This window comes from Sphaerospermopsis torques-reginae ITEP-024 (assembly GCF_019598945.1).
GTDB lineage: Bacteria > Cyanobacteriota > Cyanobacteriia > Cyanobacteriales > Nostocaceae > Sphaerospermopsis.
In genome coordinates this window covers 5,014,878-5,072,548 of the sequence record NZ_CP080598.1, presented here as the reverse complement: position 1 = coordinate 5,072,548, position 57,671 = coordinate 5,014,878, and the positions used below count along the sequence as shown (strand labels likewise).

The 57,671-nt window shown below is 37.6% G+C and carries 58 protein-coding genes, 1 tRNA gene and 1 pseudogene (2 of these 60 cut by a window edge); 37 read left to right on the top strand and 23 right to left on the bottom strand.

Features of this window, described 5'->3' with window-relative positions; translation table 11 throughout:
- On the bottom strand, positions 1-1,743 hold the 5' portion of the coding sequence (locus K2F26_RS23570; protein WP_220609715.1) for a transglycosylase domain-containing protein. The gene continues 180 nt to the left of window position 1, outside the view; the window shows 1,743 of its 1,923 coding nt (coding positions 1-1,743); its start codon is at positions 1,741-1,743; its stop codon lies beyond the left edge, outside the window.
- A gap of 176 nt (positions 1,744-1,919) precedes the next feature.
- Here K2F26_RS23570 and tyrS point away from each other — a divergent pair, with 176 nt between their 5' ends.
- From tyrS to K2F26_RS23550, 5 genes are all read left to right on the top strand, one after another.
- Complete coding sequence (gene tyrS / locus K2F26_RS23565) at positions 1,920-3,191, top strand: tyrosine--tRNA ligase (RefSeq protein ID WP_246605627.1); 1,272 nt, start codon at positions 1,920-1,922, stop codon at positions 3,189-3,191.
- Positions 3,192-3,489: 298 nt separating this feature from the next.
- A complete protein-coding gene (locus K2F26_RS25265) occupies positions 3,490-3,618 on the top strand; it encodes a hypothetical protein (RefSeq protein ID WP_255512680.1) in 129 nt (42 codons plus the stop codon).
- Between the two features lie 99 nt (positions 3,619-3,717).
- The gene (locus K2F26_RS23560; RefSeq protein WP_194057406.1) at positions 3,718-4,338 is read left to right on the top strand and encodes a Uma2 family endonuclease; all 621 of its coding nucleotides are present in this window, start codon (positions 3,718-3,720) and stop codon (positions 4,336-4,338) included.
- A 465-nt stretch (positions 4,339-4,803) separates the two neighbouring features.
- Complete coding sequence (pyrF, locus tag K2F26_RS23555) at positions 4,804-5,520, top strand: orotidine-5'-phosphate decarboxylase (protein WP_220609714.1); 717 nt, start codon at positions 4,804-4,806, stop codon at positions 5,518-5,520.
- 239 nt (positions 5,521-5,759) lie between these two features.
- Positions 5,760-6,377, top strand: a complete 618-nt coding sequence (locus K2F26_RS23550; RefSeq protein WP_228020424.1) for a hypothetical protein — start codon at positions 5,760-5,762, stop codon at positions 6,375-6,377.
- Here K2F26_RS23550 and glgB read toward each other — a convergent pair.
- A complete protein-coding gene (glgB, locus tag K2F26_RS23545; protein WP_220609713.1) occupies positions 6,337-8,628 on the bottom strand; it encodes a 1,4-alpha-glucan branching enzyme in 2,292 nt (763 codons plus the stop codon). The two genes, K2F26_RS23550 and glgB, sit on opposite strands and share 41 nt — an antisense overlap.
- A gap of 723 nt (positions 8,629-9,351) precedes the next feature.
- Here glgB and K2F26_RS23540 point away from each other — a divergent pair.
- Positions 9,352-9,900, top strand: coding sequence for a peptidoglycan-binding domain-containing protein (locus K2F26_RS23540; protein WP_220609712.1), 549 nt, complete (start codon positions 9,352-9,354; stop codon positions 9,898-9,900).
- Positions 9,901-10,049: 149 nt separating this feature from the next.
- Here K2F26_RS23540 and K2F26_RS23535 read toward each other — a convergent pair.
- Together K2F26_RS23535 and K2F26_RS23530 are read right to left on the bottom strand one after the other, a co-directional pair.
- Positions 10,050-10,751, bottom strand: a pseudogene (locus K2F26_RS23535) (glycosyltransferase); the annotation flags it as partial.
- Positions 10,752-11,425: 674 nt separating this feature from the next.
- Positions 11,426-11,498, bottom strand: a tRNA-His gene (locus K2F26_RS23530).
- A 119-nt stretch (positions 11,499-11,617) separates the two neighbouring features.
- On the opposite strand from K2F26_RS23530, the gene K2F26_RS23525 reads away from it, so the two are divergent.
- The gene (locus tag K2F26_RS23525; RefSeq protein WP_220609711.1) at positions 11,618-11,998 is read left to right on the top strand and encodes a DUF4359 domain-containing protein; all 381 of its coding nucleotides are present in this window, start codon (positions 11,618-11,620) and stop codon (positions 11,996-11,998) included.
- A gap of 405 nt (positions 11,999-12,403) precedes the next feature.
- On the opposite strand, the gene K2F26_RS23520 is transcribed toward K2F26_RS23525, so the two are convergent.
- Positions 12,404-12,592: a hypothetical protein gene (locus K2F26_RS23520; protein ID WP_220609710.1), complete on the bottom strand. Its 189-nt coding sequence runs from the start codon at positions 12,590-12,592 to the stop codon at positions 12,404-12,406.
- Positions 12,593-12,928: 336 nt separating this feature from the next.
- On the opposite strand from K2F26_RS23520, the gene K2F26_RS23515 reads away from it, so the two are divergent.
- The gene (locus tag K2F26_RS23515) at positions 12,929-13,660 is read left to right on the top strand and encodes a sirohydrochlorin chelatase (RefSeq protein WP_220609709.1); all 732 of its coding nucleotides are present in this window, start codon (positions 12,929-12,931) and stop codon (positions 13,658-13,660) included.
- A complete protein-coding gene (gene cobA / locus K2F26_RS23510; RefSeq protein WP_220609708.1) occupies positions 13,653-14,399 on the top strand; it encodes a uroporphyrinogen-III C-methyltransferase in 747 nt (248 codons plus the stop codon). The genes K2F26_RS23515 and cobA (K2F26_RS23510) overlap by 8 nt, the downstream gene beginning before the upstream one ends.
- Positions 14,400-14,441: 42 nt before the next feature.
- Here cobA (K2F26_RS23510) and K2F26_RS23505 read toward each other — a convergent pair whose 3' ends face one another.
- Positions 14,442-15,521, bottom strand: coding sequence for a response regulator (locus K2F26_RS23505; protein ID WP_220612010.1), 1,080 nt, complete (start codon positions 15,519-15,521; stop codon positions 14,442-14,444).
- Between the two features lie 1,311 nt (positions 15,522-16,832).
- Here K2F26_RS23505 and K2F26_RS23500 point away from each other — a divergent pair.
- From K2F26_RS23500 to K2F26_RS23435, 14 genes are all read left to right on the top strand, one after another.
- Positions 16,833-17,753 (top strand): RluA family pseudouridine synthase, encoded by a 921-nt coding sequence (locus tag K2F26_RS23500; protein WP_220609707.1) that lies wholly within the window; start codon positions 16,833-16,835, stop codon positions 17,751-17,753.
- A 731-nt stretch (positions 17,754-18,484) separates the two neighbouring features.
- Complete coding sequence (cpcB, locus tag K2F26_RS23495; protein WP_096565049.1) at positions 18,485-19,006, top strand: C-phycocyanin subunit beta; 522 nt, start codon at positions 18,485-18,487, stop codon at positions 19,004-19,006.
- Between the two features lie 103 nt (positions 19,007-19,109).
- Positions 19,110-19,598, top strand: a complete 489-nt coding sequence (gene cpcA / locus K2F26_RS23490; RefSeq protein ID WP_220609706.1) for a C-phycocyanin subunit alpha — start codon at positions 19,110-19,112, stop codon at positions 19,596-19,598.
- A gap of 342 nt (positions 19,599-19,940) precedes the next feature.
- Positions 19,941-20,801: a phycobilisome linker polypeptide gene (locus K2F26_RS23485; protein ID WP_194053920.1), complete on the top strand. Its 861-nt coding sequence runs from the start codon at positions 19,941-19,943 to the stop codon at positions 20,799-20,801.
- A 50-nt stretch (positions 20,802-20,851) separates the two neighbouring features.
- Entirely contained in the window at positions 20,852-21,091 is a 240-nt protein-coding gene (gene cpcD / locus K2F26_RS23480; protein WP_194053918.1) for a rod-capping linker protein CpcD, read from the top strand.
- Between the two features lie 10 nt (positions 21,092-21,101).
- Complete coding sequence (gene cpcE, locus K2F26_RS23475) at positions 21,102-21,926, top strand: C-phycocyanin alpha-cysteine-84 phycocyanobilin lyase subunit CpcE (RefSeq protein WP_220609705.1); 825 nt, start codon at positions 21,102-21,104, stop codon at positions 21,924-21,926.
- A 131-nt stretch (positions 21,927-22,057) separates the two neighbouring features.
- Entirely contained in the window at positions 22,058-22,672 is a 615-nt protein-coding gene (gene cpcF / locus K2F26_RS23470; protein WP_220609704.1) for a C-phycocyanin alpha-cysteine-84 phycocyanobilin lyase subunit CpcF, read from the top strand.
- A 139-nt stretch (positions 22,673-22,811) separates the two neighbouring features.
- Positions 22,812-23,651, top strand: a complete 840-nt coding sequence (cpcG1, locus tag K2F26_RS23465) for a phycobilisome rod-core linker protein CpcG1 (RefSeq protein ID WP_220609703.1) — start codon at positions 22,812-22,814, stop codon at positions 23,649-23,651.
- Positions 23,652-23,805: 154 nt separating this feature from the next.
- Complete coding sequence (gene cpcG2 / locus K2F26_RS23460; protein WP_194053908.1) at positions 23,806-24,549, top strand: phycobilisome rod-core linker protein CpcG2; 744 nt, start codon at positions 23,806-23,808, stop codon at positions 24,547-24,549.
- Positions 24,550-24,958: 409 nt separating this feature from the next.
- A complete protein-coding gene (gene cpcG4, locus K2F26_RS23455; RefSeq protein WP_194053899.1) occupies positions 24,959-25,720 on the top strand; it encodes a phycobilisome rod-core linker protein CpcG4 in 762 nt (253 codons plus the stop codon).
- A gap of 190 nt (positions 25,721-25,910) precedes the next feature.
- A complete protein-coding gene (locus tag K2F26_RS23450) occupies positions 25,911-26,528 on the top strand; it encodes a DUF3859 domain-containing protein (RefSeq protein ID WP_194053897.1) in 618 nt (205 codons plus the stop codon).
- Between the two features lie 2 nt (positions 26,529-26,530).
- Positions 26,531-28,252, top strand: coding sequence for an asparagine synthetase B family protein (locus tag K2F26_RS23445; protein WP_220609702.1), 1,722 nt, complete (start codon positions 26,531-26,533; stop codon positions 28,250-28,252).
- Positions 28,219-29,451, top strand: a complete 1,233-nt coding sequence (locus K2F26_RS23440; RefSeq protein ID WP_220609701.1) for a diaminopimelate decarboxylase family protein — start codon at positions 28,219-28,221, stop codon at positions 29,449-29,451. The genes K2F26_RS23445 and K2F26_RS23440 overlap by 34 nt, the downstream gene beginning before the upstream one ends.
- Positions 29,452-29,507: 56 nt before the next feature.
- Entirely contained in the window at positions 29,508-30,821 is a 1,314-nt protein-coding gene (locus K2F26_RS23435) for a toprim domain-containing protein (protein WP_220609700.1), read from the top strand.
- A 16-nt stretch (positions 30,822-30,837) separates the two neighbouring features.
- Here K2F26_RS23435 and K2F26_RS23430 read toward each other — a convergent pair whose 3' ends face one another.
- Genes K2F26_RS23430 through K2F26_RS23415 form a run of 4 tightly spaced genes read right to left on the bottom strand, consistent with a single transcriptional unit; the run spans position 30,838 to position 33,906 of the window.
- A complete protein-coding gene (locus tag K2F26_RS23430) occupies positions 30,838-31,299 on the bottom strand; it encodes a DUF29 domain-containing protein (RefSeq protein WP_220609699.1) in 462 nt (153 codons plus the stop codon).
- Between the two features lie 52 nt (positions 31,300-31,351).
- Complete coding sequence (locus K2F26_RS23425) at positions 31,352-31,918, bottom strand: HNH endonuclease family protein (RefSeq protein ID WP_246605472.1); 567 nt, start codon at positions 31,916-31,918, stop codon at positions 31,352-31,354.
- Positions 31,896-32,162, bottom strand: a complete 267-nt coding sequence (locus tag K2F26_RS23420; protein WP_246605471.1) for an AAA family ATPase — start codon at positions 32,160-32,162, stop codon at positions 31,896-31,898. Before K2F26_RS23420 ends, K2F26_RS23425 begins: the two co-directional genes overlap by 23 nt.
- A gap of 4 nt (positions 32,163-32,166) precedes the next feature.
- Positions 32,167-33,906 (bottom strand): asparagine synthetase B family protein, encoded by a 1,740-nt coding sequence (locus K2F26_RS23415; protein ID WP_220609698.1) that lies wholly within the window; start codon positions 33,904-33,906, stop codon positions 32,167-32,169.
- Positions 33,907-34,183: 277 nt separating this feature from the next.
- On the opposite strand from K2F26_RS23415, the gene K2F26_RS23410 reads away from it, so the two are divergent.
- Positions 34,184-34,756, top strand: a complete 573-nt coding sequence (locus tag K2F26_RS23410; protein ID WP_437441039.1) for a 5'-methylthioadenosine/S-adenosylhomocysteine nucleosidase family protein — start codon at positions 34,184-34,186, stop codon at positions 34,754-34,756.
- A 216-nt stretch (positions 34,757-34,972) separates the two neighbouring features.
- On the opposite strand, the gene K2F26_RS23405 is transcribed toward K2F26_RS23410, so the two are convergent.
- Complete coding sequence (locus tag K2F26_RS23405) at positions 34,973-35,209, bottom strand: hypothetical protein (RefSeq protein ID WP_194053881.1); 237 nt, start codon at positions 35,207-35,209, stop codon at positions 34,973-34,975.
- A 393-nt stretch (positions 35,210-35,602) separates the two neighbouring features.
- Between K2F26_RS23405 and K2F26_RS23400 the strand changes: the two genes are divergently transcribed.
- Positions 35,603-36,601, top strand: coding sequence for a cyanophycin synthetase (locus tag K2F26_RS23400; RefSeq protein WP_220609697.1), 999 nt, complete (start codon positions 35,603-35,605; stop codon positions 36,599-36,601).
- An 82-nt stretch (positions 36,602-36,683) separates the two neighbouring features.
- On the opposite strand, the gene K2F26_RS23395 is transcribed toward K2F26_RS23400, so the two are convergent.
- The gene (locus K2F26_RS23395; RefSeq protein ID WP_194053877.1) at positions 36,684-37,034 is read right to left on the bottom strand and encodes a hypothetical protein; all 351 of its coding nucleotides are present in this window, start codon (positions 37,032-37,034) and stop codon (positions 36,684-36,686) included.
- Positions 37,035-37,316: 282 nt separating this feature from the next.
- Here K2F26_RS23395 and K2F26_RS23390 point away from each other — a divergent pair, with 282 nt between their 5' ends.
- The gene (locus K2F26_RS23390) at positions 37,317-38,225 is read left to right on the top strand and encodes a DMT family transporter (protein WP_220612007.1); all 909 of its coding nucleotides are present in this window, start codon (positions 37,317-37,319) and stop codon (positions 38,223-38,225) included.
- Positions 38,226-38,337: 112 nt separating this feature from the next.
- Here the strand turns inward: K2F26_RS23390 and K2F26_RS23385 are convergent, their stop codons facing one another.
- Positions 38,338-38,601, bottom strand: a complete 264-nt coding sequence (locus tag K2F26_RS23385) for an adenylate/guanylate cyclase domain-containing protein (RefSeq protein ID WP_228019859.1) — start codon at positions 38,599-38,601, stop codon at positions 38,338-38,340.
- 311 nt (positions 38,602-38,912) lie between these two features.
- Positions 38,913-39,416, bottom strand: a complete 504-nt coding sequence (locus K2F26_RS23380) for a pentapeptide repeat-containing protein (RefSeq protein ID WP_220609696.1) — start codon at positions 39,414-39,416, stop codon at positions 38,913-38,915.
- 30 nt (positions 39,417-39,446) lie between these two features.
- Here K2F26_RS23380 and K2F26_RS23375 point away from each other — a divergent pair, with 30 nt between their 5' ends.
- Entirely contained in the window at positions 39,447-39,953 is a 507-nt protein-coding gene (locus tag K2F26_RS23375) for a YraN family protein (protein WP_220609695.1), read from the top strand.
- Positions 39,954-40,044: 91 nt separating this feature from the next.
- On the opposite strand, the gene K2F26_RS23370 is transcribed toward K2F26_RS23375, so the two are convergent.
- Positions 40,045-40,434, bottom strand: a complete 390-nt coding sequence (locus K2F26_RS23370) for a hypothetical protein (RefSeq protein ID WP_096565090.1) — start codon at positions 40,432-40,434, stop codon at positions 40,045-40,047.
- Between the two features lie 312 nt (positions 40,435-40,746).
- Between K2F26_RS23370 and queA the strand changes: the two genes are divergently transcribed.
- The gene (gene queA / locus K2F26_RS23365) at positions 40,747-41,871 is read left to right on the top strand and encodes a tRNA preQ1(34) S-adenosylmethionine ribosyltransferase-isomerase QueA (RefSeq protein ID WP_220609694.1); all 1,125 of its coding nucleotides are present in this window, start codon (positions 40,747-40,749) and stop codon (positions 41,869-41,871) included.
- Between the two features lie 73 nt (positions 41,872-41,944).
- On the opposite strand, the gene K2F26_RS23360 is transcribed toward queA, so the two are convergent.
- Entirely contained in the window at positions 41,945-42,640 is a 696-nt protein-coding gene (locus tag K2F26_RS23360) for a potassium channel family protein (RefSeq protein WP_220609693.1), read from the bottom strand.
- 104 nt (positions 42,641-42,744) lie between these two features.
- Positions 42,745-44,079: a TrkH family potassium uptake protein gene (locus tag K2F26_RS23355; RefSeq protein WP_220609692.1), complete on the bottom strand. Its 1,335-nt coding sequence runs from the start codon at positions 44,077-44,079 to the stop codon at positions 42,745-42,747.
- 279 nt (positions 44,080-44,358) lie between these two features.
- Here K2F26_RS23355 and K2F26_RS23350 point away from each other — a divergent pair, with 279 nt between their 5' ends.
- The 6 genes from K2F26_RS23350 (at position 44,359) to coaE (ending at position 49,396) form a co-directional block, all read left to right on the top strand.
- Positions 44,359-45,201, top strand: a complete 843-nt coding sequence (locus K2F26_RS23350) for a methyltransferase domain-containing protein (RefSeq protein ID WP_220609691.1) — start codon at positions 44,359-44,361, stop codon at positions 45,199-45,201.
- A gap of 92 nt (positions 45,202-45,293) precedes the next feature.
- On the top strand, positions 45,294-46,235 hold the full coding sequence (locus K2F26_RS23345) for a homogentisate phytyltransferase (RefSeq protein WP_220609690.1): 942 nt from the start codon (positions 45,294-45,296) through the stop codon (positions 46,233-46,235).
- Positions 46,236-46,266: 31 nt separating this feature from the next.
- Positions 46,267-46,728 (top strand): tetratricopeptide repeat protein, encoded by a 462-nt coding sequence (locus K2F26_RS23340; RefSeq protein WP_220612005.1) that lies wholly within the window; start codon positions 46,267-46,269, stop codon positions 46,726-46,728.
- A gap of 128 nt (positions 46,729-46,856) precedes the next feature.
- Entirely contained in the window at positions 46,857-47,570 is a 714-nt protein-coding gene (gene cobA, locus K2F26_RS25025; RefSeq protein ID WP_246605469.1) for a uroporphyrinogen-III C-methyltransferase, read from the top strand.
- 51 nt (positions 47,571-47,621) lie between these two features.
- A complete protein-coding gene (locus K2F26_RS25020) occupies positions 47,622-48,449 on the top strand; it encodes a uroporphyrinogen-III synthase (RefSeq protein ID WP_246605468.1) in 828 nt (275 codons plus the stop codon).
- Positions 48,450-48,808: 359 nt separating this feature from the next.
- Complete coding sequence (gene coaE / locus K2F26_RS23330) at positions 48,809-49,396, top strand: dephospho-CoA kinase (protein WP_220609689.1); 588 nt, start codon at positions 48,809-48,811, stop codon at positions 49,394-49,396.
- A 153-nt stretch (positions 49,397-49,549) separates the two neighbouring features.
- Here coaE and K2F26_RS23325 read toward each other — a convergent pair whose 3' ends face one another.
- From K2F26_RS23325 to K2F26_RS23305, 5 genes are all read right to left on the bottom strand, one after another.
- Positions 49,550-50,944, bottom strand: coding sequence for a TldD/PmbA family protein (locus tag K2F26_RS23325; RefSeq protein ID WP_220609688.1), 1,395 nt, complete (start codon positions 50,942-50,944; stop codon positions 49,550-49,552).
- 166 nt (positions 50,945-51,110) lie between these two features.
- Entirely contained in the window at positions 51,111-51,524 is a 414-nt protein-coding gene (locus tag K2F26_RS23320) for a hypothetical protein (protein WP_194053855.1), read from the bottom strand.
- Positions 51,525-52,067: 543 nt separating this feature from the next.
- Entirely contained in the window at positions 52,068-52,319 is a 252-nt protein-coding gene (locus K2F26_RS23315; RefSeq protein ID WP_220609687.1) for a type II toxin-antitoxin system MqsA family antitoxin, read from the bottom strand.
- Between the two features lie 17 nt (positions 52,320-52,336).
- Positions 52,337-52,618, bottom strand: a complete 282-nt coding sequence (locus tag K2F26_RS23310; protein ID WP_220609686.1) for a DUF4258 domain-containing protein — start codon at positions 52,616-52,618, stop codon at positions 52,337-52,339.
- Between the two features lie 529 nt (positions 52,619-53,147).
- The gene (locus tag K2F26_RS23305; protein ID WP_220609685.1) at positions 53,148-53,987 is read right to left on the bottom strand and encodes an FAD-binding domain-containing protein; all 840 of its coding nucleotides are present in this window, start codon (positions 53,985-53,987) and stop codon (positions 53,148-53,150) included.
- A gap of 108 nt (positions 53,988-54,095) precedes the next feature.
- Between K2F26_RS23305 and bcp the strand changes: the two genes are divergently transcribed.
- The 3 genes from bcp (at position 54,096) to K2F26_RS23290 (ending at position 56,509) form a co-directional block, all read left to right on the top strand.
- Positions 54,096-54,572 carry a thioredoxin-dependent thiol peroxidase gene (gene bcp / locus K2F26_RS23300; protein WP_220609684.1) on the top strand — a complete coding sequence of 159 codons (477 nt, stop codon included), beginning with the start codon at positions 54,096-54,098 and terminating at the stop codon, positions 54,570-54,572.
- A 92-nt stretch (positions 54,573-54,664) separates the two neighbouring features.
- On the top strand, positions 54,665-55,321 hold the full coding sequence (locus K2F26_RS23295; protein ID WP_220609683.1) for a type I restriction endonuclease: 657 nt from the start codon (positions 54,665-54,667) through the stop codon (positions 55,319-55,321).
- A gap of 15 nt (positions 55,322-55,336) precedes the next feature.
- Positions 55,337-56,509, top strand: coding sequence for an IscS subfamily cysteine desulfurase (locus tag K2F26_RS23290; RefSeq protein WP_220609682.1), 1,173 nt, complete (start codon positions 55,337-55,339; stop codon positions 56,507-56,509).
- Positions 56,510-56,700: 191 nt separating this feature from the next.
- Here the strand turns inward: K2F26_RS23290 and K2F26_RS23285 are convergent, their stop codons facing one another.
- Positions 56,701-57,671, bottom strand: partial view of a cyanophycinase gene (locus K2F26_RS23285; RefSeq protein WP_220612004.1) — the 3' portion only. It continues 88 nt past the right edge of the window; the window shows 971 of its 1,059 coding nt (coding positions 89-1,059); its start codon lies beyond the right edge, outside the window; it ends in the stop codon at positions 56,701-56,703.

The window sequence follows — 57,671 nt, the reverse complement described above, 5'->3', positions numbered from 1 at the left end:
CACAGTACCGACATACCAAATATCTTTTTCTGAGGAAGTTGTGCCAGTTTTACCACCAGCGGGTCGTCCTATATCTGCTGCTTTACCTGTACCACTGGTGACTACAGCCTGTAAAATATCTAGAGTTGCTGCTGATGCCCAGGGGTCAAGGACTCGCTGGGGTTTAGGTGTGTTATCCAGTAAAACGTTACCACTACTATCAGTAACTCTGACTATGACTGTTGCTGGTGATTGCCAGCCATAATTAGCAAAGGTAGCGTAGGCACTCGCCATTTCCAAGGGAGTCATACCAATAGCACCTAAAGGCAGGGAGGTAACAGGTTCCATTGGACTCATGATACCCAAAGTCCGACAGGCTTCAATAACTTTATTCATCCCTATAGCTTTACCAAGTTTAATAACTGGTATGTTTCGAGACTGAGCCAAAGCGGTACGGATAGACATTGCGCCAGCAAAACCCCCATCATAGTTTCTGGGAAAATACCAACCATTGCCATCTCGGTAGCTAACTGGGGCATCTATGACTGTGCTATCTGGTGCATATTTACCAGTGGCAAAGGCAGCATAATAAACGAAAGGTTTAAAAGCCGAACCTGGTTGTCTGAGTGCTTGGGTAGCGCGGTTAAATTCACTGGCTCTGGAGTCTACACCACCTACTAAGGCTTTAACAAAATGTGTGCGTGGATCAACTGCGACTAAAGCAATTTGGTTATTACGCAACCCTTGACCAAGTAAGTTTTTATGCCATTGTTTAACGGTTGCTTCTGCCATCATTTGGAATTTGGCATCAACGGTGGTTTGCACCCGCATTCCACCTTTAAGTAGTGTATCCCTGCCAAACTTTTTCACCAGTTCCTGAGCAACAGTATTGCTGATATAAGGTAGGGCGCTACCTTGAAATGACTTAATTCTTCCTAGTTTAATTTCTTCATTGAGGGCATCATCATATTCTTTTTGGGTGATCCACTGCAAGTCTAACATCCGCCCCAACACTTCTTTTTGTTTTTGTTTTGCCTTTTTCATGCTGGCAAAGGGGCTAAATTCTTCGGGCGCTTGGATCAAACCTGCCATCATGGCTGACTCACCCAAGGTTAAAAATTCTGCGGATTTGTTAAAGTAAGTACGAGCCGCTGTTTGTACACCGTAGTTATTATGACCCCAATAAACTTGATTGAGGTACATTTCTAAAATTTCGTTTTTCTCCAGAATTTGTTCTAAACGAATGGCTAAAACCGCTTCCGCTAATTTGCGGGTAAAGGCTCGCCTATGAGACAAAAACAGGTTTTTTACTAACTGCATGGTGATGGTAGAACCACCTTCTTTCACCCCACCTGCTACCATGTTCACTACTATAGCACGTCCTACACCGGAAGGGTTAATGCCGTGGTGACTGTAGAAGTGACCATCTTCACTAGCTAATACAGCGCGTTTGAGGTTGGGTGAAATTCTATCTAAGGGTACTACTTCGCGGTTGGCTTCACCGTGAATGCTTGATATGAGTTTACCTTTAATGTCATATATGTATGTGGTTTCTGTGGGAGAAAAGCTGCGTAGCTGTCTCACGTCTGGCAAGTTGCGGAAACTAATGGCTAGTCCCACTAGTCCCCCCGCTACAATGGAGCTTGAAAGCAGTGTAATTGATAATAGGGTAGCTCCAGTTACCTGACCTACGCCTTTAAAAAATTCAAACCCAGATGAAGCCTGGTCTTGGGGGTGCTTGTTTACAAAAGTCCTAGAAGACACGGCGGTTTTACTTCCTCACTAATAAATATAAATGTAATTGATGAAATGAAAAAAGTCGGTTAATTTTTTGCAATTATAGTAGTTTGGCAGCACAGAAAACGGATAATTTGCCAGTGGACTTTACCAACCTAATTTCTAAAGTGCAAAGTAGTGTAGTTAATAGTGAATCTTATAGTATGGCGCAGAATTTTTCCTGGTTACATCGTGGTGTGGCAGAAATTTTTCCTCAACCTCATGATGCTGATAGTGAAACTGAAAGTTTGGAAAAGCGGTTGCTCAATGCTGACCGTCCTTTAAGGATCAAATTAGGTATTGATCCGACGGGTGCGGATATTCATTTGGGTCATAGTATACCAGTAAGAAAACTGCGGGCGTTTCAAGATGCTGGTCATACGGCGGTTTTGATTATTGGTGATTTTACCGCAAGAATTGGTGATCCTACGGGTAAGTCTGATGTCCGTCGTCAACTGACAGAAGCAGAGGTTAAGCAAAATGCCCAAACTTATCTTGATCAAGTGCGTCCTATTTTAGATTTTGACACACCTGGCAGGTTGGAGGTGCGTTACAACTCGGAATGGCTTTCCCGTTTAGATTTGGGGAAAATTCTGGAGTTGCTGTCTACGATGACGGTGGGACAGATGTTGGCTAAGGAAGGTTTTGCTGAACGTTATAAGAAAGAGAATCCGATTTTCCTCCATGAGTTCCTGTATCCTCTAATGCAAGGTTTTGATTCTGTGGCTGTGGAGTCTGATGTGGAGTTGGGGGGAACTGATCAAAAGTTTAACATTGCTGTGGGTCGAGATTTACAACGTCATTTTGGTTTGAAGCCTCAGTTTGGTTTACTGTTACCTATTTTGATCGGGACTGATGGTGTACAAAAGATGTCTAAGTCTTTAGGTAATTATGTGGGACTTTCTGAACACCCTTCCCAGAAATATCAGAAGCTTCAAGCTGTGCCAGATAATTTACTGTCACAGTATTTTGAGTTGTTGACTGATTTACCTTTGGAGAGTTTGCCAGAAAACCCCCGCGATCGCCAGCAATTTTTAGCTTGGGAAATTGTCCGTCAGTATCACGGTGAAGCGGCGGCTAATGAGGCTAAGGAGGCTGCAAAAAGCGGTGGTAAGGAAGGGGCATTACCGGAGTTTTCTTTGGCTGCTATAACTCAATTTCCGGCTAAATTAGCTTTTATTCTCGGTGCTTCTGGTATGTGTAAAAGTACGGGAGAAGGTAAACGGAAAATTCAAGAGGGTGGTGTCAGGTTGGATGGTGAAAAGATTACTGACGTAGATTTAACTTTTGACTCACCTAGTGATTTATCGGGTAAGGTTTTACAAGTGGGTAAGAAGAATTTTGTGCGTTTAGTTAGCTATGATTTTCAAGAACTCACACCACAAGCGGAATGTGGGATAGCAACTCCTCAAACTGAAGTAATAGCACCTTCCTAACCTGAAGTTGTAGCACCTTCCCAACCTGAAGTTGTAACACCTTCCCAACCTGAAGTTGTGAAGTTGTAACAGTATCAAAACCAGAGGTTAAATGGCAAATAATATTTGTTGCTTTACTTCTTTTTGTACTATATGTTGCGATTTTCAACTCGTAAAGAATTATCTGGTCAATTGAAATCTCTGAAAAAACAAATTTTAGTTTGAGATGCGTAAAGTTCTAGTCAAATCTAGACGATAACCAAATATTTCAGAAAATAAGGTGTGTCACTCCAAGTAAATACACACCTTACTGAATATTATGAGTATTAACTCATTCAATCGTAAAAATATAAAACACCATGAAAACAAACCCATCATTGATATGATTATTAATGCCGAGAGAATTATAGTTCCTTTAGATGTTTCAGATTTAGTACGGGACTCGTAGAGTGCGTCAGACGGTAGAAGTCATGTAAATAAATATACTTTTGATATCTGACGCACCCTGCTGTTATAATATTTTCATCATCAATAATTGTTCACAGTCATGATTCAAACCCTAAATAAAATTGTCACCTTTGAGGAATTTGTTAACTGGCTTCCTGACAATTCCGATATACGTTATGAATTACATCATGGAGAAATTGTCACAATGGGGCAACCGGTGGGAGATCATGAAGAAGTTAAAGGGTTTTTAACTATCAAAATTAGTGCTAAAATTGATGGGTTAAATCTTCCGTATGTGATACCTAATCAAGTTATAGTTAGACCAGAAGGTAAAGATTCTGGTTATTTTCCCGATTTGTTAGTTTTAAATCGTGCTAATTTAGCTAATGAACCATTATGGAAAAAACAATCAGTTATTAGTAATGGTGCTTCCATACCTTTAATCATCGAAGTTGTTTCCACTAATTGGCGTGATGATTATTATTTAAAGTACGCTGATTATGAAGAAATGGGTATTGCTGAATATTGGATTATAGATTATGCAGCTTTAGGAGGACGTAATTTTATTGGTAATCCCAAACAACCTACTATTTCTGTTTGTAATTTGGTAGATGGAGAATATCAAATCAGTAAATTTAGAGATGATGAACGGGTTATTTCTCAAGTTTTTACTGAATTAAATTTAACCGCAAATCAGATTTTTCAAGCGGGGATGATGTAGATTAATCTTCACAAAAATTTCTGACATATTCTCTGAAAATAGGAGATAAATCAAACAATATGTTATCTTCTACAATTTTGTTAATTAAATATCTTTTTTGTAGAGATTCTAACCCATTAATAAAATTAGTGGAAGATAATTCTAAGGTCAGAAGTGTTGAATGTTAAGAAATCTGTGATAAAAATATCCCAAAATATATTAAAATTTGAGCAAGCTATATCAAAATATTGATTTGATCATGATTATAAATTCATTTCCCAAGATTGTCAAAGACATCCTCAAATCCTTGCCAAAAAATGATTATCCGGTTTTGAACACCTGTCTTTACGTGTTAGATAAATTCCGCTATCTTCAAGCTTGTATGTGTCAACAAATCAGTTATGTTCATTGGATGGAAGATATCATGAGATGTTAACATTTTCACCCTTAATAGGACTACTATAACTGAATGTAATAACCAGAATTATGAATGATGAAAAAATTATTGTACCTTTAGATGTTCCAGATTTGGAAAGTGCGATCGCTTTGGTGGATAAACTTCCCCAGGTGTCTTTCTGGAAGGTTGGTTTAGAATTGTTTACTAGCACGGGTCCGGCTATTCTCGATGTGCTAAAATCTCGGCAAAAGCGGATTTTCCTGGATTTGAAGTTTCACGATATCCCTAATACTGTAGCTGCTGCTTGTCGTGCTGCTGCTGGTTATGGGGTGGATTTGTTGACAATTCACGCAACTTGTGGTAATGATTGTTTGACTGCTGCTGCTGAAGCGGTGCTGGTGGGAGCAGAAAAGGTGGGAACTAAACCACCTAATTTAATCGCTATTACTGTGTTAACTAGCATTTCGGCGCGAGATTTGGCGTTTGATTTGAAAATTCCTCTGGAATTGCCGGAGTTCGCTTTAGAAATGGCACTTTTGGCGAAAAATGCAGGTTTGAATGGGGCGGTTTGTTCTCCCCAGGAGGTGGCACAGTTGCGGGAATGTTGCGGAGAGGATTTTTTGCTGGTTTGTCCTGGGGTGCGTCCGAGTTGGGCTGAAAAAGGTGATCAAAAGCGATCGCTCTCTCCTGCTCAAGCTGTTGAAGCAGGTGCTGATTTTTTGGTGATCGGTAGACCTATTACTGCTGCTGCTGATCCGGTTCTGGCTTGGGATAAGATTTGTGAGGAGGTAGATGTGGGTAAGTGAATCACTTTTTTCAATCTCACGCAGAGGCGCAGAGAACGCAGAGAGAGGAAGTTTTGAAGAGATTTTTTGTGGGTCTTTTCTGATTTTTGTAGGGTGGGCATCTTGCCCGCCCAAGTTATGGGATAATATTTTTTACAAGATGTGATTTTTTGAATTTGATGAATTTTCCAGATGAAGGCAGAAAAAATGGCTGGTTTGTTTTTAAGGATTTAGTATTTCTTTTTCCTGTGTGGCTTTTTATGTCTTTTATCTTTGTATCTCCTGTTTTCTCTAAAAATCTTTCTCCTACACCTGTAAAGTCAGATGTGAGTAGTTCTTGTTCTCAGCAAAGTTTGGAAAGTTTAACTACTCGTTTGATGTTAGATTTACCTAGCTATGCTAACCGCGTTATTCAAAGATCCCGTCGTCTGAGTCGCAGTGTTGATATCTATCCTTATATTTTGGTGGCAGGTAAGCCGGAGTTTCAAAATCTACCTTTAAGCCCTGGTATTAATACTGCAAATAATACTGCTAATAATACTAATAATTATGCTTCCCAAGGGGTTGAGCAGGTTTTTTTTACAACGCTGGAACGACAGTATGTTAATAAAAAGGCGGTGGAGTTGCAACAGTTCCACTGGTTGTTTTTGACGAAAACTACTTTGGGTTGGCAGGTGGTGATGATGTTTACTCAAACTGGTGAATATCCAGTAAAACCACCTATAGCACCACCCAGGGATAGTAGTCAGGGGGCGATCGCTCAAGGTGTTAAACTTTGGTTACGGGATTGTGAAGCAGGAAGTGTAAACTACTTCCCGCAACATCCCAGTTTAAACCTTAACTCAGTGCTTCCGCAGTCTTTTCTTGATCCAGTTTGAGAATCAAAACTCCCAAAGGTGGTAAACACAAATCTAAGGAATAAGGACGATTATGTAAAGACCAATCATCAGTCCATTTTCCTCCTAAGTTGCCCATATTGCTACCGCCATATTTACGCGCATCGCTATTGAACAACTCAGTATAAAATCCTTTTTCTGGTACACCGATGCGATAGTGAGAATGGGGTTGGGGTGTAAAATTACAAACCACAACTACAAACTCATCAGTATCTTTAGCACGACGGACAAAAGAAACTACACTGTGACGATTATCGCTACAATCAATCCATTCAAACCCTTCCCGCGCAAAATCCTGAGTATATAAAGCAGGTTCAGAACGGTAAAGATGATTTATCTCCTTAAAAAATGCTTTTAACTGTTGATGGGGTTCATGTTGTAATAACTGCCATTCTAAGTCCGCCCACACATTCCACTCACTCCACTGGCCAAACTCCATACTCATAAACATGGTTTTCTTACCAGGGTGAGCAAACATATAAGCAAATAAAGTCCGCACATTAGCTAACTTCTGCCATCTATCACCGGGCATTTTACCGATGATGTTGCTCTTACCATGTACAACTTCATCGTGTGACAATGCCAACATGAAGTTTTCACTGTGGTTGTACCACATACTAAAGGTGACATTGTTTTGATGGAACTGCCGAAACCAAGGGTCCATGCTGAAATAATCCAACATATCGTGCATCCAACCCATGTTCCATTTCAGGTTGAACCCTAAACCACCTGTATAGGTAGGCCAAGACACCATAGGCCAAGAAGTAGATTCTTCCGCAATGGAAAGCACACCGGGAAAATAACTAAATATGTTGTGATTTACTTGACGCAGGAAATCAGCAGCTTCTAAATTCTCTCTACCACCGTACTGGTTAGGCAACCATTCCCCATCTTTACGGCAATAATCGTTGTAAAGCATGGAAGCTACCGCATCCACACGAATCCCGTCAATATGGTATTTATCAAACCAGAATAAAGCGTTAGCAACTAAGAAATTTCTAACTTCGTTGCGGGAGTAGTTAAATACTAAAGTTCCCCATTCTTTATGTTCACCTTTGCGGGGATCTGCGTGTTCATAAAGATGTGTACCATCAAAGAAGGCTAAACCATGTCCATCTTTGGGGAAGTGTCCAGGAACCCAATCGACAATTACACCAATACCATTTAAATGGCACTGATCGACAAAATACATGAAGTCTTCAGGACTGCCAAAACGGGAAGTGGGAGCAAAGTAACCTGTGACTTGATAACCCCAAGAACCATCAAAGGGATGTTCAGCAATGGGTAGCAATTCTATATGGGTATATCCCAGGTCTTTGACATAGGGGATGAGTTTGGCTGCTAGTTCCCGATAGGTAAGGAAACGCGCCCCAGGATTGAGTTCTGAAGCAATAACTACTGGTTCTGTTTCGCCGTTGGGCAATTTTGCTGGTTCGCCACTAGCAGCGTGTAACCAAGACCCTAAATGCACTTCATAAACGGAAATTGGTTGGGTGAGGGGATCTGTATGTCTCCGGGTTTCCATCCAATTTTCATCATTCCAGGTGTAAGCATTTAAGTCACTGACAATAGATGCTGTTTTGGGACGTGGTTCTTGTTGGAAACCGTAGGGATCTGATTTTTCGTAAATGTGTCCGTCAAAATTTTTGATTTCATATTTGTAATGTTCTCCCACACCCAGTTCAGGAATAAATAATTCCCAAACCCCTGTGTGTCCTTTCCGCATTTGGTGTTTACGTCCATCCCAGTGGTTGAAGTCTCCCAAAACAGAAACGTTGCGAGCATTGGGGGCCCAAACGGCAAAATAAACACCTTTGACACCATCAACTTCTGTAAGATGCGCTCCCAATTTTTCGTAAATGCGGTGATGATTTCCTTCTGCAAATAAATGCAAATCAAAATCTGTTAAATGGGGAGAACGGAAGGCATAAGGATCATAAATGACTCGCTCATGTTCTCCTTCTTTAATTCGTAATTGGTAATTGTTAAGTTCTGTTGTTTCTATGGTGCATTCAAAAAAATGGGGATGATGCACCGTTGTCATGGGGTATTCTTTGCGTCCTTCTGGAACTACTACATAAGCTGCACTGGCATTTGGCAGATATGCCCGCACAGCCCAGACGTTTTTACCTTCCTGTTCTATAAGATGTGAACCTAGTACCTCAAACGGATCATGATGCTGATTCCCAACAATGCGATTAACCTGCTCAGGAGCGATGGTACTGATGGACATGAAGCTACCTACTGGAAATAAGGTGATTAACTAAATTTAGTTTTTAAGAACTTAATATATATTGTTTACATTTATTTGCATTTTTGTCGTCACGGTTATCCTAACACCAGAATGTATCTTATTGGGAAATGGGGACTGGAAGAGGTATTTTGGTAACGGTGATTATAACTGCTTCAAAAACTTTTTGCCTCAAAATGCTTTAGTGTAGCGGGACTAAGCCCGATTTTACACCGAATTGTTGCAATCAGTTTGCTGGTATATGGATAAAATTAAATTTTTGTCAAGGTTTTTTTGCTAAAATTAACTCACAATTCCTGGACTGGTAAAGTGATAAGGTAATGAAACGTTATAAATATGACTCAGCAATAGCTTAACTATGTAAATACAAGATGGTGATATATACTACAAAAAAATTGACAATTTGCAGCTTGATATTACTGTTATCAATTGATAATTGACAATTGACAATTGAAAAGACGGGAAACAACCAAAGTATGTAAAGAAAAGTCAATTAACCTAAAAACCTCTTCCCTTCGATAGAATCGTCGTTTACTATCATTAATCAAATTTCCCAATAAATAAGTTTTTACACTGTAGATATTTGTCTTTTTTATTACTTTTATTTACATAAAATAATTTGTTGGACGAGAGTTACAGTTTCACACTATTTGTTTGTCTACTCCTGGTTTATCCTTATAGGTACAAAATATCAGATGAACTAAAATGACTGAAATTGGCCTGCTAATGACGGGCGTATTAAGCACCACACAACCAAATTTGCCCCATTTGCCGGAGCAGCGACCATTTACAACGGAAAATGGCGTGCATAATTCAAAAAATAGTCAGTTATCTCAATTAACTTCTATTTCTCAAATCACACCACCTGAATTTATGACAGTAGACGGAAGGGACAAACCTCAAATTTCAGCACTGGCACATCAGCGGGATCATATATTAAAACAAATCCGACAAAAGCACCTGTCCTCAATATCTTTTGAGTTAGCTGATGCTCAGGATATCCCGACCAAAGAACAGCTATTAGCACGATATCCAGCATACAATAGACAACCTCTACCAACTTTACGTTTTGGTAGTTCTGGTATGTCTGTAAGAATTATGCAGCGTTTATTGGTATCTAATGGCTATGGTATTCGAGTTGATGGTATATTTGGTCCTCTTACTGAAGCAGCTATTAAAGCTTTTCAAAGTCAACGTAATTTATTAGTAGATGGTATTGTTGGTCAAAAAACTTGGTGGGAGTTGTCTATTTAGGAGATCAAGGAGGCAGGAGTCAGGAGGTAGGAGTTATTTATTTTGGATTTTGGATTTTGGATTTTGGATTTTGGATTTTGTGAACTCCAATCTAAAATCTAAAATCTAAAATCTAAAATTTTCTTCCCCAGTCCCCAGTCCCCTACTAATTAACGATACTTATGCTGTTCTAATAACTGCTGCGCTCTGGGTTTGTAAATTAGATAAAACAAAGCTTCTAGATAACGCAATAAATCTTCTCGGTTTTCCTTGGATGTGAAGTTCCAAAAAGCGTAAATTCTAGCTAAAGATAACAGCTTGGTAGTGTGAATTTTCCAAGTATAGGTGCTGTAAACTCGCTCAATTGCTTGTTGGGAAATTTCATCCCAATAATGAAGATGATGTTCACACTTGGTCACAAATTCCAGAAGTTTATCAGCGGTTTCTTCTAAATTTGTGGGGTTAATGTAAAACCCATTTACCTGATCCTGAATAATTTCCAATGGACCACCAAATTGGGTAGCAAAAGTTGGTAGTCCTGAAATCATCGCTTCTAAAATTGTCAAACCAAAGGCTTCAAATAAAGCAGGTTGGACAAATATTCCTTTTTTGTCAGCAATGATTCGGTAAATTTCACCAGAATCTGTTTTGCTTAAGCGCACTCCTAACCAGCGAATTTTTCCGTGCAGATTATATTCATCAATGATGTTATAAAGTCTGATGATTTCTTCCCGTTCTTCGTTATCTCCTGATTCTTCTACTCGCAATTTACCTGCTACGAGAATTAAATTACAATGCTCTTGTAAATCTTTGTTTCTACCAAAACATTCTGCTAAACCAGTGAGGTTTTTGATCCTGTCCAGTCGTGCCAGATGTAAAGTAGCAATTAAACAAAAGTAAATTAAATTTATATTTCTTTAGGAATAGAGAGTTTTATTAATATAAAAATCTATATAACAAGTGATATTTGTTTGAAAATAACTAATTTTTAATAATAATTAAAGGCAAAGTTAACATTTATATTCTATTTGAAAATTTATATTTATTTTGTTTATATAAAATATAATTGTCAAAAGATTTTTAAGTCTTGAATTTTAATATTAAGTTCTTGTAAATTGTGACGCAATTGTTATTAATAAAGTTAAAATAAATAATCAGGACTTACGCAAAACAGAACGAAAGCAGGGATAATTCATGAATTACCCCTACTTCTGAATTGGGAGCATCCCAATTTTGAAAAAATAACCGTAGCAACACCAAAAACTCTCTTCTTCCTTCTTTCCTTCGTGTCCTTCGCTCCTTCGTGGTTCGTTCATTTCACGTCCTGAACTCAAGAAAAAAATAAACTTACAGATTTGGGATGCTCCCTAAGAATTAGGTTTTTAGTCCTATCTTGTGTAACTCCTAATAGTATAAATACTATCAAGTTTGAAAAAATGAACCTACCAATTGTATTAGTAAGCAGTGAGTAACAACATAGCAAATATTAATTTGTTTTCTTTCCTTGCGTTGCTTGAACCCACGGAAAGTAATAATTTATCACCAGGGCGAACGACGGGACTCGAACCCGCGAGTGGTGGAACCACAATCCACTGCCTTAACCACTTGGCTACGTTCGCCATTTACTCTCTGAGTGTAGCACGACTTTAAAAAATGATCAAGATTTTTTTTTGGCAGAAATTGACTAATTTTTTTTGTAGTCTTTAAACTGTAGTCATTAGATCACAACCTAGGATATATGAAAGTATTGACTTTAATTGCATCTGTAGGCGCAGCAGGAATAGCAGTCTTGGGAGTGACGATGGCTACCACAAATCCCCAACAGCCTAAATATGAAGAGTACGCAGTACAACGGTTAACAATTTACTTAAAAACGGATTTTTGTCAAAAAACACCGAATTTTTTGCAAAATCTGATGCAATTTAATTGCAATCAGTTGGTTGATTCCGCTAAACCACAAATACGAGATATTATTGCTGCAACTACGAAAAGACAAAACTATATTGTGTTTAGTGTTTATACTACTGATTTAAAAATTGATAATTTAATACCTGGTTACAAATTTGAAACAGTAGGCGCATTTGACAACTTTTATACTTATAAAGCAGAAAAGAAATAGGGGATTGGTGACTGGTGAGTGGTGACTGGTGATTGGTGACTGGTGATTGGGAAAGAGTTGATAGTTGATAGTTGATAGTTGATAGTTGATAGTTGATTGGGAAACATCAAATTGATTACCCAGTCCCCAGTCAAGGGTCCTCACAGGGGTAGGTTTTTAATATTAACTGTGAAGGCAGGACTAGGTAGACAAGGAGGTATTGTAGACAAGGAAGATTTGATACGCACAACAGTATTTTGACGTACTTTTTTGGTTACCAAGAGCATCTGATTTTGTACGGTTTTCCTCCCTTGTCCACTGTCCTTCCAATTCATCCAAGTCTTGCCCTCACGACAATGTAAAATACCTACCCTTGTGAGGGGACTAAACCCTGGGAACACATGAATACTTTGAGTGCTGCCCTTTTCAAATATCGACGTTGATATCTTCGATTTGTTTAGCGGCTTTTTCCCACAACTTAGCGTTTTCTTCATCTTGCCAGTGAGTTCTGAGATTTTCTGCTTTTTTGTGGCAGATTCGTTCTAACATCTCTAAAATTGCACCTAGTGTTAGTTGGTCAACTAATTCTTCTAAAGAGTGCATAAATTCTTTCATAATAAATACTCCTTCAGCTAACTTGTTGAAAAGGTAATGCCTACAGAATGAGAGTTTTTAAGTTATTCTTGATACAGCATATTGCAAATCAATGAGGTACAGAATGAAAATTGAAACCTAGACACCAAACCAGTTTTACTCCTGACTCTTGACTTCTGACTCCTTTACGGGCGAAGCATTCGGGCAAACAATTATTAATTTTTCTCCAAAGCTATTTTCCTGTAAGGGCGAAGCATTCGGGCGATAAATTATCAATTTTATGAAAAAGTTATTTTCCGAATGCTTCGCCCCTACTTCGCTCCTACGACTCCTAACTCTGACTCCTGAATTATGCTTATGTCATCTGCTTATCTTTTAGTATCTCACGGTAGTCGTGATCCGCGTCCAGATATTGCTATGCAGCAACTAGCAAAGCTGCTCAGTCTGAAATTACCAGACAGTGAACATTTAGTAGGGATAGCTACCCTAGAGCTAAATACTCAACCATTAAACCAGCAAATTCAAGATTTCGCGCAAAAGGCTTTAGCTTTTGGGTGCAAATGCCTAAAAATTATACCTTTATTTCTGCTACCGGGAGTTCATGTCATGTCAGATATTCCCGCAGAAGTGGAACTCGCACAAACAGCACTGGGTGAAAAGATCCAGATTGAGATTAAACCTTATGTGGGTAGTCATGAAAATTTAGGAAAATTGCTGACTACGGCAATGGCTACTATAAAAGCAGAAGTATCAATTCTCTTAGCTCATGGTAGTCGTCGTTCTGGTTCACAACAACCAATAGAAACTATGGCCAAAAGTTTGGGAGCAGTAACCGCTTATTGGTCTGTATCTCCCAGTTTAGAAACAAGGGTGACAGAGTTGGTCATGGCTGATAATCAGCAGATTGCAATTTTGCCATATTTTTTATTCGCTGGGGGAATAACTGATGCGATCGCCGAATCTGTAGAAAAGCTAAAATTACAATTTCCTGGGGTAAAGTTGCAATTAGCACCACCTCTAGGAGTCAGCGCAGAACTAGCTGATATAATCTGGGATTTAGCAACAGAAGGGGAAAAAGTTTTTGGGTAAGGTTTATTTAATCGGTGCTGGTCCTGGTGATCCTGGACTCATGACTCTCAAGGGTAAAAGTTTGTTGGAATGTGCGGATGTAGTTATTTATGATGCTTTAGTCAGTCCGCCGGTTTTGGCAATGATCAATCCCCAAGCTGAAAAAATCAACGCTGGTAAGCGCATGGGGAGACATTCGCTTTTACAGGAAGAAACCACCCAACTGCTGATTGAAAAAGCCCAAGATCATGAAATTGTGGTGCGGTTAAAAGGTGGCGATCCCTTTATTTTTGGGCGTGGTGGGGAAGAAATGGCAGAATTGCTAGAAGCAGGAATTTCTGTCGAAGTTGTGCCGGGGATCACAGCCGGCATTGCAGCGGCGGCTTATGCTGGTATTCCCTTAACCCACCGTCTGTATAGTTCATCAGTGACATTTGTAACGGGTCACGAAGCGGCGGGTAAGTATCGACCGGCTATAAATTGGCAGGCGATCGCCCAAGGTTCAGAAACAATAGTGATTTATATGGGTATCCACAATCTACCTTATATTGTGGAACAGTTGAGTTTAGCTGGGTTGAGTCCAGAGACTCCAATAGGTTTGGTGAGGTGGGGAACCCGGCCAGAACAAGAAGAATTAATTGGTGAGTTAGGTACTATTGTGCAACAAGTTGAAGAGACGGGATTTAGTGCGCCAGCGATCGCAGTCATTGGAGCAGTAGTCAAGATGCACAGTCTTTTATCTAATTATCGTCCGTTGTAGTCTATATCGCTAGAAATTGAAATTTTCTGGAAATTCTCTCATCTAAATCATGTGTTGAAAAACCGTTTTCAGTAAATCGCTCTGATTTAAAGGCTTAGTCAAGCAACCCGAAGCTCTAACTAGCTTGGCTTTAGCTCTATCAATCAAACTAGCTTTTTCTGTCACCATAATCACAGGTGTATTTTTGAAATATGGCTGTTTCCGCAATAAAGAACAAACTTCATAGCCATCTAAATTCGGCATCGTCACATCCAGAAAAATCATATCTGGTTTGGTATGGAAAATTTCCATCAAAGCTTTTACTGAATCTGTAACACCAACTACAGAAAATAGTTGTTCATCTAAAAAACTTCTCATGGTATTTAAAACTAGAGGACTATCATCCACACAGAAAATTGTGTAATGTTTTTTCTCCTTGGGTTGGGAATAAAATCTTTGATATTTGCTGGGAGTTGGTGGTTTATTGCCAATTGGAGGCAATTGTACTTCAATTTTAGGGCGTGTTTTTGAATCTTCTTCTGGCCAAAACTGCTCTGGGGCAACTCTGGAAGTTGCTGGATATTGTTGACTATAGTCCCAAAATTGTTCAGGAGAAACTTTTATCCCTGCTTGGCATTTTTCCACTAATAAGCGCAGATTCAAGTGGCAAAACTTGGGTAAATCATCTAAAAAGCTTTCTGGAATAAACTCATAACTTCCCTCTTCGATTTGCAAAAAAGAATCTAGAAACTCTAGAGCTAATTGTTCAATTAGCATTGCTGCTTGCTTATGATTAATATATTGTTCATTCACCAGCCAGCATATAGCTAAATAATCTGGATTGGGAATAGCCTGATTTTCTACACCTCTTTCAAAAATGGTTTGTAGTTGCTCATTAATGCCTCTGGGAAGACTAGAATTTTTCTGGCTCAACCGCTGCAAGTTGCGATACAGTGGTTCAAACATCTTCTCTGAGTAACAAGCATAAATTAATTTCCCCTCTTGTACATATATTGACCAAGCCCCGGAAGTGCTAAATACCTCTAAACAACCAGTAACCGACTTACTGGTGATTTTCTTTAACAGGGATAGGGGTTGTAGCTTTTGGAAAAATCTGTATCTACTAATAGGAAGCGTTTTCATTAGCATGGATTTGAATACAAATAAAAATTTGACATCACAATTTGTGAATCATCCGTAGGGGATTCACACCGATCTTTTTGGACTTAATGCCAGATAAAGATAACGGTTTACATGGGAGCGAGTATAGCAAGTCTTTTCTCTAAACACACAATACCCAACACCCCACACCCCACTCACCCCTCACCTGGGCAAAAAGCAGAAATTATCTAAGCACTCCGCTATCAGCAGTCATATGGGCAAGATCCACATCCTGCACTTTTTCAATAAGGACTGGTTGGCAATGCTCAATCTACGACATCATTGGATGTTATAGACTTTAATTTCCCCAATAAGATAAATGTGTAAGACATGAGAATAGCAAAGATTTAGAAGCATTCAGTTCAGAAAAGTTACACCTTCTCCATTACTTCTAATTTGTTGTATTCCAGCCTTGAATGATGATGTGGTATATGTGTAGATGCTCAGTAATTACCTACTAATTTCACGTTACTATAGATTTACCAGGGAAATAAAAAACTATTTTAAACCTAATATAAAAAATTAAAGTTAATACAAAAATTAGTAATGAAAATAGCAGTTTATAAATACTATGTTTCACCTGATTTTGCTTATCAAACAAGATGTTTGTGCTTAAAATCAATAGTCGTTTTCAGCTAGTTAGGCTAATAACTACAAAGCAAATGTACTGTAAATTAGCTATACTATATCCCAGCATATTTCAACTCATACAGTGCTTAATTTATTCTTTTCCTCTTTCATAATTCACTATCAGGATGATTTAGAGGTTGTTTGAAAAGTCTAAATTCATACATCCCTTGGCGATTATAAATCGCGTCTACACAGACCAAACCCACCTTCGTGGGTTCAAAAGCCTTGATTTTTCATTAGTCCACTAGTGGACTTAGTTTGTATAGTAGCGAATTATATTCGCCGATAGCGTAGCGTGGCGTTAGCCATAAACTTTTAAAACATCCTCTTAGGGGACTGGGGACCTCACAAGGGTAGGTATTTTACATTGTCGTGAGGGCAAGACTTGGATGACTTGGAAGGACAGTGGACAAGGGAGGAAACCCGTGCAAATAATGTACAATTGGTCACAAAAACCGACGCTCAACAGACCATTTTTTGTATAAAATCTTCCTTGTCTACTTTCCCTCCTTGTCTTCCAGGTCCTGCCTTAACAGATAATATTAAAAACCTACCCCTGTGAGGGACTGGGGACTGGGGAAGATGAATAACCTAATTACCAATCACCAACTCCCTGATACCCGTAAAATTTTTATATACTTAGCTGTTTAAAATTAACCAACTGTGACCGCTATTAATCTTTTAGTCCAAGAAAAAACTGAACGCTTGGATCGCTATCTGTCATCTGCAATACCTGATTTGTCTCGTTCCCGTGTGCAACAGTTAATTGAACAGGGTCATGTGCAAATCAATGATCAAGTTTGTACATCTAAGAAAATAAATCTGAAAATAGGCGATCGCATTTGTTTAGAAATTCCCGCAGTTCAACGGTTGGAACTGGTAGCAGAAGATATCCCTTTAGATATTCTCTACGAAGATGAGCAATTACTCATTCTCAATAAACCCGCAGGTTTGGTAGTTCATCCAGCACCTGGTCACACAGATGGTACATTAGTAAATGCTTTGTTGGCACATTGTCCTAATTTACCAGGTATTGGTGGTGTGCAGCGTCCCGGTATTGTTCACAGATTAGATAAGGATACCACTGGAGCGATCGCTATTGCTAAAACTGATATCGCCTATCAACACATACAAGCACAACTACAAGCCAAAACAGCACGCAGAGAATATTTAGGGGTGGTTTATGGTGCGCCCAAAACCGAAAGCGGAACGGTAGATTTACCCATTGGTCGTCATCCCCAAGACCGCAAAAAAATGGCCATAGTCTCCATAGAAGAGGGGGGTAGGTCAGCCATAACCCATTGGCAAGTGAAAGAAAGGCTGGGGAACTACACCTTGATCCATTTCCAGTTAGAAACAGGCCGTACTCATCAAATTAGAGTTCATAGCGCCAAAATAGGTCATCCTATCCTTGGCGATCCTGTTTATGGTTCTGGTCGTTCTGTGGGGGTAAATTTACCCGGTCAAGCTTTACACGCTTGGCGACTCAAGTTACAACATCCCATTTCTGGAAATTGGGTGGAAGTTACCGCACCCTTACCCCAGACATTGACAAAGCTATTAGAAGTCCTTCGTCGTAGGTGATTGGTGATTGGTAATGGGTAATGGGTAATTGGTAATACAATTTTGGATTTTGGATTTTGGATTTTGGATTGTTTTTGTCAATTCCAATCTAAAATCTAAAATCTAAAATTTTCTTCCCCAGTCACCAGTCCCCAGTCACCACCTCCCTGAAATCCCCCCAGGGAGGTTAATTTAACAGGTTCTCAATAATATTTAGAAATGTAAATTTTACATTATTTAATATGAACTACTGACTCTAGATATGATCACAAAATAATTGTAATTTAGATTTGGTCTGTTGTTTCAGAATTATTAAATTAATATAAAATGTATAAAATTTACTGTTATTTACAAACTTAATGAATTTTTGTAACAAAAATTAGCCACTTTTGGGGTATAAATCTCTTATATGTAAAGGATTTGAGGCTTTTCTTATTACCTGATCTTATTTATTCATAAATTGTAACAAATAAAGTATCTCTAGCAGTGTATAAACTAATCAGGAGGAGTTCAAAAACAGAGCAAAGTTAAACAAGCTAACGAATCCAAACTTGTTGGCTAGGTTCTCATAAAAATACCTCTGATTCTCATATTTCTGCCTTGAGGAAGATAGACAAGAAAATGAGAAAGGAAGTAGAGAACAAGTTGGCTTTGATTAACTCATTGTTTTTGAGCATCCATTCCTGATTGATAAAACAGCAACTGTTTCAATCAACACAACTCTCAACTAAGTAATTAGGAGATTAGAGTCCATGACATTAGATGTATTTTCCAAGGTTGTTACTCAAGCTGATGCTAGAGGCGAATTTCTAAGCACCGAACAACTAGATGCTTTGACAGCAGTTGTAGCTGCTGGTAGCAAGCGTTTGGACGTTGTTAACCGGATTACCAGCAACGCTAAAGATATCGTTACCAACGCTGCTCGTGCTTTATTTGAAGAGCAACCCCAATTGATCGCTCCTGGTGGTAATGCTTATACCAACCGTCGCATGGCTGCTTGTCTGCGCGACATGGAAATCATCTTACGCTATGTTACCTACGCTGCATTGGCTGGTGATGCTAGTGTTCTCGATGACCGTTGCTTAAATGGCTTACGTGAAACTTACCAAGCTTTGGGTACTCCTGGTGCTTCCGTAGCTGTTGGTGTTCAAAAAATGAAAGAAGCTGCTATCAATATCGTTAACGATCCCAACGGTATCACCAAAGGTGATTGCAGTTCTTTAGTTTCTGAATTGGCAAGCTACTTCGATCGTGCTGCTGCTGCTGTTGTTTAATCAACGTTGTTTAATCAACAAGTACAAACAAGTACAAGTAGTCCACAGCTAAAAATCGAGCTATTCCAACAAGATACGAAACCAATCAAGGAGAAATTAGACCATGAAAACCCCAATTACCGAAGCTATCGCATCTGCTGATACCCAAGGACGTTTCCTGAGCAACACCGAATTACAAGCTGTTAACGGTCGTTTTGTACGTGCTGCTGCCAGCATGGAAGCTGCTCGTGGTTTGACAGCTAACGCTCAAAAGCTGATTGATGGTGCTACCAACGCTGTGTACCAAAAGTTCCCCTACACCACCTCTACACCAGGCGCTCAATTTGCTGCTGATGCTCGTGGTAAGTCTAAGTGCGCTCGTGACGTTGGTCACTACCTCCGCATCATCACTTACAGCTTGGTTGCTGGTGGCACAGGTCCTTTGGATGAGTTCTTAATTGCTGGTTTGGCTGAAATCAACAGCGCATTTGATTTGTCTCCTAGCTGGTATGTTGAAGCTTTGAAATATATCAAAGGCAACCACGGTTTGAGCGGTCAAGCTGCTAACGAAGCTAACACCTACATTGACTACGCTATCAACGCTCTCAGCTAGATAGCTTCTTGCCCGGAGAGGGGTACAAGTGCTGGATGAAGTTTATCCTTTTGGGATTAAATCAGTTTTCGTGGGGAATCTCTTTTCACTCGACTGGACTGAATCACCTAGCAGTTGGATCTCGCTCCGGGCATAGTTTTATGTATGTGAGGTGACAGGTGACAGGTGACAGGTGACAGCGATAATAGTTTTCTGATCACTAAAGTTTGTATCACCAGTTAATTAATGTCCTGATTACCTTATCTGTGGCTATAGCTAACAAATAACCAATTTGATGCAAACAGCAATTGGTTAGAAAGAGCAGTATTGCTAATCAAAATTGCGAATCAAAGGGGAAAAACAATGGCAATTACAGCAGCAGCGTCTAGGCTGGGAACTGAGCCTTTTAGTGATTCACGTCGAGTTGAACTGCGCCCCAATGCCAGCCGCGAAGAAGTGGAAATGGTGATCAAAGCCGTTTATCGCCAAGTTTTAGGAAACGACTATATTCTGGCATCGGATCGCTTGAAGAGTGCAGAGTCACTGTTGAGGGATGGTAATTTGACCGTGCGTGAGTTTGTGCGGAGCGTTGCTAAGTCAGAACTCTACAAATCCAAATTCTTCTATAACAGTTTCCAAACGCGGTTAATTGAACTCAACTATAAACATTTGTTGGGTCGCGCTCCTCTGGATGAGTCTGAGGTGACATACCACTTAGATTTATATATTAACGAGGGTTACGATGCAGAAATCGACTCTTATATAGATTCGATGGAGTATCAAAACAACTTTGGCGACAATGTTGTTCCTTATTATCGCGGGTTTGATTTTCAACCAGGACAAACATCTGCTGGTTTTACCCGGATGTTCCGTTTGTACCGTGGATATGCCAATAGTGATACTGCTCAGGTAGAAGGTAGCAAATCACGTTTGGCACGGGAATTAGCTAGTAACAAAGCTTCCTCCGTTGTCGGTCCATCGGGAAGTAATGATAATTGGGCATTCCGTCCATCTGCGGATAATGCACCTAAGCAAAACTTAGGTAATGCTGTAGGGAAATCGGATCGCGTTTACCGAATTGAAGTAGCGGGCATACGCAATCCAGGATACCCCAGCGTGCGCCGCAGCAGCACAGCATTTATAGTACCTTACGAGCGTCTTTCTGACAAGATTCAGCAAATTCACAAACAAGGCGGAAAAATAGTCAGTATTACATCTACGTAAGATATTGTGCTGTTTGTTGGTATAACCCATCAAGAGGAGATTTAGAAGTAATGTTCGGTCAAACTACACTTGGTGCTAGTAGCGTTTCTTCATCTGCAAGCCGTGTATTTCGTTATGAAGTTGTAGGCTTAAAGCAAAACCAAGAAACCGACAAAAATAATTTCAGCATTCGTCGTAGCGGTAGCGTATTTATTACCGTACCCTACAGCCGGATGACTGAAGAAATGCAGCGGATTAGCCGCTTAGGTGGCAGAATTGTCAAAATTGAACCTTTGACTGTAGCAGGATAAAGCACTGGTAATGATAGAACCCAGTACGACAGAACATTCTGCCGAAAATGGGGCGCAGTTGACACCAGAGCAAGCCATCGCTAACCTGCAATCATCAGATTTAAGTCTCCGCTATTATGCCGCTTGGTGGTTGGGTAAATTTCGAGTCAGTCAGCCAGAAGCCGTAGACGCACTCATTACAGCGTTAGAGGATGAAGCTGACAAAACAGAACTAGGAGGTTATCCACTCCGACGGAATGCAGCCAGAGCATTGGGAAAATTGGGCAGTCCTAAAGCTATACCGGGCTTGATTCAGTGTTTGGAATGCTCAGATTTTTATGTGCGAGAAGCAGCAGCCCAATCTTTAGCAATGCTTAACGCTGAAACTGCAATACCAGCACTGATCAAAATGCTAGATGGGGGTGTTGCCAAGGCCGTGCAAGTACCAGGCCGTCCCCATCTGACCCAACCATATCAGGCAGTTTTAGAAGCCTTGGGAGCTATTGGTGCAACTGAGGCTATTTCCCTAATTCAGCCTTTTTTAGAGCATCCAGTCACAAGGGTGCAATGCTCCGCAGCTAGGGCTATGTATCAACTCACCCAAGATTCTCAGTATGGGGAATTTTTGGTGAAAATGATGCAAAACAGTGATCTGAAATTGCGGCGCTCTATTTTGGGGGATTTGGGAGCGATTGGTTATATGGCTGCTGCTGAGGCGATCGCCCAAGCTCAGGCAGAAAATAGTTTCAAACTCATGGCACTCAAAGGATTGTTAGAACATCAACTTGTTGATAAATCAGATTCTGTTTCTGATCAAGCACTCCGAGTCATGACCCTGATGGATTCACTTTTATAAGTTGGTGATTGGTAATGGGTAATTGGTAATAGGTAATTGGTAATGGGTAATTGGTAAATTTATTACTGTCACCTGTCACCTATCACCTGTCACCTGTCAACTGTCACCTTCCAACTATTGACCACTGAGACATGGATGAACTAATTAATGCTGTTAAGCAAGCGGAAACATCAGCGCAAATGGTGACAGCAGTGAAGAACCTAGCAGCAGCTAAAGATCCAAAGGCCATTTCTACCTTAATTGCTGTTTTTGGTTACAATAACCCAGCAGCAGCGGTGGTGGCAGTAGCAGGACTCACAGAACTGGGAGAAATGGCAGTACCTCAGTTGCTAGAACAAATTGATGATTATAACTATGGCGCACGGGCTTATTCGATTCGCACCTTAGCAGCGATCGCTGATCCCCGTGCTTTAGATGTGTTAATCTCAACTGCTGCTACAGACTTCGCACCTAGTGTGCGCCGTGCTGCTGCTAAAGGATTAGGAAATTTAAACTGGTCTCAATTAGGCATGGCTGAACGTCAAACAGCTATCAATCGCGCATTAGAAACACTGCTGTTGATTTGTCAAGACACAGACTGGTCAATTCGCTATGCTGCCATTGTTGGTTTACAGGCTTTGGCAAAAATAGCGGAGATAAGAGAAACCATCTTGACTTTCTTCCAAGAAATGCTGGCTAATGATAGTGAACAAGCTGTGTGCGCTCGCATTCAATTAGCTTCTAGTAGTTTGGGTTTAACCACTTGAGGCGTTACGCACAAGCTACGGAATAATTAACCGCAAAGTACGCAAAGTACACAAAGGAAAGAGGTTTTTGAGAAGTTTTGCATCAGTCCTGAGCTTGTTTAGCTTAAACCCAATACCATAAAACAAGGTAAAAGTCAAGATGTCAATACCACTTTTAGAATATTCTCCTTCTTCACAAAATCAGCGTGTCGAAGGTTACGAAGTTCCCAACGAAGACACCCCAACCGTTTATAAACTGAACTACGCCACATCAGATCAAGATGTTGATGCGATTATTTGGGCAGGATATCGGCAGATTTTTAGCGAACATCTGATTTTAAGCAGTTATCGTCAAAAATTTTTAGAATCTCAACTGCGAAACCGGGCTATTACTGTTCGTGATTTTATCCGGGGTTTGGGTAAATCAGATGTTTTCCGCTCTCAAGTAGCAGAGGTTAATTCTAACTATCGCTTAGTTGATATTATCCTCAAGCGGTTTGTGGGACGGGCAGCTTACAACAAAGATGAAGAAATTGCTTGGTCTATTGTTATTGCGACCAAAGGCGTACATGGCTTTATTGATGCGTTGTTAGACTCTGACGAGTACCTAGAAAACTTTGGCGATGATATTGTACCTTATCAGCGTCGTCGCTTTGGTTCACGTCCTTTTAACTTAGTCAACCCCCGTTACAATGCCAACTGGCGCGATACCCAAAGTATGCGTTCTTTTGGTTATCGTTCCTTCTACAGCATCCGCACTTCGGGAACTCTCACCACTGAAGATATCCGGAAAGCTATTCCAGCTAACTTCTTGGCAATGGCTGGAAACATCATTACTCCCGAACGCAACTACCAAAGAACAATTGCTGCTGTGACTTCTCAAATCAAAACTTTGGAAATTCCCGATACTTCACGGGATGTAACTACAGAAGAAGTAACCATTAAACCCGTAGCAGTTTCTCTACCTTACAGCTATATCCCTGCACTCTCGAAAAATTAGGGAATAGGTGACAGGTGACAGGTGAAAAGTGACAGGTGACAGGTGACAGGTGACAGGTGACAGGTGACAGAAAAGAGTGTTTACCAATTACCAATTACCAATTACCAATTACCAATTACAACTTACAACTTACAACTTACAAACAACATAAAATATGGCAATACCTTTACTAGAATATAAACCCAGTTCACAAAATCAACGGGTTGCTGGTTACGAAGTACCCAACGAAGACACCCCCAGAGTTTACCGCATTGAAGATTATGCTTTTGGTGGTGAAGTTGAAGAATTAATTTGGGCTGCTTATCGCCAGCTTTTTAGCGAACACGTCATCCTCAAATTCTACCGCCAAGGTAATTTAGAATCTCAGGTAAAAAATAAAGCTATTACTGTCCGTGATTTTATCCGGGGTTTGGCTAAATCTGAAGCTTTCCAAGATTTGGTAATTAAAACCAATTCTAATTATCGTTTAGTAGAAATTGGACTCAAGCGGTTGTTAGGTCGTGCGCCTTACAACAAAGATGAAGAAATCGCTTGGTCTATCAAAATTGCAACTAGCGGCTGGGATGGTTTTGTTGATGCTTTGGTAGATTCTCAAGAGTATCAAAGCTGCTTTGGGGAAAATATTGTTCCTTACCAACGCCGACGCTATAAAGACAGACCCTTTAATTTGGTAACACCCCGCTATGCTGACTATTGGCGGGATAAGCTAGAAGCTGAACGCTACAAACCCGGTAGTATAAGCGATTTCATGAAAATGGCTGCTGCTGTTAATATCAGGATTGTTACTTACACACCAGTTAGCACAGCTAACATTGCAATTCCCGATACTACTAGGGAAACAGTACCCGCAGGTGTTCCTGTGTCTATCAGTCCTAGTGCTAGTTTCCCAGTTCGTTAAATCTCTTAATTAGGTATGTAACCTAATGAGCTTGTCCTAAGTTGACCATTTTATAGACAATAATATACTTATGTTGACAAAAATGGACATAAGTTAGCTCAGAAAAATGCCAACTTGATATATAATCCTCAGATATCAAGTATTGAATCAGACTATTACCGACGCGAAAACCAAGCATTGATAGTGATAGTCTGTTTCCAAATCTTAACCTGAGAAAGTCGCGTTGGGCTACAGCGTGCAAGTCTACTGAGGGATAACCGCTCCCATGCTCCCGTTGAAGTAGAAAGTAAAGTCTAGCTTTGTCTAGGTTTTATATAGCAGTGATCAAATCTAATTCTGTTTTTAAACAAACCCAATTCTGTTTTTAAACGAAACGAAACGAATTTATTCACAAGAGGAAAGACGCAGCATGGCACTGCCATTACTTCAATACAAACCATCTACCCAAAACCACCGCGTTAGCAGTTTCGGTGTTGCTGATAAAAACGAAGATACTCCTTATATCTACCGTTTAGAAGATGTTAGTTCTTACACTGACATTCAAAGCATCATTTGGGCTTCCTATCGCCAAGTTTTCAGCGAACATGAAATTTTGAAGTTTAACCGCCAAATTACTTTAGAATCTCAACTGAAAAATGGTTCTTTGTCTGTTAAAGACTTCATTCGTGGTTTAGCTAAATCCGAAGCTTTCTATCGTTTAGTTGTTTCTGTTAACAACAACTATCGTTTAGTAGATATCACCCTCAAGCGCCTTTTGGGTCGTTCTGCTTACAACAAAGAAGAAGAAATTGCTTGGTCTATTGTTATTGGTACTAAGGGTTTTGATGGCTTTGTTGATGCTTTGGTAGACAGCGAAGAATATAACCAAAACTTTGGTGATAACACCGTACCTTACCAACGTAAACGCATGGAAGGTCGTCCCTATAACTTGGTTACTCCTCGTTACGGTGTGGACTTCCAAGAAACAGCAGGTACAGTCAGAACCGACTGGCGCTTTGTGTTGGAAAACTTCTACACTGCAAAGGCGAAAACAAAACGTCTCAGAGAAGGCGATCCTGGCAAGTTTGCAGATATGGCCGCTTCTCTGTCTGGTAAGGGTAACTATGCTCAAAGAATCTCTTCTTTTGACATTGATTACTTGAATGAAGTTCCTTATCGTGGTAAACGCTAAAATCGGTAATTCTCTAATTACCTATTGATTACCTAAACTTTCTACTGGGTCTGGTTTTTACTTTGATATGATAACGAGTTGGCGGTTTCTATGTTAGCTAGTTATGGTGTTAGGTGAAAACTGGACCCTTGGTTATGGGTCATTGGTGATTGGGAGGAGAAAAATAGAAGTTTTTTAATTTTTAATTATTATGGAACAGCGATTAACTCAAGAACAATTAAACCAAATTATTGCTGAAGTTCAAGGTTTACAATTACGTCAAGAAGCTGAATTTGACCAACAACAAGTTCAGCAAATTTTACAAGAGTTAAATTTACCTCCAGAGTTGTTAGATGAAGCTTTGATTCAGTTGCGTCGTCGTCAAGCTTTGGAGGTGCAACAACGTCGTAATAAGTTGATAGCTTTTGGGGTGGTTGGGGCGCTTATTATAACTATTGGTGGTGTGGTATTTTTAAATCAAAAAAATGCTTCTTTATTAGCTAATGTTTCTGCACAGCAAGATAAAATTACTTTAGCTAATGAACAACAAATAAATACTGTTTCTCGTCAAGCTAATGGTGATGTTTTTTATCGTGTGACTTTGAAAGATGCACCGATAGGTAAAAAATTATCTCTTAGTTGTAATTGGATAGATCCTAGTGGAAAAATTGTGAAGCAAAATAGTTATGAAACTAAAGATGTAACTACTTCTATTTGGAATACTCGCTGTAAATATCCTATCAATTCTGCTGCACCTGTGGGTAATTGGAAGGTGGAAATGTTGCTGGATGGGAGAAAAATTAGTGAAGAAATTTTTGTTGTGCAATAGTTATGTTATCCTATCATTTTATCGGTTATTGGGGTGAGAAGAAGGAAGATTTTATCACGCAGAGACGCAGAGACGCAGAGAGAGGAGGGAAGGGAGAAGGGTTTGTTTTTGAGGTTGTTTATGTGGGGTGTGATGATGCACGGGAGATAGAAGGAAATACTATTGCTGCTCTTTCTGCTTCGGGTTTTGATGATGCTGATGTTTGGGTGAAAATAGAAGATGATAGGTTGATTTTGGGTAGGGATGTTTTTGGGAGATTTCCTTTATTTTGGAGTTGTAAAAATAATTCTGAAAATAATACTGTTTGGTTTGGTTCTCGGTTAGATTTACTTTTGGAAATAATGGAAAAACCAGAGGTTAATATTTCTGGTTTATATGGTTATTCCTGTTTTTCTTATGTTCCTACTCCTTTGACTCCTGTTGAGGGTGTTTTTTCTGTGAGTGCGGGAACTGAGGTAGTTTTTAATATTGATAATATTGAAAATTACGAAGTGAGAAAATTTTATCAATGGGTTGAATCTCCAGAACAAATTACAGATGAAAATACCGCAGTTTCTCAATTACAAGGTTTATTAAAAAATGCGGTGGAAAGACAAATTAACGATTTAAAAGATGATCCTGTAGGTGTGTTTTTATCTGGGGGTTTAGATTCTTCCATTGTTGCTGCTTTGTTGGTAAATGCAGGGGTTAAAGTTCGTGCTTATAGTTTAGATTTTGGTGAGTTTGGTATTTCTGAATATCCTTATGCGGAACAGGTGGCAGATTTTTTAAATATTCCTATTGTTAAGGTTGATGCAAGTCCGAAAAATATTAAAAATGCAATTATTCCTACTGTTAAAGCTTTAGATTTACCTTTTGGTGATGGTGTTACTGTTCCTTTATATCTTTTAAATAAAGTCGCTTCTCAAGAAACTAAGGTCATTTTTAATGGTGAAGGTGGTGATCAATTATTTGCAGGTTGGACTAATAAACCTTTAATTGCTGCGGGTATTTATCAAAGTGAACATCCGCATAAAAATGAGGGTTTTATTCAACAATATTTAAGAACTTTTCACCGTCTCTGGGGTTATGAATCTAGGGTGTATCAACCGGATATTTATGCTCAGATTCGGGGTTTAAATGCCCAGGAATGGCTGTTAGATGGGTTAGATAGTCGTTTTTGTCCTTCGTTGTTACATCGTCTGCGTCGTGCAAGTTTGATGTTAAAGGGAGCGCAAAATATTCATCCCCGTGCAACTGCGTTAAGTTTTGTGCATGGGTTAAATGTGCGATCGCCTTTTTGTGATTTAAATTTAGCAGAATGGACTTTTCAGCTATCTGGTGAACTCTGTTTACAGGGTGCTTGTGAAAAGTATATCTTGAAACGCGCTGTAGAAAATTTACTACCATCGGAAATAGTCTGGAGACAAAAGCGGGGGATGGGTGTTCCCTTAACTTCTTGGTGTGTAAATAATTTTTGGCATGATCTTGGTAATTGGTTAAATCCGGGTATACTAGAAGCGGAAAATATTTTTTACCCTGATATAGCAACAAAAATTATTACCGGAGAACTGGGAGGACATATTCAAGGACGACGCATAGGTGAGATACTTTGGTTACTAATTATGTGGGAACTTTGGTATTTTCACGTTTTTGGTGTAAAACTAGGATCAAAGTCTTGGAAGCATCCGTTTTTATTACCTCGTGGTTTATGGAAACATTACAAGAAACTGCAAAATTATTAACTCCATTTTCTCAAGAACTTGCTGAAGAATTATTAAATATTTACGGTTCTCCTTTATATGTTTATGATGGTGATATTTTAAATCAAACTATTTCCCATATTACTAACTCTTTCCATTATCCTCAAACTCGGTTTTATTTTGCCAGTGTCACTAATGGAAATATTGCGTTATTGAAGATATTTAAAAATGCTGGTTGGGGACTTCATGCTAATACACCAGGTGATATTTATTTGGGTTTAAATGCTGGTTTTGCACCTTCGGAAATTGTCTATAGTGGTAGTAATTTAAGTCGGGAGGAAATGGAACAAGTTTTAAATTGGGGTGTGAATACTTTAAATTTGGATAGTATTTCTCAGTTGCGTTTGTTGTGTGAGATTTTTTTGTTTCGCGCAAAGACGCAAAGGAGCAAAGACGCAAAGTTAAATATTGGTTTACGTTTAAATATTTCTGAAGATAGTCGTATTGGTGTTAGTATAGCAGATTTTGATGAGGCAGTTGCTATTGCGAGTAATGCAGGTTTAAAGATTTCGGGTTTACATTTTTATCGGGGTACGGGAACTAATGCAACTTCTGCTTTTACTAATGTTATTGATGAGGTAATATCCATAGCAGAAAATTTACCAGATTGGCAATATTTAGATTTTGGTGGAGGTTTTGGTTTTCCTTATCATCATGATGGTGTTGCTTTTGATTGGGAAACTTTTGGAGATGAGTTAAGTAGAAAAATTGGCAATTTAGGGAAAAATATTAATTTGATTATTGAACCAGGACGCTCTGCTATTGCGGGTTGTGGAACTTTGTTAGCTCAGGTTGTATCTGTGAAATGGCAAGGTAATAAACAAGTTTTAGGTGTAGATTCTACGGTTGCTAATCTTTCTGTTCCTGCGGTACATGGAGGTTTTCGAGAAATTGTAAGTTGGAAAAATCAAACTTATGAAAAGAATATCACAAATTATATCACGGATGTTTGTGGAAATACCACTTATTCACGGGATTATTTAGGTAAAAATTGTCAACTTCCCGCTTTAAAAATTGGTGATATGATCGCTATTTTAGATGTGGGTGCTTATGGTTATGCGATGTCTTCCCATTTTTTACATCGTCCTAAACCTGCGGAAGTTTTAATAGAAAATGGTACTCATCGGTTAATTAGAAAACGAGAAGATTACAGTGTTTTACTGAATAATCAAATAGTTTAGTTTACTTAAATATATTACCAATTACCCATTACCAATTACCCATTACCAAAAAACCTATGAAATGTATTAACTGCGGAACTGACAACAACTTAAAAGACAGAACAGCAAATTATGGAAGATGCAAACAATGTAATCATCCTTTTGTTTTTGAACCTACAACAATGGGAACTTTAAAAATTACAGATCCCATGTTTGCTAAAATATTGGCTGATATTTCTGCTAACAATACTTTATACTTTACAGCCAAACAACTGTTATATTTTCTGGAAAATCGCAAAAATCGCATCCGACTTACAGCATCTTCAGTCGGAGGAAATATCGGTTCATATATATTATCGAACATTTGCGTAACGGGTGTTTTTGGAGGAGTTACCAGTGGATTTTTACCTAATTCTTTCCTGGTTTGTAATTTAATTTTTCAGGTAATCACAATTATTGGTTTATATCAACAAACTAAATCTCCATTCAACTCATATACAGAACGTAAAGCTAGTGCAAAATCTTTAAAAATTGTTGGTATTTTGATTTTATTAGCAGGAAGTTTGATTAGTTTTGTAATAAAATCTTTACCAATTATGATTGCTGTAATAATTTCAGGAGGTTCAGCATTATTTCTCAGTCAACAAAAAATTGATCCCGCCACAAGTATTAAAAATTTGAGAGTTTATCTATCCTCTGTGGAAGGTTGGTTAACAAAATGGCAGGAAATTAATGGCACAATTGATAAACTATTACCTTCTGTACAACAAATCATTTCCGAAGTTGATTCAATATCTATAAATCCTGAAGTTACAGCTTACAGTTTTGATCGTTTGATAGTTTGTGATAGTGCTAATATCGCACAATTGTTAATTGCTAATAATTTCCATTTTGAAAATAACTGTGCAATTCTCAGCGTTAATGGTTATCCCCAAAGTATTTTTGATACTACAATGGAAATGTTACGCAGAAACCCAAATTTACAAGTTTTTGCTTTCCATGATTGTAGTCCTAAAGGTGTTAGTTTAGTCCATCATCTTCGTAATAGTGAAACTTGGTTTTTAAATAATGATGTCACAATTATTGATGTAGGTTTATTACCTCGTCAAATTCTGGCAAATGAGCGGGGAATGTTTTTCCAAAATGCAACTTCTTTAGCTAATAAATCAAAAGAATTACCGTTAGAAATTCGTCAAATTTTAACTGCGGAAGAGTTAGCTTGGTTAGATGCAGGTAATTTTGTAGAATTAGAATCTTTTTACCCACAAATTTTAATTAAAGTTCTCAGAAATGGTATTTCTGGAAGTTTTAATTTAACAAATGATGATAGTAGTATGATATTAATTGGTGATTCTGGGAATGATATTTATATGGTGGAAAGTTTTGGTTAAATATTTACAATGCAAGTTACAGATTATGCTCCCAATATTTTGCAGATAAAAGTAAATCTGTACCAAAATCAAATGGCCATGTATCAGGAAAATCTGTTTGTTTATAATCAACGGAAACAATATCTAAAGCATCAGCATAAACTTCTGTAAATATTTGTGCTAGATAAGGTTTTAAGCTGGGAGATTCTTTCAATAAAACTTTAATTTGTTTTCGTTGTTCTATAATAGTTACTTCCCATCCATTGAAGTTTTCAGAACTGTTAACATACATCCGTTTGAGAATGTGTGCTATCAAAACTAATAATCTATTTCTTAATTCCCGTCTTTCGCTTTTTCCCAAACTTTCAATTTCCTCTATTAAATGTTCAAAATCAAGATTTTCTACATCTTTTGCTTTGAGTTGAGTAACTGTTCTTTCGCACCAAGCAAGAAAATCTGTTTCATATAAAATATCATGTTTTGGTATGTTTTGTATCATTTCTATTGCTCCGGGAGTGATTTCTACTTGATTTTCTCAAATATATAATTAATTATTCTCTGTCAGAATTTGCTTGTTGTTTTTTAACTGCTCTAGCAATTAGAGGAGCCATTTTTTCTAACCCTTCTAAGTCAATACTACCAGCACAATATAAATTATACCATACTTGACGCTGGCGCATCACTTGTGAGCCATTTTGCAAACGTAATCTTTTTAAAGTAAATTCTGCTTTTTCTAGTTTCTCAGGTGGTACTTTATCAGTAATAACTAACTGGAGTGAAGGTAACAAAATTTCAAACCAGTCATCCTCAACTTCAAATGGATCAAGAACTTGGTTATCAAGAGTACCTTTACTACTATTAATCCAACCAGAAGCAAAACGGTAATTACTCCATTCATAAGCTAAATGACGATGATTTTCACAAGATAAAAAATGCTCTACAGTTTCTACAGGTTCATACATGACACTATAACCACAAAGATTATTAAAACCACCAGCTAAATCACTTTTGAATTTTGACCAATAATCTATAGGTCTTTTTTTAGGATCTGTATTTTTTGCTAACCAATTATTACCTGATAGTCTTGCTTTTTCATCAAACAGAAAAATTAAAACCACTTTGATAATCTTTTAAACCATATTTAGTTTCAATTTGGGAGATAATTTCTGGGGGTTGTTCTGTATTTCTTTGCGGATAAGCTGGTTGTTCTACCCAATTTCCGGTAAGTACCCACCAAGCAACATCTAGTAAAAAGCTTTTACCTAGTCCATTATCACCAGTAAAGATATTCAGTCTATCAGCAAATTCAACATCAAATTGAGAAGATGGTCCTACAGACCTTAAATGAAGTTCTTTTAGCATTTGACTATTTCTTTAATACTGATTTATTTACCTGCAACCAAATTTCCAAACTAACCAATAACCATAGTTTAACACCATAACGCCCCCAAATATCACCTTTAAACTCTAACCAATTCCGTAAAATATCCTGATTAATATAAGCGCAAATTTCACTATTTCTATTTAACAACAATTTCCGCGCTTGTTTTTGCCAATATTTCCTAAATCCTAATTGTACAGGAACCATCATTCCACTTTTAGGACGCTGAATAATTGTATCTGGTAAAATATCACTGACTGCTTTTTTCAAAACTGCTTTTTCTTCGACTCCTGAAAGTTTATATTCTGGGGGAATTTGCATACTCAAGTCAACTACTCGCTGATCAAATAATGGTGATAAACCTTGTAAACCTGCTGCTTGGGTTAAGTTATTTACCTTGGTTAGAATATGATCTGCTCCTTTAAATTTAATATTCAATTTCATTAATCTATTTAAATAATTAGCATCGGCATTTAAATCATGGTAAAATACAGAAGATTCATTTTTTACACTTTGCCAAATTTCCGGTTTTAATAGTTGTGGTAAGTCTAAAGCACATTTTTGGAAAGATATTAAATAAGCTGTTAAAGCATCTTGATTATTAATTGTACCATATAAACTATTAATCAACATTGGTTGATTTTTTGGACCTCCAAAACAAGGATCTCCTCCTTCTCCATTTAATGTAATCTCTACATTTTCTCTCGCTAGTTTACCTATTAATAAATTTGGTACTGTTAAAGGATCACCGATAGGATCATCTAAATATAACATTGTTTCTGGTAAACGTTCCCACATTTCCCGAAAGGTAATTTCTAAAATGTGATGTTGTGTTTGACAATGTTCTGCAACTAAGCTAGAAAATTCTAATTCATTGGGTGTTTCATTACCAAAATGAATGGAATAAGTATGAACTGGTGCATTATGTAATTTTGCTGCTAATGCGGTAATACTGCTAGAGTCTAAACCACCAGAAAGAAATACTCCCAAAGGTTGATTTTCTGGTAAATATTCTTTGATAACTTGTTCTAGTAAATCACTTAATTTCTCGCTATACCATTCTAAAGGTTGATTAACATCTATTATTTTTTCTTGCAGTTGCCAATAATGATAAACTTGATTTGAAGGCATTTCTATAAGTGTACCAGGACGAATTTCTTTCACATTTTGCCAAAGTGTTCTTTCTCCTGGAACAAATGCACAACATAAATAATCTCGCAGTGCGATTAAATCTAAGTCATTGTTTCTATGAGGTGCAAGGGTGGTTAATTTGGGAGCAATCCAGCGAGTCAAACCTTTAGTTGTATAATATAAAGTTCGGCTACCTATAGCATCTCTGACTAAATATAATTCTTGCTTTTCTCGATCCCAAACTACTAAGTTGAACATCCCTAATAATAGGGTTAAACATTGAAAATTATACTTTTGCCAAAGTTGTAAAATTATTTGTTGATTACTGATTTTTTGGGGAGAATCAATATTTATTCTTTGTAGGAGTTCTAAACGATTACTTAACCATATATCACCAACTAATACAAATCTTTCGTTAAGACTCATGGCAAAATTTTCGGATGCGGAAATAACAGCAAATTGTTCATCTTGCCAGGTGACATCTGCTTTTAAAGCGTCTACAACATCTAATTTTCCATAAGCTACATACCAAGTAGGTATTACTTGAAAATTAGAATTTACTGATTGAGGATTTTGAAAAAAATTAAAAAACATATTAAATTAACCACGAATGCACGTAGACACGAAGCGGATTTCCAAAGGGTAGTACAATAAGAAAAACAGCAATATACAAGATGAAAAAAGTTGATATTACGGTAGAGTATAATTTATATTTTACAGTCAAATTAAAAATATCTAATGATAACTATTAAAAAAAACATCAATTATTAACACAATTTTAGTTCCCCAAGGAGCAGAACACCAAGCCGTTTGTCGTGGTTTAAGTCGTGTTAAAGGTTTGCAACCACAGGTGATAGCAATACCCCTGGGAATGAAATCACTGTACCAGTTTTTGGAAAACAATTGTCAACATTTAAATCAACTTAATCAACGAGTGCTGCTGATGGGTTTATGTGGCAGTTTAAATGAGCATTACAAGGTTGGTGATATAGTTCTCTATCGAGATTGTATGTATCAAAGAAATCTGAAAAAGTGCGATCGCACCTTGATCACAGAGATACATAACCAACTTGGGGATAAAGTATGTTTTGTGAAGGGATTAACGAGCGATCGCGTCATATCCCTAACAGCAGAAAAACAAAATTTACATCTACAATCTGGCGCTGATGTTGTTGATATGGAAGGATTCCCATTCTTAGAATTTTTCCAGCCACTAGGGTTATCAACCGCAATATTACGAGTCGTTAGTGATGATACTCTCCATGATATACCTAACCTAACAACAGCCATTAGCACCGATGGTTCACTCCAACCTCTACCCCTGGCCTTAACATTCATCCGTCAACCCCTAGCTGCTACCCGCTTGATTCGTAGTTCCTTACAAGCACTCAAAATATTAGAAACACTAGCTTACTGTTTAGCCAGTTCCTCAACTCGGATATAGATCCCCGATTTCTTTGCGAAGTCGGGAATCTGAGAATCACTTCAATCATGGACAATTGACAATGAACAATTGACAATTACCTCTCTGGTTGAAAGGAGAAGATTGAAAAAGCTGAATTTTTGGCTTTTTTACCCTGTAAACGGAAGTTTTAAACCTTGAATGAAAAAATTGTCAATTGTCAATTGTCAATTATCAATTGATATGATAACTCAAAGCTTAAATCGCCGCTGCTTCCCGTTGAGAATCAAAGAAAATCTCGAAAGAACCATCAGGTATGAGTTGACGCAAGTGCTGAATATAACCATCTGCATCTGAACGACTACGGAATCTGGCAATAATTACACGCTCTTGATTCGCAACCACGCGAGCTATAGCCCAACTATTCAGCCGATTTCTATAAGAAATTGCTGGATTTTTTGATTTGGTATCTTTGTCATCTGTGTTTTGTGGCATGATTATATTATCCGTATGAATTTGATTGATTGGCGTTAGTGTGTCTCTTAGGGGGGATAACACTAGCGCCTTTAATTGACGATGCCACTTTGTTATTACATAATTCTTGGATTGTCAATACTTAGTGCAACAATTTGTTTTTACTAAGCAATAAAACCTAGAAAATATTATTTCCAGATTTTTCACGATACACAAATAAAGTTAATATCAACAGTGCTGAATGCTTGGTAAATAAAACAACATTTTTCATTAAAATTTTACCTCTTACTTAGACAAAATTACATATCAATTTGTAAATCATTGTAGCATGAATATACAATTTGTGAGAATATATATTGCGTATTGCCTCTACTAATCTGGCAAATTATCTGATACATCAAACAGGAATGTTGTATGAAATTCACTGCATCAGTTTTAAAAAAAGTGGCTACAGAAATGGGCGCTACTGTTGTCATAGAACCTGAATATGAACTAATTGGACATATTACGTTTAAAAATGGAAAAATAACCGTTTTTGATAACACGAGATTGAATATCAATGGTTTTGGTTCGGCAAATTTAGCACAGGATAAAGCCTTTTCTAATTATTTTTTGGGTAAACTTGGTTATCGAGTTACGGAAGGACAAACATTTTTTAATGATAAAATGTGTGCAAAAGTCGCCAACCCTAGAAATATCCATGATGGTTGGAACTATGCCCAAGAATTAGGATTCCCTGTAATTGTTAAACCTTTAAATCTCAGTTTAGGAATTTTAGTTACCAAAGTATATAATAAACAGGAATATTATCAAGTAGCAGAAAAAATACTTGCTACTCAGTCTGTCTTAATTGTAGAAAGATTTTATAACGGCAATGACTTTAGGATTTTAGTTTTAGATAATGAAGTTATAGCGGCTTATCAAAGAATACCTTTATCTGTAACTGGTGATGGTAAATCTACTATTTTAGAATTACTACAAAACAAACGTGAACAGTTAATCAAAACAGGGGAAAAAATATTAATTGATGTTGCAGATTTCCGCATTATCAAGAAATTAAATCAACAAAATCTTACCTTTGATAGTGTACTTGCCGAAGATACTTTAATTTATCTTTTAGACAATGCAAATTTATCTACAGGTGGTGATGCAGTAGATTTTACTGATAAAATTCATCCTGATTTTCAGAAACTAGCGATTAATATCACTAAAGATATGGGTTTGAGATTAGCAGGTGTAGATATTCTCACCGCTGATATTACTCAACCCATAGTAGATTATACGGTAGATTATACTCTGTTGGAAATTAATAGCGCCCCTGGTTTAGCTCATTATGCCTTACTGGGAGAGCAACAAATACAGAAAGTAGAAGATTTATATCGGAAAATTTTGCAAGCATTAGAAAACGAATAAATGTGGTAAGGAGTCAGGAGATCAAGGAGTCAGGAGTATATTCAATCCAAAATCTAAAATCTAAAATCTAAAATCGAATGACTCACCAATTTTTACCTAACAGAGATTCAAATTCAGCTTGTAAAGCTTTAATTTCCCCAACTCTAGCTACTAGCAAATTATCTCTTCCAGCGTCTTGTAATCTAGCTTTCCAATATTGAATAGTCTCTGCATTATTCAACCAAAATTCAATCACTGTATCTACCACTTGATCTAAATTCCAACTACCAGCAGTTGGAACTGATTCTACAGATTCTAGAAACGCATCTAATGTACAAGTTTGAGTTCCCAAATATTCAACTTTTTGGTGTAGAGGTTTTTCTAAACTTTGTTGTTGGTGATTGAAAAAGTATAAAATTGGAGATACTCCTACAATGTCAAAAGTATAGTTCATGCCAATCCTCCAAATCTGTTGAGTTGTTAGTCTAGTGACTGGAATCTGTAACCTATTTAATTTTTTATGAGTGATTTCAGCATCAAATATGATTGCTATATATTCAAATATAACGACAAAAAACAGAAATTACAAGTTCAATTTACCGATTTTAAAAAATTTTAAAAATTTAGCACTTGTAAACTGAGAGTGCTAATTTTAAGTCCCATTATTTGATATATTATAAAAATAGTTTTCAGGCTTATTTGGGGAGTTAAGATCATTTTTAATAGTTTCTTAATTATTGGCTTAACTAATGGTACAGGTGAATTAGCAGCCTTGTCTGCTGCTGGTTTCTGGGCGATCGCTTCTGTGGTATATGGAGTATTGGGGCAGCGCATTCCGCCCTTACAGCTAAACTTCATCAAAGGCATAATAGCGATCGCACTGTTGCTAATTACAATTTTAGTCAGTGGTGATTTTCAGCCCACCCTTGCACCCTTAACCTTATTATTTCTCCTCCTCAGTGGTGCAGTGGGTATTGGTTTAGGAGATACAGCTTTTTTAGCAGCTATCAACCGAATCGGACCCCGTAGAGTTTTGCTTTTGGGAACTTTAGCCCCTCCCATGAGTGCGATCGCTGCTACAATTTTTCTCCAAGAAAGTCTTAACATCAATGCTTGGTGTGGTATTTTACTCACTATTTTAGGTGTTGCTTGGGTTGTTACCGAAAGAACCAGTAATAATATTGAAAGTGCAACCACACAACTATGGCCAGGAATAGGGTTAGGTTTGTTAGCAGCAACAGCTAACGCCATCGGTGCTGTTTTTTCCCGTGCAGCATTTACAGGTACGAATATTTCCCCTTTGTGGGCAGCATTATTCAGATTAATTGCCGGAGTATTAATAATTTTAATTTGGGCATTATTTCCCAATCAAAGAAATCACGTTTTCGGATATCCTTATTGGCAGTCAAGACGAGTTATATTAGCCAGTTTTTTAGCTGCTTTTTTAGGCACTTATTTAGGAATTTGGTTACAACAAACAGCAATTAAATTAACTAACGTGGGTATTGCCTCAACCCTCATGCAAACCAGCCCTATACTTGTAATTCCCATTGCTATCTTTATGGGTGAAAAAGTCAGTTGGAGAGCAATTATTGGTGTAATAGTTGCAATTATGGGGATTGGCTTATTATTTTATCAAAAGTGAGCAGTGACTGGTGATAGGAAATCATTAATTACCTATTACCAATTACCCATTACCAATTAAAAAATAAATTGTCATTATTCCTCTACCCTTAACTTGAATTTCACCCCGGTTTTCAAGGAGTAGCTAAACCACCAATTACCATATAAGCATCACCAATAGTTTTGATTTTTGCTAAACCATAAAAATCAGCTAATCTATCAAAACTAGAAAAAATTTCATTCAAAGAATTTACTAATTCTATCGGCGATATTTGAGCAGATAAACCAGTAAAATTCACAATATCCGCAAACAAAATTGTCACCTCATCAAATCTGTTAGCGATCGCGCTTTCTTCTTCCTTTAATTTTTGGGCAATTTCTGAGGGTAAAATATTCAATAATAAGCGTTCTGATTTTGCTTGTTCATCCCTTAAAATAGATTCGATTTTTTGGCGATCGCGAATTTATTTTCTCACTCTTTCAAAGCCCGACTGGGAATGAATTAAGAGTCTAATAGCAAAAGTCATCTGAAGATGACTTTTGTTATTAGACCGGAACTTAATTTCCAGGCGGGTTTGGAAGCTAAACAAAAAAGCTATTTGTGGCCTGAGTTGACACCAATGAGCATTGCTAAACCCCTACACAGGAGTCACAATGTTTGATCAAGCTGACCATTAACTTCTGACTGCTGATAGTCGAATAGTCGTAACTACGGACAGAATAAAGTATCTCTTGTATCCCTACCCGTTACAGGATTAGTACCTTTAGCCAACTTGCATAATTTTTTTTGCTCATCTGAACGCAGCAGCACATCAGTAAAATCAGCACCATCAATTATTGCACCATCAAATTTGGCACTAGCCGCAAATGCACCTTCCAAAACAGCATTAGTTAAATTAGCTTTAATCAAACGTGCAGAATCTAAGGTAGCATTAGTTAAATCAGCCTCCGTTAAATTTGCTGATTCTAGATTTGCAGCAAAAAAGCTGACACCACGCAAGTTAGCACCACTAAAATTACTCTGACGAAGATTAGCCTTAGTAAAGCTAGAATCTGTTAAATCACGTCCAGAAAAATCTGCTTCTATCAAAATTTCTTTGTTGTATTCTAGTGCTAAAGCCGTGGATGCTAAACCCAATAATGCTGTGATCGGAATGATCGCCCAAAGCAGTAAACTGAGGATAAGTGACAAAAAACGATACTTAATATTCATGGTATTTTTTTGTATTGGGTTTCTTAATTCATGTCTAAACCTCCTCCATCTAATTATGCTGATATTGGTAACATAGGAGAAGACCTAGTAGCACAGTGGTTAAAATCTACAGGTTGGGAAATTCTGCACCGTCGCTTTTCTTGTCGCTGGGGAGAAATTGATATTATTGCCCAGTACCACGATACAAAAGAAACAGCAAACAAGCAAACCACCAATCATCAAAACTCAATACTCGCATTTGTAGAAGTGAAAACCCGCAGTGCTGGTAGTTGGGATGCTGGAGGTAGAAACGCTATCACCCCAAAAAAACAAGCAAAACTCTGTCACACAGCAGGAATATTTTTAGCTCAGTATCCTGAAAAAGCTGATTATTCTTGTCGTTTTGATGTCGCTATTGTCTTTTGTCAACCCTTGCCAAAAAATGTTGCCAAGGATATAGTTACTCCCCAAACCTTAGCTAGTTTATCAATACCTGGTTATGAGTTTAAGCTGCTCGAATACATTCCAGCAGCTTTTGATCTATCAACCATAAATTGATAATTGGTAATTGGTAATTGGTAATTGGTAGTTGCTAAACTTCCTTCTGTCACCTGTCATCTGTCACCTGTCACCAATCACCTACCTATTTTCAAGCCAAAGTTTCTGGACAATAGCCCAAACCTTGGACAAATTGTTGTCGGAATGCTTCAATTTCCTCTTTTTCTGGACTACCATGAGATACAATAGCTACTTGGTAGCGACGCATTACGTCCACGGGATATTGTCCCGCCTCCAAGCTCCAAAGTGCCATTTGTATCCTCATGGGTGGCTCATAACTAATTCCTAATTCATTGAAGAAAGCCCGAAAATCACCATCTTCTTGGGCTGAGATCGGTTCTCTAAGTTTAATCCTCACTACCCAACCATCAATTTGATGAATTACGGTGATAAAAGAAACAGGAGTTTGGGGTCTGTTGTGCAGGTGTTGAACGACCCTGAGCGTTAGACTAGCATTTGCCAGGTAATATAAATATTCCATGATGGTGTTTGGGATCAAATCCAATCCTACATCTATATCTTCCTGGATCAAGGATAGTTCCTGCTAGGGTAAAAGTCCCCGTTTTTATATGGGGAGATTTACCCAATTTTGGTGATTGGGGACTGGTGATTGGTGATTGGTGACTGGTGATTGGTGATTGGGGACTGGTGATTGGTGACTGGTGACTGGTGACTGGGAGGATGAATAACCCAATGCCCATTACCAATTACCAATTACCCATTACCCATTACCCATTACCTATTACCCATTACCCATTACCCATTACCTATTCCCTGTTTATCTTTTAGAAAAATGTCTAACTTAGAAAATCAAGGTGTGGATTTAGACCGTTCTTTATCTGGCTATGATTATGAACTACCGACGGAATTAATTGCCCAAAACCCGGCTGTTCCTAGAGATAGTTCTCGTTTGTTGGTGATAGATTCCCTGAGTACAGGAGTAGAAAAACCAGCACTTGATTACATTTTCCGAGATTTGACAGAAATACTTAAACCTGGGGATTTGTTAGTGATGAATAATACGAAAGTTATTCCAGCCAGGTTATATGGCCGCAAAGCTACGGGTGCTGAGGTGGAGGTTTTGCTGTTGGAAGAACGACAGCATAATTGTTGGTTGGCTTTGGTGAAGCCGGGAAAATACTTTAAACCAGGAACTCAGATTATTTTTGATGGGCAAAAATTAGCTGCGGGTAATGAACTAACAGCGACAGTTGTAGCAAGAGATGAAGCTACTGGGGGGCGGTTATTGCAGTTTGATTTACCGGAAAATGTCCCTTTGGTGCAAGTATTGGAGAAGTTCGGGGAAATTCCTTTACCTCCTTATATTAATGCTTCTACTGCGGCTGATGAACAATATCAAACAGTATATGCTCAAGAACAGGGGGCGATCGCCGCACCAACGGCAGGGTTACACTTTACACCAGAACTTTTACAAAAATTGCGCGATATTGGTATTAATCAAGCTTTTTTAACTTTGCACGTAGGAGTCGGTACTTTTCGTCCAGTCGAAGTAGAAGATGTAACAACTCACCAAATGCACGAAGAATGGATTGAGGTGAGCGAAGCTACAGTAGAACAAATTAAGGCTACTAAGGCTGCTGGAGGGCGAATTATTGCTGTTGGTACTACAGTAGTCCGGGCGTTAGAAGGTGCGGCACAATCAGGGGATTTACAACCTTATGTGGGTAAGGTAAATTTATTTATTTATCCTGGTTATCAATGGCGAGTGGTACAAGGTTTAATTACGAATTTTCACTTACCCAGATCTAGTTTATTGATGCTGGTAAGTGCGTTGATTGGTAGAGAAAGATTGTTAAAAATTTATGAACAAGCGATCGCATCTCGATATCGTTTTTATTCCTTTGGTGATGCCATGCTGATCTTACCTCAAGCAACTATTAATGCTGGTAATTGGTAATTGGTAATTGGTAATTGGTAATTGGTAAAAGTCTTTCCCAGTCCCTAGTCCCCAGTCCCCAATCACCAATCACCTAAATTGGTAAACGATTAATATCTTTATTGCAACCAATTACTACCATAGCTGAACCACGTTCTAAACGCTTGCTAGGGTCAGGATTAATCTTAAATTTACCATCCTGACTTACTGCCAACAAATTTAAACCATAACGATTTCTCAGTTGAATTTCTGCAACAGTTTTACCGTGAAATTCATCAGGGACAATTACCTCAACAATGCTATTATCTGGGTCAAGGTCAAAGCGATCTAAAATTGAAGGTTTAGTCAATGTCCTAGCTAAAGCACAACCGGCTTCATATTCAGGGAAAACTACATGATCTGCGCCCACTCTTTTTAATAGCTTGCGGTGAACTTCACTAGAAGCTTTAGCAACTACATGAGGTACACCAGCTTCTTTGACATTGAGAGTGGTGATAATACTTTCTTGAATATAGTTACCAATAGCTACAATTACTGTATCAAATTCAAAAATACCAGCTTCTTTGAGTGCAGCAGGTTCTGTGGAGTCTAGTTGTACAGCATGACTGACTATTTCATCAGTTAAAGCTTCAGAAACTCGCTTTTCATCAACATCTGTCGCTAGAACTTGATAACCAAAACTGTGCAGTGTTGCACAAACAGAACGACCAAAGCGACCTAACCCAATTACAGCAAATTGTTGATTATCTTGGCGTAAACTGCGAAAAAATTTTAATGATGAAAGGTTCATTTTTAACTAGCCAATAGGGAATAGGGAATAAAAGTTGCAATTTTAGATGAGAGTTAGTCAAATATGATCAATCCAAAATCCAAAATCTAAAATCCAAAATTGAATCACCCAACAAGTAAATTTTCTTCAGGATAGTGAACTCTGCTAGGACGAGGATCACCTAATATAGCTGACATCAACAATAAAACACCGACTCTCCCTATATACATTGTGATAATTAAAATCAGTTTTGCTGCGATGGAAACACCAGCAGTTATCCCTGTTGATAAACCTACTGTAGCAAAAGCTGATACCACTTCAAAAAGAATTTGAATAAATTCTAATTTTGGGTCTGTCAAACTAATTAAAATAGTTGCTCCAATCACTGTAGATAGAGACCCAACTACTACACCTACAGCTTTTAATATTAGTGATATTGCTATCTTCCGATCGTATAGTAAAACTTCCTCTTTGCCTTGGAGTATAGCTTTTGTACAACTGGTGAGAACTCTCAATGTTGTAGTTTTTATACCTCCTCCTGTACCACCTGGACTTGCACCAATAAACATTAAGGCAATGGTAATGAACAAGCCTGCATCGGTCATTTTGCCAATATCAATGGTGTTAAATCCAGCAGTTCTAGGGGTGACAGATTGAAACCAGGCTAATAATAATTGGTCAGAAAGACTAAAATTACCAAATGTTTGAGGATTTCTAATTTCTATACAAAAGAAAGCTATTGTCCCCAAGATTAAAAGTATTAAAGTCGTACTGGTTGCTACTTTAAAATCTAGAGAAAATACTATAGCATTGGGTTTTTTCAAAAATCTATCACGCAACCAAAGATACATATCTAAAATTACCTGATAACCAATGCCGCCAAAAATAATTAAGCCTGTAACGGTGAAAACTACTAATACAGATGTTTGATAACCTATTAAATTATCTTTGAATAGGCTAAAACCTGCATTATTAAAAGAATTGACACTATGAAATATTGCTAACCAAAGTCCTTTATTCCAACCATAATCAGGAACAAAAGCTGGCAGTAATAAAAATATGCCAGTAATTTCAAAAATCATGGTTGTAGCAATAATCGAACGGATAATTTGCGTACTACCACTCATTCCTGGACGATCTAAAGCTTGTTGAATTGCAACTTTTTGGTGTAAGTCAAATCTCCTACCAAGTAACAAAATCAAAAAGGTGGTAGTTGTCATGTATCCTAAACCACCAATTTGCACCAACAGTACAATAAACAATTGACCCCAAAAGGAGAAATAAGTACCAGGATCAACTACTGATAACCCTGTAACACATACTGCGGAAGTTGAAGTAAAAAGTGCTACAATTGGATCATTCCACATACCATTGCTAGTTGAGAAAGGCATCATTAACAGGATAGTTCCTGCTAGGATGACAGCCATAAACCCCAAGCAGATTGTCCGAGCAACAGTCATAAATAAATTCTCAATTTTCTTTTTAAAGAAAAATCCCCTTATCTAATTAAATACACAGATGGTAGCCTAAAAATATATTTTTTGTCAGAAGTTAGGAGTCAGTCTTAGGGGCAACCCCCTGTGGTTGCCCTCTTGAGTCAGGAGTCAGAATTTTTAATGAAACAGTAGAATATCACTAGCGTGATTTTTGGCGTAACCTTTAAAAAGCTGATTGCTGACCACTGATAGCTAAATGCTGACTATTTTTTTAACTTCGGCTTGGTCTTTATCTGTGGATTCATGAGTACAACACTTTATCAACAAATTCAAGAATTTTATGATGCTTCCTCTGGTTTGTGGGAACAAATCTGGGGAGAACATATGCACCACGGCTATTATGGTGCAGATGGCAAGCAGCAAAAAGATCGTCGTCAGGCACAAATTGATTTAATCGAAGAAGTGCTGAAATGGTCAGGGGTAAAGGATGCAGAGAATATCCTCGATGTGGGTTGTGGGATTGGTGGCAGTTCTTTATACTTGGCTGAAAAGTTCAATGCGGTGTCAACGGGAATTACACTTAGCCCTGTACAAGCCGCTAGAGCCAAGGAAAGAGCTTTGGAGGCTAATTTGGGTTCTAGGAGTAATTTCCTGGTTGCCAATGCCCAAGAAATGCCTTTTGCTGATGCTTCTTTTGACCTGGTGTGGTCTTTAGAAAGTGGCGAACATATGCCAGATAAAACCAAGTTTTTGCAAGAGTGTTACCGAGTTTTAAAGCCTGGTGGTACTTTGATTATGGTTACATGGTGTCATCGTTCTACGGATGTTTCACCTTTGACTGTGGATGAGCAAAAGCATTTACAGGACATTTATCGGGTTTATTGTTTACCCTATGTGATTTCCTTGCCAGAGTATGAGGCGATCGCCCATCAATTACCATTAAACAACATTCGCACCGCTGATTGGTCAACTGCTGTCGCTCCTTTTTGGAATTTTGTTATTGACTCTGCTTTTACTCCTCAAGCATTTTTTGGGTTACTTTTCTCTGGTTGGAGTACAATTCAAGGGGCGCTTTCTTTGGGTTTGATGAGTCGTGGTTATGAACGAGGTTTAATTAGGTTTGGGTTGTTGTGTGGGAAGAAATAATTGATAATTGACAATTGACAATTGATAATTTGTTATTAGCCTATGGATTTATGCGTAGGTTCAATCTAAAATCTAAAATCTAAAATCGAGTAATGAATCAATTTTTTCAACAAAATTCACCTATTTTTCCGGGAAGTTGGCTTTATGCTTTTTGGAAATTTTCCCGACCACATACTATTATTGGCACAAGTTTAAGTGTTTTGGGTTTATATTTACTAACCCTTGGTGTCACTTCCACAAATTTTACTCTAGCGCATTTAGGTCAAATTTTCGGAACTTGGTTAGCTTGTATCTGTGGCAATATCTATATTGTTGGTTTGAACCAATTACAAGATGTAGATATTGACAAAATTAATAAACCTCATTTACCTCTAGCTTCAGGAGAATTTACACAGGAGCAGGGTAATTTAATAGTCATTATTACTGGTATTTTAGCTTTATTAGTCGCTTGGCTAAATGGTCCTTTTTTACTGGGAATGGTGGGGATAAGTTTATTAATTGGTACTGCTTATTCTTTACCACCTATTCGTTTAAAACAGTTTCCTTTTTGGGCGGCTTTGTGTATTTTTTCAGTGCGGGGAACTATTGTTAATTTAGGGTTGTTTTCTCATTTTAGCTGGTTATTTCAAAGAAGCCAAGGTATACCTGCTGCTGTTTGGGTTTTGACAGCGTTTATTTTGGTGTTTACATTTGCGATCGCTATCTTTAAAGATATCCCTGATTTGGAAGGAGACAAACTTTATAATATTACCACTTTTACTATACAATTAGGACAAAGAAAAGTATTTAAACTCGCCCTTTGGGTATTAACAGTTTGTTATCTAGGGATGATGTTTGTGGGGATATTCAGATTAGCTGAAGTGAATCCTATCTTTCTCTTTATTAGTCATCTTATACCCTTAGTTTTAATCTGGAGAAAAAGTCAAAAAGTGGACTTGCAAAACAAAAGCGAAATTGCTCAATTTTATCAGTTTATCTGGAAACTGTTTTTTATAGAATATCTCATTTTTCCTATTGCTGCTATTTTAGCTTAGTTAGACCAGGGATTTACAGGAATTTACAATGATGTTAGAAAATTCACAACTGAGTAATATAATTGCCATTTCTTTAGTCACTGTTAGTATTGGCTTTTTGATTTATTTTGCCGTTAAAACCTTAATCACCTCAAATTTATTTCAAAAAGGAGTTAATCTTTTTCAAGCAAAAGACTATGCAGGTGCAGAAGCAGCTTTTCGGCAAGTAATAGCAATCAATTCTACTAATGATGTAGTGAGATTATTATTAGGTGATTTGTTAAACCATCAAGGAAAAATTGAAGAAGCTAAGGAAGTATTTAATGATGTAATTACTCGCAGTCCCAAAAATCCCGATGCTTATTTAAGGTTAGCAAATATTCAATTATTGCAAGACGAAAAAGCAGAAGCACTCCAAAATTTACAAACATCAAAAGCACTATTTCAGAAACAACGTCAACCGCAAAAAGCAGCAACTATCGAGAAAATTCTGAAAGAGATAGGGAACAGGTGATTGGGGAAGAAAATTTTAGATTTTAGATTGGAGTGAATGAAAAACAATCCAAAATCCAAAATCCAAAATCCAAAATCCAAAATTGAATTACCAATTACCAATTACCAATTACCAATTATCAATTATCAATGACCAAAAATAAAGTTTACATAGTTGGTGCTGGACCTGGAGACGTGGCATATTTAACAGTTAAAGCTTATCGTCTCTTAGCATCTACTGAGGTTTTAATTTATGATGCTTTAGTAGATAGGGAATTATTAGAATGTGTACCACCAAATTGTTTAAAATTAGATGTAGGTAAACGCGGCGGTAAACCCAGCACACCCCAAGGAGAAATTAACAGTTTATTGGTGAAGTATTGCCGAGAAGGTCAACAAGTTGTTAGACTTAAATCAGGTGATCCGTTTATTTTTGGACGTTGTATTTCAGAAATAGAAGCGTTAAAAGCAGCGGGTTGTGAGTATGAAGTCATACCAGGAATTTCTTCAGCTTTAGCAGCACCTTTATTAGCAGGAATACCCCTCACAGATACCGTACTCAGTCGCTGTTTTGCAGTATTAACAGCACACGAACCAGAGGTTTTAGACTGGGAAGCATTATCAAGATTAGAAACTTTAGTAATTTTGATGGGGGGAAAACATCTAGCGGAGATTGTCCATCAACTGCTAAGATATGGGAAATCTCAATCTACACCTATTGCTATCATCCGTTGGGCAGGAACTCCCAGTCAAGAAGTGTGGATAAGTGAACTTGGTAATATTTTGACAAAAACTACGGGTTTATATTTATCCCCATCTGTAATCGTCATTGGTGAAGTTGTAGGATTACAGAAGTTCCTGTAACATGAAAAAAGATAAACTATTATTAATTAGTTCTCTTATAACTATAAAATCGTGCATAGTAATATACCTATCTCCCCCTCCCCCCATCCTCCTACTTTTCCCCTCGCAGGTAAAACCATTCTCGTTACCCGTTCTGTGGGACAGTCTAGCCAATTTAGCGATCGCTTGACTGCCGAAGGTGCTACAGTAATTGAACTACCAGCTTTGGAAATTGGACCTCCTACCAGTTGGAGAGCTTTAGATGAGGCAATATCCAAGTTATCAACTTTCAACTGGTTAATTTTCACCTCCACTAACGGTGTAGATTACTTTTTTGAGAGACTCCACGCCAAAGGTAAAGATAAAAGTGCCTTAGCTAAGGTAAAAATTGCGGTTGTGGGTCAAAAAACCGCCCAAAGTCTGGCAAAACACGATATTCAACCAGATTTTATTCCTCCTCACTTTATCGCTGACTCTTTAGTTATTAACTTTCCTGAAAATTTATCAGGTAAAAAGATTTTATTTCCCAGAGTGGAAAGCGGTGGAAGACAAGTTTTAGTCCAAGAATTAACTTCTAAGGGTGCAGAAGTCACAGAAGTTCCCGCTTATGAATCTTTCTGTCCCCAAACTATTCCTCCAGCAGCAGAAAAAGCTTTGCAAAACCACTCTTTAGATGTAATTACCTTTGCTAGTTCCAAAACTGTACAATTTTTCTGTCTATTAACAGCAACAAAATTTCCAGAAGGAATTACACATTATCTAGACAAAACTTGCATAGCTTCCATCGGTCCCCAAACTTCTAAAACTTGTTTTGAGTTATTTGGTAGAGTTGATATAGAAGCAGAAGAATACACTGCTGAAGGTTTACTCAAAGCAATTATTCAATGGGCGCATAAGTGATTGGTGATTTGTGATTGGTGATTGGTGATTGGTGACTGGTGATTGGTGATTGGGTAAATATAATAAATTAATAACTAACTAATAACTAATAACTAATGACTAATAACTAACATCTAATAACTAACATCTAATAACTAACATCTAATAACTAACATCTAATACAGCATTTTGCGCGTCTATCTGGTACAGGTTATATCTCATTTTCAATTTGATGTAATGATATGCCCTAAATTCTTGTACCTAATCGTTACGCAAAGTGCTGTAACTAACATCTAACATCTAATAACTAACATCTAACATCTAATAACTAATAACTAATAACTAATGACTAATAACTAATATCTAATGACTAATATCTAATGAATAAAAGACTAATTGGTTTAACAGGTGGTATTGCTACAGGTAAAAGTACAGTGGCTAATTATTTAGCTAATACTTATAATTTACCGATTTTAGATGCAGATGTTTATGCTAGAAATGCTGTATCTGTAGGTTCTCCCATACTCTCACAAATTGCCCAACGTTACAATAAAGAAGAGATTTTATTAGCAGATGGTAACTTAAATCGTGCTAAATTGGGAGAAATTATTTTCAATCAACCAGCGGAAAGGGTTTGGGTAGAAAATGTTATTCATCCCTATGTGAGAAATTGGTTTTTAAAAACTATTGATGAATCATCTGCAACTACTTTAGTATTAGTTATTCCTCTATTATTTGAAGCTGGTTTAGAAAATTTAGTGAGTGAAATTTGGGTGGTTTCTTGTTCAGAAGAACAGCAAAAGCAAAGATTAATTCAAAGGAATAATTTAACAAATGAACAAGCAGTAGCGAGAATTAACAGTCAATTACCATTATCAGAAAAAATTGCCCGTGCGGATTTCGTTTTAGATAATTCTTATAGTTTAGAATCACTTTTACAACAGATAGATAAAGTGATGAAAAAATAATATCATGAATATGATTCAATAATGGACAATTACCTCTCTTTGAAAGTCAGAGTCTTGAAAAAGCGGAATTTTTGGCTTTTCTCCCCTGGAAAGGGGAGATTTTAAACATGGAATTAAACAATTATCAATTGTCAATTGTCAATTATCAATTAGTTAGCTTTCTCCCCCCACAACCACATCTCGAATACGCAAAGAAGGACCACCGCAACCTACAGGTAAACCGTTTTGTCCACCTTTACCACATCCACCGGACTCATCCCAGTAAAAATCATCACCTATGGCTTCGATATCTGCAAGGGTTTGAAAAACATTACCGGAAAGGGTAACATCTTTTACAGGTTCAGCTATTTCGCCATTTCTAATCATCCACGCTTCACCTGCGCTAAAGGTGAACATTTCCCCGTTTGTCATCCCCCCTAACCAGTTACGTGCATATACTCCTTCTTTGATATCTGTGAATAAATCTGCTACTGGGGTTTTGCCTCTTTCTATCCAGGTATTTGTCATCCGTACAATGGGGGAGTAGTGATAATCGAGACAACGGGCGTTACCTGTGGGTGCTTCGCCTAATTTACCCGCAGTTTCACGAGAATGCAAACGTCCCACTAACACACCATCTTTGATTAATTGCGTAGTTGTGGCAGGTGTGCCTTCATCATCGTAAAAATAACTACCTCTATGACCTTGGGGTGCAGCACCATCAAAAATTTGTAGTTCTTCTGAACCAAAACGCCTTCCCAGGGTCATAACCTCTAATAAATCAGGGTTTTCATAGGCCATATCTGCTTCGGAAAGATGTCCAAAAGCTTCATGAACAAATAAACCTGTAAGTATGGGGTCAATGACGACGGTATAAGTGTTACCTTTAACTGATGGTAAGGATAAAGCTGTTACTGCTCTTTCGGCTGCGCTTTTAACTTGAGTATCTAAATTGACTAAATCTTCAAAAGCTTTGCGTGATCCTGTAGTTTCTCTCCCTGTTTGTACAGTGTCACCATTTCTTGCTGTCGCTGCAAAACGCATTTCCATATCTACCCAAGATTGCTCTATTAATGTTCCTTCTGAAGTAGCAATAATTACTCTTTGGGAACTGTCACCATAGTGGACTGAGGTAGTGGTGATGCGAGAATCAATGCTTTTTAATAATTCGGTGTAGCGATCGCACAGTTCTTTTTTTTGTTTCAGGGAAACTGTACGGGGATCAATACCTGTGAGGGGTAAATTACATAATGCTTGGATGGGATCAATGGGTGCGAGGATGGTTTCTTCATCTCCCACTATCCTAGCAGCAGCGATCGCTTCTTCTATTCGTTCTTCGATAGTAGCTAACTGGTTGAAACTACTGAAACCCCAGCCACCTTTATGACAAGCGCGAACATGGCCACCGATAGAAATACCTTCGCTGAGGGTTTCTACCTTTTCACCACGCAATAAAATATCTGTTCCTTCAGCTTCTTCTAAGCGAATCATGAGATAATCGACACGGGAGGAATAGCGAGTGATTAAATCAGAGAGTAAATTTTGGATGTCAGCAAGGAGTTTAGGCATTCTGGTTAGTGAGGATTATAAAATATACTTAGTTCCTAACTATTTATTCCAATTTTACTATTAATGGCACAATATATGGGAATATAATAATTAAACGCAGATGAACGCAGATGAACGCAGATGATTTACAGTTTTATAATCAAGTTTGTATCATGTATTTTGTTCATCAAAAAACATATTTTTCAGCTACTTTCCAATAACGGGAAAACCGTTTTAAATCAATAAAACCATCATAATCAAAAAACGGTTCAACTTCAAATATTTCTAATTTCAATTTCTTTTCAATCTGATCACAAATATCATCAAATCTGGGACTGGGACTATCCGTAGTTACCACCAATTTAGCATCATTTTCTTGAGCAAATTTAATAATTTCCTCGGCTACATTTCCCCGACGAATTTCTACAGGTAATTCTAGCAAACACTCATATATAAAAGTTATCCTTTTTAAACTTAATTGCCACTCTTCTATTAAAGCATCATCCCAAACCCAAATTGCTGGGGTGTTAGGATATTCTTGTAAAGTTGGGTTTTGAGGACTTAAACAATCTCCATTTATCCAAATAATTGGTTTATTCATATTCAGATAGATTTTAACAAAGCTTCCTTAAATTCTAGCGCACTTTGAAAATAAATTTGCGGTTTTTCGGTTAAAGCTAAATCTATCACCTCCGCTAATTTTTCAGGAATGCTATTATCCCGTTGACGAATGGGTACAGTCAGAATCAGGATGTCCAGGATTTGAGGATGTACAGGATGTTTTTGAATGATTTTTGGTGGGATGAATAGGATTTTTTTGTCTGAATCAGGATGTCCAGGATTTGAGGATGTACAGGATGTTTTTGAATGATTTTTGGTGGGATGAATAGGATTTTTGAGGATGTTGTTGAATGATTGTTTTCTGAATTATTTAAACTATCTCAAAATTACCATCCTGTTAATCCTTTAATCCTGGTTATCCTGATTCAGACAAATGCAAATTTCATCACCAACAAACCATCTAAAAATTACCATCCTGTTAATCCTTTAATCCTGGTTATCCTGGTTCAGACAAATACAATTTTCATCAACAAACCATCTAAAAATTACATCCTGTAAATCCTATAATCCTGGTTATCCTGATTCAGACAAAAATAGGTGAATTATCTGTATTTAAACTGACAACATCTACAAAACGTGCAACTGCAAGATTTTTACGGTTGAGTTTAATTTGTTCAATTTTATGTAATGTTTCTGCTGTCATGTAACTTTCACCGCAATGAGGACAGCTAATAACAGGTACATTTTCAATTACTAGCAGTTCTTCCCCTTTTCCATAGGTTCTGGTAACGTTGCGGATATGTACACCTTCACTATTACAAATATCGCATTTCATATTTCTGTTACCTAATTTTAAACAGTGTATACTGTAATGATAACTAATTTTCCACTTAAACTGAGTTTGGTGATAATTTCTATTTCTACTCCGTCGGTGGTTACTCCTCTAATGCGGTATTTTGATTCTGCGGTAATTCTATCTTTTTGACGTTCTATAATTTCACCATTGAGGATACTTCGTTCGATGTCATATATGGTTAAATTATCGTCGTTCATTTCTTCTTCTGCATGGAGTGTCATTACATATTGAAGTGATGTAATTTTCTCCTTGATTTTTTGTAAGATTTCGTCGAACATAACATGATTTTTGTTGGTTTTCAGGATTGGTTCGGTAATGATACTATCACAATCCTGTAAATATTTTTGTCAGAATCAGGATATCCAGGATTTAAGGATTTTCATGATGGGTTTGATAAATTGGTGGTGGGGATTTTTTGACGTGGGTGAAAATAACGATGTTGGAAGTTTAAAACCCTATATATATTGCGCCCACAGATTTCCACTCATAACATAAGTGTACAATAATTATTTCGACTTGTCAAGCCTAAATTTGTCTGATTCAGACAAATGCAACTTTCATCACCAACAAACCATCTAAAAATTACATCCTGTAAATCCTTTAATCCTGGTTATCCTGATTCAGACAAATGCAACTTTCATCACCAACAAACCATCTAAAAATTACATCCTGTAAATCCTTTAATCCTGGTTATCCTGATTCAAACAAATGCAACTTTCATCACCAACAAACCATCTAAAAATTACATCCTGTAAATCCTTTAATCCTGGTTATCCTGATTCTGACAAATGTAAAATTCAGAAAATTTTACCTTCCTTTTTTCCCCTTCTGCCAACTTTGACTATTGGGTTTTTTACTAAACTCACCCTTGGGAAAAAGTCGCGCTTCCAACTCCTCATAACTACCTTCAAAATCACACTTACCATAAAGCGGACATTGACGACAATAAACCCCTTTTGTGTAACGTTCCAAATTTTCCCGATTGAAAAAATAAGGTTTATGACTAAAGGTACTCGCTACCCATTGCCATGACATATTATTACTCGCAGGATCACCATCTAACAAATGTTGTAAAAACCATTTTGCGCCGGCTTGCCATTGAATACGTCGCCAATGGATAATATAAGCCGCTAACCACATTCTAATATGGTTGTGTAAATAGCCAGTTTCTCGTAATTCTTGACTAAAACTATCAATACAAACCAGTCCGGTTTTACCTTCAATAATATCTGATGGTAATTTTGCAGCGTAGTCTGCTACTTGATAACCGGTTTTGTATTCTTCTTGATTTTCCCAAATACCTTTTCCCAGTTTAATATATAACCTTTGCCAATAATCACGCCATCCTAATTCATTAATTAATTTACTCGCATCCTCTGGATTTTGCACACGATCTAAAATATCATCTCTAATTTCTCGCAAACTTAAAACGCCATGACGAATATAAGGTGATAACCTAGTAACAGCACCATTTAAAGAATTGCGTGTTTTTGCGTATGCAACAGGATCTACTTGTTTTAGCTTTGCTTTTGCTGCTTTCCTTCCACCAACAGTTTCGCTGATATGATCATCTCGTTCTGCGGACTGGGGAAATTGTTCGCGCAGGTAAGCTATTAACTCATCTCGGTTAGTGAAATCACGTAACATAGTGTTCTTGGTTTAGACTTAAATGTCATCAAAATTGCCAACAGTAGCAATTTAAATATAACTGTATTATCCTCTAAATTATATCAATTTATCTTTCATCATTTCATTATGACCAACATTCCCGAAATTGGACAACCTGCACCAGATTTTTCCACACCAGATCAAAACGATAACCTTGTTAAACTATCTGAATTAAATCAGTGGATAGTCCTTTATTTCTACCCCAAAGATGACACCCCCGGATGTACCACAGAAGCCAAAGATTTTACAGATTTAGCCGCAGAATTTACCGCTTTAGGTGCTAAAATCATCGGTGTAAGTCCAGATTCAAGTAAATCCCATTGCAAATTTATCGCCAAACATAACTTAGAAATTACCCTATTAAGTGACCCCGAACATCAATTAATTGAAGCTTATGGTGGATGGCGTTTAAAGAAATTTATGGGTAAAGAATATATGGGTGTTGCCCGGTCTACATTTTTGATTTCACCTGATAAAATCATTGCCCATTCTTGGCCAAACGTCAAAACAAAAGGTCATGCACAAGCAGTCTTGAAAAAATTACAAGAATTAACCACCAAATAACAGTTTGTAGTGAGCGATTTATCGCTCCCTCCTGAAAATAATCATCCATGCTTTATAATAGGAATAGACCTGTATCTTATTTTTTGATAAATATGGTTCAGATTATCCAAGCACAGAATATTACCCTTGCGGAATTAAAACAAAAATTTGCCCTGCACAAATCTAAAGACGAACTTTTTTTTACAGAATGGCAAACAGATTTACCTAACATCTCAGAATTAGAACAGCAATATTTAGACCGAGTAAAAAAGAATTATCTGAACTTGGTAGAAAAATCTAGTCCTTTAGAAGATGCCGTTAAATTAGTGGTATTATCTCCCTTACTAGATTTAGCTGGTTTCTATGAATCTCCTTTTTATATTGCCACAGAAGAACCTATAGAAATTAGTGAAACAATCTTTACAGATGATGAAGAAACCAAAGAAGAAATTACAGAGATTATTAAAGGTAAAATAGATGTTTTAGTTCTGCAAGATAAGTTATGGCTATTAGTAATTGAAGCCAAAAGAACTAATTTTTCCTTAGCTAAAGCCATACCCCAAGCACTTACCTATATGTTGGCTAATCCTCACCCGAATTATCCGCTATATTCATTAGTAATTAATGGTGAAGACTTTCAATTTCTCAAACTCACTCAAACTGATAAACTTTGTTATGCTTTGTCTGATAGATTCACTTTATATAGACGTGAAAACGAACTATATCAAGTTCTCAAAATCCTCAAAAAAATCGGTAAAATATTAACTTAATTGTTGAGTTTAGTTATGTCTAATCGTCCCATCTACCTCGATAATCACGCTACCACCCCCGTAGATAAAAGGGTACTAAATGCCATGATACCTTACTTTACAGAAAAGTTTGGAAATCCTGCTAGTATTAGTCATGTTTACGGTTGGGAAGGTGAAGCTGCTGTTAAACAAACCAGGGAGATTTTAGCAAATGCGATTAACGCTAACCCAGAAGAAATTGTTTTTACCAGTGGTGCAACGGAAGCGAATAATTTAGCTATCAAAGGTGTCGCAGAAGCTTATTTTTCCAAAGGTCAACATATTGTTACTTTAGCAACGGAACATAAAGCAGTTTTAGACCCTTGTGAATATTTACAAAACATGGGTTTTGAAATTACAATTCTCCCAGTCCAAAAAGATGGATTAATTGATTTAGAACAATTAGAAAAAGCCTTGCGTGATGATACAATTTTAGTATCTGTCATGGCTGCAAATAATGAAATTGGTGTTTTACAACCTTTAGCAGAAATCGGTAAAATTTGCCGGGAAAAAGAAATTATATTTCATACAGATGCAGCCCAAGCTATTGGTAAAATCCCCTTAGATGTGCAAGCATTAAACATTGATTTAATGTCTTTAACTGCCCATAAAGTTTATGGACCCAAAGGTATTGGTGCTTTATATGTTCGCAGACGTAACCCCAGAGTGAAATTAGCAGCACAACAACACGGGGGAGGCCATGAAAGAGGGATGCGTTCTGGAACTTTATACACACCGCAAATTGTAGGTTTTGGTAAAGCGGTGGAAATTGCTTTAACAGAACAAGAAACGGAAAATTTGAGGTTAAAAGAATTAAGAGAAAGACTGTGGAAACAGTTATCAACTTTAGAGGGAATTTATCTTAATGGACATCCAGAAAGAAGGTTAGCGGGAAATTTAAATATTAGTGTGGAAGGTGTGGACGGTGCTGCACTTTCTTTAGGTTTGCAACCAATAGTAGCAGTATCTTCCGGTTCTGCTTGTTCTTCCAATAATGTTGCACCTTCCTATGTTTTAACAGCGTTAGGACATTCGGAAAAATTAGCTTATGCTTCTGTAAGATTTGGTATTGGGCGATTTAATACTGTTGAGGAAATTGATCAAGTTGCCGAACATTTAATTACTACCGTGAAAAGTTTAAGAAATTCCTCATTACTTCCTTCCCGCTAAACCTTCTCTTCCTTTGCGTACTTTGCGTACTTTGCGGTTCATTCATTTTGTCTCGTTCCCAGTCTCTGACTGGGAATGCATGAATAGAGTCTCTGACTCCAATAAAACAGAAGCCAGAGTCTTCCTTTATTCATTTCCATACAGAGCATGGAAACGAGAAATCCAAAATCCAAAATCCAAAATCCCATGACTCAATAAGGATCGGAATCAAATCTTCCCCGCTTCACACTTCTAAAATAATATCCTCTAGATGGTAGGTTATTCAAATCAACAGTTTCACCTCTAGGAAATCGCCAAATTTTATAATCATAATATGTCAGAGGTTTTCCTGGTTCACAAACTTCTGGGGGATGATCTCCAAGAATAAAATAAACTGAACCCCTCCCCATAACTTTGGCAATTCCATATTTATCTACAAGTAAAGATGTTTCTTCACTAATAGCTATTCCTAATGCAGTATCAGACACACCATCTTGAATTTGTCGGGCAATAAATACCATAATTCTCCCCATTCTTTTGCGTTCATCAAAATGGGTGTCAATAATCGTTTTTCGCAAATACTTCCACTGGAAAAAGTTATAGGTAAAGGTAATATTCCTATAGGGGTCTTCCAGTGCTTCGTTAGTTTCAATACTATCTTCACAAGCGCAAGAATCATAAACAAATTCACTTTGAATCATTGCCCCTGCACTCGTGCCACCAATCGCCCCACCCTTATCATAAACTGATTTGATGGCAGCTTCTAATTTCGTGTTTTTCCAGTTGCGGATATATTCACATTGATCACCACCAGCAAAGAAAATTACACCAGCATTTCTGACTTTATCAAAAATATCCGTTTTATTTGCTTCTTGTCTGTTTCTGATGATCAAAGTTTCTACATAATTCACCCCTCTCATGTTATAAATTAGCTGATTATAATCATCGTTACCAGCAGCACGAATGACAACAACATTAACTTTTTTGTCTGAATTAGCACCTCCCCTAACTTCATTTATCATCCATTGAATTGCATCATCAATATCAGGACCACCCCCACCCAAATTATGTACAGGTCCAGCTAATAAAGGAACTTTATAATTGGGTCTATAATTGGGGTTTGGTAACGGTGGACTAACATCACGGCTAATTTTTTCAAAGTAGCGGTTTAGGTTTGCTGTAA

Bases quoted from the DNA above. Each gene is read 5' to 3' on its own strand.
- K2F26_RS23445 (WP_220609702.1), top strand. From the start codon at position 26,531: ATGTTATCCTATCATTTTATCGGTTATTGGGGTGAGAAGAAGGAAGAT.
- K2F26_RS23520 (WP_220609710.1), bottom strand. From the start codon at position 12,592: ATGAAAGAATTTATGCACTCTTTAGAAGAATTAGTTGACCAACTAACA.
- K2F26_RS23560 (WP_194057406.1), top strand. From the start codon at position 3,718: ATGATTCAAACCCTAAATAAAATTGTCACCTTTGAGGAATTTGTTAAC.
- K2F26_RS23340 (WP_220612005.1), top strand. From the start codon at position 46,267: ATGTTAGAAAATTCACAACTGAGTAATATAATTGCCATTTCTTTAGTC.
- K2F26_RS23525 (WP_220609711.1), top strand. From the start codon at position 11,618: ATGAAAGTATTGACTTTAATTGCATCTGTAGGCGCAGCAGGAATAGCA.
- K2F26_RS23375 (WP_220609695.1), top strand. From the start codon at position 39,447: ATGTCTAAACCTCCTCCATCTAATTATGCTGATATTGGTAACATAGGA.
- K2F26_RS23485 (WP_194053920.1), top strand. From the start codon at position 19,941: ATGGCAATTACAGCAGCAGCGTCTAGGCTGGGAACTGAGCCTTTTAGT.
- K2F26_RS23315 (WP_220609687.1), bottom strand. From the start codon at position 52,319: ATGAAATGCGATATTTGTAATAGTGAAGGTGTACATATCCGCAACGTT.
- K2F26_RS23310 (WP_220609686.1), bottom strand. From the start codon at position 52,618: ATGTTCGACGAAATCTTACAAAAAATCAAGGAGAAAATTACATCACTT.
- cpcB (WP_096565049.1), top strand. From the start codon at position 18,485: ATGACATTAGATGTATTTTCCAAGGTTGTTACTCAAGCTGATGCTAGA.
- coaE (WP_220609689.1), top strand. From the start codon at position 48,809: ATGAATAAAAGACTAATTGGTTTAACAGGTGGTATTGCTACAGGTAAA.
- K2F26_RS25265 (WP_255512680.1), top strand. From the start codon at position 3,490: ATGAGTATTAACTCATTCAATCGTAAAAATATAAAACACCATGAAAAC.
- cpcE (WP_220609705.1), top strand. From the start codon at position 21,102: ATGATAGAACCCAGTACGACAGAACATTCTGCCGAAAATGGGGCGCAG.
- K2F26_RS23295 (WP_220609683.1), top strand. From the start codon at position 54,665: ATGGTTCAGATTATCCAAGCACAGAATATTACCCTTGCGGAATTAAAA.
- cpcG2 (WP_194053908.1), top strand. From the start codon at position 23,806: ATGGCAATACCTTTACTAGAATATAAACCCAGTTCACAAAATCAACGG.
- K2F26_RS23420 (WP_246605471.1), bottom strand. From the start codon at position 32,162: ATGCTAAAAGAACTTCATTTAAGGTCTGTAGGACCATCTTCTCAATTT.
- cobA (WP_246605469.1), top strand. From the start codon at position 46,857: ATGACCAAAAATAAAGTTTACATAGTTGGTGCTGGACCTGGAGACGTG.
- cpcG4 (WP_194053899.1), top strand. From the start codon at position 24,959: ATGGCACTGCCATTACTTCAATACAAACCATCTACCCAAAACCACCGC.
- K2F26_RS23505 (WP_220612010.1), bottom strand. From the start codon at position 15,521: ATGAAAACGCTTCCTATTAGTAGATACAGATTTTTCCAAAAGCTACAA.
- tyrS (WP_246605627.1), top strand. From the start codon at position 1,920: ATGGCGCAGAATTTTTCCTGGTTACATCGTGGTGTGGCAGAAATTTTT.
- K2F26_RS23550 (WP_228020424.1), top strand. From the start codon at position 5,760: ATGTCTTTTATCTTTGTATCTCCTGTTTTCTCTAAAAATCTTTCTCCT.
- pyrF (WP_220609714.1), top strand. From the start codon at position 4,804: ATGAATGATGAAAAAATTATTGTACCTTTAGATGTTCCAGATTTGGAA.
- bcp (WP_220609684.1), top strand. From the start codon at position 54,096: ATGACCAACATTCCCGAAATTGGACAACCTGCACCAGATTTTTCCACA.
- K2F26_RS23395 (WP_194053877.1), bottom strand. From the start codon at position 37,034: ATGAACTATACTTTTGACATTGTAGGAGTATCTCCAATTTTATACTTT.
- K2F26_RS23415 (WP_220609698.1), bottom strand. From the start codon at position 33,906: ATGTTTTTTAATTTTTTTCAAAATCCTCAATCAGTAAATTCTAATTTT.
- K2F26_RS23345 (WP_220609690.1), top strand. From the start codon at position 45,294: ATGAATCAATTTTTTCAACAAAATTCACCTATTTTTCCGGGAAGTTGG.
- K2F26_RS23435 (WP_220609700.1), top strand. From the start codon at position 29,508: ATGAAATGTATTAACTGCGGAACTGACAACAACTTAAAAGACAGAACA.
- queA (WP_220609694.1), top strand. From the start codon at position 40,747: ATGTCTAACTTAGAAAATCAAGGTGTGGATTTAGACCGTTCTTTATCT.
- K2F26_RS23515 (WP_220609709.1), top strand. From the start codon at position 12,929: ATGTCATCTGCTTATCTTTTAGTATCTCACGGTAGTCGTGATCCGCGT.
- K2F26_RS23405 (WP_194053881.1), bottom strand. From the start codon at position 35,209: ATGCCACAAAACACAGATGACAAAGATACCAAATCAAAAAATCCAGCA.
- K2F26_RS23320 (WP_194053855.1), bottom strand. From the start codon at position 51,524: ATGAATAAACCAATTATTTGGATAAATGGAGATTGTTTAAGTCCTCAA.
- K2F26_RS23440 (WP_220609701.1), top strand. From the start codon at position 28,219: ATGGAAACATTACAAGAAACTGCAAAATTATTAACTCCATTTTCTCAA.
- K2F26_RS23540 (WP_220609712.1), top strand. From the start codon at position 9,352: ATGACTGAAATTGGCCTGCTAATGACGGGCGTATTAAGCACCACACAA.
- K2F26_RS23410 (WP_437441039.1), top strand. From the start codon at position 34,184: ATGAAATCACTGTACCAGTTTTTGGAAAACAATTGTCAACATTTAAAT.
- cpcD (WP_194053918.1), top strand. From the start codon at position 20,852: ATGTTCGGTCAAACTACACTTGGTGCTAGTAGCGTTTCTTCATCTGCA.
- K2F26_RS23450 (WP_194053897.1), top strand. From the start codon at position 25,911: ATGGAACAGCGATTAACTCAAGAACAATTAAACCAAATTATTGCTGAA.
- K2F26_RS23400 (WP_220609697.1), top strand. From the start codon at position 35,603: ATGAAATTCACTGCATCAGTTTTAAAAAAAGTGGCTACAGAAATGGGC.
- K2F26_RS23355 (WP_220609692.1), bottom strand. From the start codon at position 44,079: ATGACTGTTGCTCGGACAATCTGCTTGGGGTTTATGGCTGTCATCCTA.
- K2F26_RS23430 (WP_220609699.1), bottom strand. From the start codon at position 31,299: ATGATACAAAACATACCAAAACATGATATTTTATATGAAACAGATTTT.
- K2F26_RS23325 (WP_220609688.1), bottom strand. From the start codon at position 50,944: ATGCCTAAACTCCTTGCTGACATCCAAAATTTACTCTCTGATTTAATC.
- K2F26_RS23305 (WP_220609685.1), bottom strand. From the start codon at position 53,987: ATGTTACGTGATTTCACTAACCGAGATGAGTTAATAGCTTACCTGCGC.
- K2F26_RS23380 (WP_220609696.1), bottom strand. From the start codon at position 39,416: ATGAATATTAAGTATCGTTTTTTGTCACTTATCCTCAGTTTACTGCTT.
- cpcA (WP_220609706.1), top strand. From the start codon at position 19,110: ATGAAAACCCCAATTACCGAAGCTATCGCATCTGCTGATACCCAAGGA.
- glgB (WP_220609713.1), bottom strand. From the start codon at position 8,628: ATGTCCATCAGTACCATCGCTCCTGAGCAGGTTAATCGCATTGTTGGG.
- K2F26_RS23350 (WP_220609691.1), top strand. From the start codon at position 44,359: ATGAGTACAACACTTTATCAACAAATTCAAGAATTTTATGATGCTTCC.
- K2F26_RS23360 (WP_220609693.1), bottom strand. From the start codon at position 42,640: ATGAACCTTTCATCATTAAAATTTTTTCGCAGTTTACGCCAAGATAAT.
- K2F26_RS23290 (WP_220609682.1), top strand. From the start codon at position 55,337: ATGTCTAATCGTCCCATCTACCTCGATAATCACGCTACCACCCCCGTA.
- cpcG1 (WP_220609703.1), top strand. From the start codon at position 22,812: ATGTCAATACCACTTTTAGAATATTCTCCTTCTTCACAAAATCAGCGT.
- K2F26_RS23370 (WP_096565090.1), bottom strand. From the start codon at position 40,434: ATGGAATATTTATATTACCTGGCAAATGCTAGTCTAACGCTCAGGGTC.
- cpcF (WP_220609704.1), top strand. From the start codon at position 22,058: ATGGATGAACTAATTAATGCTGTTAAGCAAGCGGAAACATCAGCGCAA.